Origin of the sequence: Corynebacterium sp. ES2730-CONJ (assembly GCF_024834055.1) — a bacterium.
Lineage (GTDB): Bacteria > Actinomycetota > Actinomycetes > Mycobacteriales > Mycobacteriaceae > Corynebacterium.
Genome location: NZ_JANUXZ010000007.1, coordinates 57,672 through 106,251, shown reverse-complemented (window position 1 = coordinate 106,251; position 48,580 = coordinate 57,672). Strand labels below are relative to the sequence as shown.

Below are 48,580 nucleotides of genomic sequence, written 5' to 3'. Positions count from 1 at the left end.
GTCGGTGGTTATTGCGTCAGGGGTACGCCCGGTCCCATTCCGAACCCGGAAGCTAAGCCTGGTAGCGCTGATGGTACTGCAAACGGGAGTTTGTGGGAGAGTAAGTCACCGCCGACCTAAAACTTAAGATGGTGGGGAGGGGTTGTGTGTAGGCTGTGTGCTTGTGCGCATCCCCTCCCCCTTTTTTTTGTGTGTGTGGGGTGTGTGTGGGGGTTGGGGTAGTCTGGGGTGGGTAGGCTTTGTAGTGTTTGAGGGAAGAGGAACCAAATGCAAACCACCCCAGCTGCACGTGCACATAACCTGACCAAGACCTATGGATCAGGCAGCACTCAAGTTACTGCAGTGAATTCTATATCCATCGAATTCCCACAACGGCAGTTTACGGCCATTATGGGGCCTTCCGGCTCCGGGAAATCTACGCTGATGCATTGCATGGCCGGGTTGGATAGCATCTCTGGGGGCTCGACCTATATTGGGGATACCGATCTATCGCAGCTCGATGATAAGGGACTGACGAATTTAAGACGTGATCGCATCGGTTTTATATTTCAGAGCTTCAACTTAGTTCCCACATTAACCGCTGCAGAAAACATCACTCTTCCGCTCGATATAGCGGGCAAACCGGTGGACCACAATTGGTTTCACACCGTGACCTCACGGTTAGGCCTCGTCGATCGTTTAGGACACCGTCCTGCCGAGCTTTCCGGAGGACAGCAGCAGCGCGTCGCTTGCGCACGTGCTCTGGTTGCGCGCCCCGATATTATTTTCGGCGACGAACCCACGGGCAACCTTGATTCCAATGCTTCTCGGGAGGTCCTCGGGATTTTGCGCGGTGCGGTCGATGAATTTGGCCAGACTGTGGTGATCGTGACCCATGACCCCAGCGCGGCGAAATATGCCGACGAGGTCATTTTCCTATCCGATGGAGAAATCCGGACACGGCTGAACAGCCCGAGTGCTGAAGAGATTTTCGCAGTCATGGGTACTTTGGAGGATACCGATGGGCAAGCATAGCGCCCCGCGTCCCTCAGGTTCGCAAACCCTCCTGCGTATGAGTTGGCGCACAGTTGTTGCACATAAACTTCGTCTTGCCCTCACAGTGGTGGCCGTGATCCTCGGTACCTCCTTCGTGGCTGGGTCGATGATGTTCACAAACTCATTGGAAAAGGTCTTCGACTCAGCAGTGGAGGATCTATTCGCCGACGTGGACGTAGTCATGCATCCCAACCCTGGAGCTATGGTGGGGGCCAACCTTTTTGCACCTGGTGCTGGAACCTCCGGTATTACGGGAATCAAGGTAGATATGCTGTCTACGCTCCGCCAAGATCCGCAGATCGCTGGGGTCACGGTACAGGGCGCAACCACCGTGGTGGTTGCTGATGCTCAACGACGACCCTTCCAGACTCGCTCCGCGCAATCTACCATCAGTCCCTGGTACGACACCGAACAGGCTGTAGGCCTCGGCAATACTCTCCTAGAGGGAGAACTCCCTCGTGACAACGGCGTAGCTATCAACCGTGCCGCCGCCAACGATTATGATATTGCCATAGGTGATGAGGTCATTGTTGTTGATCCTGAAGGCCAGCGTAGTTATCAAATCACCGGCATCTACCAACCCGCTTCGAGCGCAGTGGACCTCAGTACCGGCGTATTATTACTTCAAGCCGAAGACGTCTATATCGATACGTATCTAGGTGGCATTTTCATCCCCGCGGCCTTAATATCGGGAGACGTAAAACGCGGCAGTGAGCTAATTGACTATCTTCAGCAAACCTACCCCGAATACGGCTACGCCTCAGCCCAAGAATTAGCACGCGGCATTTCTGAGTCCGTTGCAGATGCGCTGAGTTTTGTTAACTATTTCCTTGTGGCCTTCGCCATGATCGCCCTCCTGGTCGGTTCCTTTATTATTGCCAATACCTTTGCCATGATCGTGGCTCAGCGTCTCAAAGAATTCGCTCTGTTACGAGCCCTAGGGTGTTCCAGAAGGCAACTGACATCCACGGTGGTCATCGAATCTATTCTGGTCGGTATCGTCGGATCCCTTCTCGGTGTGCTCGCCGGTATGGGATTAGTTCAGGCCATCCAATTCACCCTTGGACGACTGGGTATGCCTATCGCTGCAGGCACAACTGGCCTTGGGGCATCCGCGATTGCTTTCCCCATCGTGCTTGGTATCGTCGTGACTGTTATAAGTGCGTGGGCACCCGCTCGCCGTGCTGGGGCCGTCCGCCCCGTGGAAGCTATGCGGACCACGGAAAGCTCAACTGCAACCTCCCTTAAAACACGTACGATCTTAGGTCTTCTCTTGCTCGCTGCGGGCATGGCGTTAGCCTTCGCTGGCGCGCTTGTCGATGCTGATAGCTACGCGACTAAAACTCGTGCGATTGGCGTAGGTATTGGCGCCTTTGCTGTCATTGGTGGCGTCTTCATGGCGTCGCCGGCACTGTCCATCCCTCTCGTGGGTGCCCTGGGCCGGGTTATAGCTCGCCCCTTTAAAGCTATTGGACAATTAGCCGCCACCAATTCTCGCCGCAATCCTAAGCGCACGGCTACCACCGCTTTCGCTCTGACTCTCGGTATGGCGCTTGTCACTGCTATTGGGATGTTGAGCGCCTCCATGCACGACAGTATTGAAGATCTGGTGAATTCAGAAGTCACCGCTGATTTCGTATTAGAGGGTCCTAGTGCCATGAGATTCCCAGTGCCGACGAATGCCTACGCAGATATTCAAGCTCTGGATAGTATTGATCAAGCGGTAGCAGTATCCTATGCCAAAGTCTCCCTAGACGATTCACCCACCGGTCTGGCGGCGCTGAGGGGCTTTCCCATCACTTTTATGGCCAATGGCGATCTTGAGGACGTCGTGGGACTAAAGAATCCGCAGGGAAGGTTTGATCTCTCCCAAGCTGGGACTTTTATCGCCCGCGAGTCCTATGCTCAAGAGCGCGGATTAGCCATAGGCGATACCGTGAATATCTACGACCAAGAGGGCCAGATCTTAGCGCGCGCTGAGCTGACTGGAACTTATGGAGACAACCGCATTCTCGACGATGTTGTCCTGTCTGAAGCCACAATCATTGATACCCCCGCTTATGAAAATGACAATCTGGCTCAGGTGCTTCTGATGGGCAAAGAAGGCGTAACACAGCGCTCCTTGCGAGCCGATCTCGAACAAGCCGTGGAAAAATACCTCGTGGTGCGGGTGATGAATGCCCAAGAATATGCCGGCGCCCAAGCAGGTTTAATCAACCAAATGATGTATATCCTCTATGCACTCCTTGGCCTAAGTATTATTGTCGCGGTGCTAGGCATTATCAATACCTTGGCACTTAATGTCATTGAGCGTCGGCAGGAAATTGGTATGCTGCGCGCTGTCGGTACACATCGCAACCAAGTGCGGCTGATGATTACCATCGAGAGTGTGCAGATAGCGATCTACGGCTCCATCATCGGAATGATTGTGGGCCTCGGGCTCGGATGGTCCTTCCTAAAAGTTCTAGGCTCGCAGGGGCTCGAAACCATATCCGTGCCCTATGGAACATTAATGATCATCCTCATAGGCTCTGGACTCGTAGGTGTGCTCGCCGCGATCTGGCCAGCCCAGCGCGCCAGTACAACGCCGCCGCTCGATGCGATCTCACATTAACTAAGGGCGATGAGGCCCAGGCCTGTAATGAGGGTTATAAGAAGATAACCGACAAAGAGGAGAGACTTACCGCCTTCGAGCATAGTTCCCAATTCCTTCGCGAGGGTCGACCACGTAGAGAGTGCTCCAGCAAATCCAACACTGATCACCCAGGCGAATCCGCTCGCGGCACTCAGAGCTATTGCAAGGCAGGCCAAACTATTCGCCAGATAGGTGCCAGCTGGGCTGGGAAGGAGACGAGAAAGCACATAGCGGAGCGCCCCACCACAGCAGGCAGCAAAAAAGACCGTGAGCATTATACGCTCACCCTCTGGGACACACTTGTGCCGGCAAACCAGGCGAGGAGGCACGTTGAGATCGTTATCAGACAGTAGCCGAAGGCCTGGGGGAGGGGCAGATGGGCGGTGAAGCCAGCGAAGGCCGAAAAGCTCGTAAAGCCACCGAGAATTCCTACGGCGAAGAAGGCGCGCAGGTTTTCGTTGCGGGGATTGCTCAGGCCCATAGCGAGACACCCGAGAATATTGATCACGAGGAGTAGCTCCGGCCCAGAACCGAGGGAGAAGACCAACGCGCGGGCACTCGCGCCTAGTCCAGCACCAAGTCCCGCGAGGATGGTGGGGCCGAAAAATTTATGGGTTATATGCAGGCCACGATTCATGGCAGTGATTGTACATCGGGTGGATCGAGCATGATTTAGCGCTAAGATAATGAGGACACAACTGTCCACAGAAGGAGTAACAGCAATGGCTCACCCACGCGCTGGCCAAGTAGCCCAGCCAGAAGACCTTGTCGATATCGCGGGGCTTGTCACCGCGTACTACACCCGCACCCCAGACGTGAGTGACCCTGATCAACAGGTTGCGTTCGGGACCTCCGGGCACCGCGGATCGTCCTTTGATACCGCCTTTAATGAGGCCCATATTCTTGCCACGACCCAGGCCATCGTGGATTACCGCCAGGCTCACCATATCGGTGGCCCCGTTTATATCGGCCGTGATCCCCACGCACTCTCCGAGCCTGCGATGGTATCGGCCCTGGAGGTTTTAATCGGCAACGATATCCCCGTGCGCGTTGATGACCGTGGTCGCTTTACCCCCACCCCAGCCGTCTCGCATGCGATCTTGGCTCATAACGCCAATCTGCCAGGTGGGGTTACGGGCTTGGACCCCAAGCGCGCCGACGGAATTGTGATTACTCCTTCGCACAATCCGCCTCGTGATGGTGGCTTCAAATATAACCCACCTAATGGTGGGCCTGCTGATACCGATGCCACTGATTGGATCGCGCAGCGCGCCAACGATATTCTGCGTAATGACCTTAAAGACATCCGCAGAGTAAGCGTATCGGGCGTCCTCGATCCGCGAGCAGAGCGTTTTGATTACCTCAATCATTATATTGCGGACCTGCCCAATGTGATCAATATTGAGGCTATCAAGCAATCTGGTCTGACCATTGGGGCTGATCCTATGGGTGGTGCCTCGGTGGACTACTGGGGGCGTATCGCTGAGGTCCACGGGTTGAATCTCACCGTAGTAAACCCCATTGTGGATCCCACCTGGCGTTTTATGACTCTTGATACTGATGGCAAAATCCGTATGGACTGCTCCTCACCACATTCGATGGCCAGCTTGGTGCATAACCGCGATAAATACGATATCGCTACCGGCAACGACGCCGACGCTGATCGCCACGGTATCGTCACCCCCGATGCTGGACTGATGAATCCGAACCACTACTTAGCTGTTGCCATTGACTACCTCTATACCCACCGCCCGCACTGGGGCACTGACGCCGTGGGGAAGACCCTCGTATCGTCGTCTATGATCGACCGGGTTGTGGCAGATTTGGATAAGAAACTCATTGAAGTTCCGGTGGGCTTTAAGTGGTTCGTTCCGGGTCTGATCGACGGCTCAGTTGGCTTTGGTGGCGAAGAATCCGCCGGCGCTTCCTTCTTGCGCCACAACGGTACCGTGTGGTCGACCGATAAGGATGGTCTCATTCTTGACCTTTTGGCCGCCGAAATCACTGCGGTTACCTCCAAAACTCCGTCGCAACGCTATGCAGAGCTTGCCCAAAAATTCGGCGCCCCGCATTATGCACGAACAGATGCTGAGGCCAACCGCGAACAAAAGGCTCTTCTTAAGGCGCTCTCGCCTGAACAAGTGAGTGCCACTGAACTCGCTGGCGAGAAAATCACCGCGAAATTGGTCTCGGCTCCAGGCAACGGTGCACCATTGGGAGGACTTAAGGTGTGCACCCAAAACGCGTGGTTTGCGGCCCGCCCCTCCGGTACCGAAGATAAGTACAAGATTTATGCCGAGAGCTTCTTGGGCGAAGATCACCTCGCACTCATGCAGGACGAAGCTCGTGCGCTGGTGAAAAAAGTATTAGAGAGCTAAACGAATTACTGCCCGTGGCCCTACAAATAAGGGCTACGGGCAGTAGGTTGCAATAGTTCAGGTGAGCTTTTATACGCAAAGATGGATAGACTAAGTGACTATGCTCCTAGAAAACGGCATCTTAGCGGGAGATGACACCCGTTCAAAGGTTATCGACATCATCAGCGCACTGGCTCGCTTTGGGCTAGCAGCGGTATGGATTCTCGCTGGGCTAACCAAAATTGGTAAACCCATGACCGAGGCCCAAAATATTATGGCCTATGAAATCTTCACCCCAGACTGGTCCTACTTCCTCGGGCAGATTATTGGTCCTGTGGAGATCGCTGGCGGGCTCATTCTCTTAGTCGGAATCTTTATCAGGCAAGCAGCGAAGATATCCCTCATAGTTTTGATCTTCTTTATGATCGGGATCGCCCAAGCTTGGTACCGTGGACTCGTGATCGATTGCGGATGCTTCGGTGACGCTGACCTTGCCGATGGCGGAATGAGCTATGTCACCACGCTGCTACGCGACGTGGTCTTCGTGGCCATGTCAATTTGGGTAATGGTCTTTCCCTATAAACGATTCGCCATCTACCCCTAGAGAGCACCCTTTTAACATATTCGGATACAAGTGAGTCAAGAAGGCTTGATGAGTAATAAAATTAAAAATCCCAACGAGAATAGCAGTGGCTTTATCTGGGCGATCGTGGCTCTAGTTGCCATAGCGATCGCAGTTGTTGGATATATAGTTGTTAGCGGCAATAACGCGGAAAAAGAAAAACTCGCCGCGGATGTCGAGCCCGTAAATATCACTACCACCGTGGAAGACAATGCCGTCGTTTTGACATCGGACGCCACCACGCCGGACGCTCAAAATATTGAGATCTATGAGGACTTCTCTTGCTCCTTCTGCGGAAAATTGGCAACTTCTACAGATGAGGACATGAAGAAACTCGTCGAAGAAGGCAAGATCGTCGTGCATATCCGCTCGCTCAACTTCCTCGACCGCGGCCAGGCTGGCCACTCCACCCTCGCCGGCACTTCTGCCTACACCGCAGCGAAGGCTGGAGACTCCCAGGCCTACTGGAATCTTCGTAAGAAGCTCCTAGAAGATCAAGAAAAGATCTACGGGGTATGGGACGCCGCTCGCATGGCTACTATCGCTGAAGGCTTCGGCGCGCAAGCATCCACCGCTAAGCAGATCGAATCCCAGGATCTCAGTGATGAATACGTGGCTATGGCAACCGCTAACTCCGAGAAGCTAGAAAAAGTAAGCGGCAAAGTTTCCTCCCCCCGTGTCTTCATTGACGGCAAAGAGGTTGGCGACGATATCTTCGAATGGCCACGCTTAATTAAGTAATGGTCTTGAGCTAAGGGTCCGCATGGGTGAAACTATGCGGATCTTTGCTTTTTGGAGAAGTATAAGCACAGCTTGAACTCGCGATTTGGTAGTGCTGGAGACCATCAGGTAGCCTAAAATTCGTTCGCATGAACAATGGGGCTATGGCGCAGCTGGTAGCGCACCACACTGGCAGTGTGGGGGTCACGGGTTCGAATCCCGTTAGCTCCACCGAAGGAAAACCCAGCTACTTTGAGTAGCTGGGTTTTTTGCTGTCTAGCTGGGGTTATGGTCGCTCGAGGGTAGTCCAATCCGCCCCGATCCGTCCCTAAAATGGCCCTAGTGGCCCTAGAATGGCCCTAAAATGACCTCAAAAATCCGGCAAGAAACACACCCTATGGCCACCCTTTGCGCGCCCGCTACCACCACGAGGGTGTATGCTGTGACGCCGTGAAATGTTTAAAAACTAAACACTAAGCCACCGCATGGAACGCCGAAGAAGAATAGCTCATCGAGCTCCACGCACAGCCATCTCCACAACCCGCAACGATCTCACCACACCGACCGCAAACCCCACCGCCAGAGAATTGGCTCAACGCCTCTTAAGAATCACTTGGCATACAGCTCAAACCGCTGAAAGAGTGCACTCTGTGGATCCACAAGAAAGTGACTGTCAACCGTGTCACGTCGCCGCTACCCCAGGCGATTAAAACCCCGAACATTATCCGCTTGGCAGGGCTGATGATAGCCGAGATTGCTATCGGCGATATTCACTGCTGGTGGGAAATAATCAACCGTGCTTACCTCTCCAAAACATTCAACCAGCAAGCCTCTAGAGGGCTCACAGGTGCTTCCGCGCGTGCTGTTGAGCGTGAAATCAGCGAGCGACAAAACCCGGAGGTGCTGGAGTGGTCGGGCGCGTTGAGTAGGACGTCCATTGTTTCGACGAGTCAATAATAGGGCAACACGTACACCTCGAGGTACTGGCAGACCCCCACAAGTGAAAGCGGGCGTCACTACTGAAATCGACCCCCACCGTGGCGAGATCTGGCTGGTTACTCGTCTGGCGGGCCAAGGTGCGCCCCTGTAGGGGATCGGGAAGCTGCTTGGTTATATTTTGATCGGAATATGATCACGCAGGTGTATGGGAAGGTCCGTGCGAGCCGTATTGGCACTTTTTTGGAGAAGGTCGACGCCATTCTGACAGAACCGAACATCCCCCTCAGTAAGAAGGTTGTGAGGGTTTCTTGAGTTGTATATGCAGTCACGCACGGCTGGTGAAGCGTCGACTCGTGCGCGTTCTTCAATGTAGAGCCAGTTGAAAAGAAAAGCTGTGACATGGCTGAGGAAAATTGGGCCCCTATTATTCACCGCTGCGAAAGTTACTTGAGCGGGCTGATTGTCGTCGTAAAGCCACAGGCTACGGCTCACAAGCACAACTGTGATTGTCATAGCGGCAGCCATGTCGGTTGTCATCCCAGGATCTCTAGGAGCCTATCTCTTGATCTAGGAATCATTGCGGGTAGGTGGATTGCATCTTGATCGGGAAACAACTCACCTATCACAAAATCCTGCCTGCCCGTAGTTATGGGTGCTAAGAGGCCCAGTGGCTGATGTGGGCGCGTGTTCGAGGAATACGTCTTAGGTCCTGCCGGTGTCGACGGTGGCCCACTCTTCGCGTGAGTGGGAGTAGTGCAGCAGATATTCTGTTCTCGCGTTAGCGCGGGTGTGTTGAAATTTCGTGATATTCCGACTGTGTGCGGACTCATTGCGATCCAAGTCGTATATGTAGATCCTGTCAATCTGGCCAACTCTAGTGGGAGTATTTGAGCGTTTTAATTCAGCTAAACCGCATGAAGCATATTTGCTATGGAAGCAGGGGTCAGCTCGTCAACCTTGCTGGGTCCATTCAGGGCCCATATATCAAGGTGATCCAGAGTGCGGACGGCCACGCCAATATTTCCCTGACCGTGTGCATGTCTTGACACAATAAAACCCCTCAGACGCGGGCTAATAATATCCGAGATGTGATAAAGGGGATTTATGGTACCTGTTCTAAAATCCGCTTTAGTGAACGTTCTCGTGCGCTGTGTAAATACTTAACTAATAAGTGATAACAAAACGCGCGAGCGATGAATAGCAACGATAAACCTACTAAAATACCGCGTTTCCACCATCTTCCTAGCAGTGAGAGCATATGCGTTAATATGCATCTGACACGTGGTGTGGTCTATTGTTATGGTCGCTAGTGGCTACCTAACCCAGCAGTTAAGTGCTAAGGGGAGCGTTTCTCTTGCGCTGGTACATTTAACCTACATTGAAGCGGTAGCACGACCACCAGTTTGCCGCTATTTCAACCTGTGCTGCTGTGCTCCGCGCTTAAGTGAACTACACTGTCACACTGTGAATATGCCCTCTCCACCAGTAAGGCCGCGCATCCCAGGGATTGCCACTCTCATTGCTCTATCCTTTATAGCCGCATGGCGGGTACTGTCGGTTAATCTTTCGGCGGAGAATATGACTTATTATGTCAACCTCTTCCAGATTCCCGTGGATTTTCGGGTCTACTATCTTGCTGGGCAGGCGCTTCGAGAAGGGCAGGACTTATACGCCGGTAATTTAGTTCTCGATTTACCGTTTACCTATCCGCCCTTCGCCGGTGCTCTCTTTGCACGGCTGGCGGCATTTCCTGAATTATCAACTCTGGTGGTCTGGCAATTTTTTTCGGCGGCAGCGCTAGTCGCAGTGGTTATAGCCGTATTTCAGGAGCGCGGCTACCGCCTGGATTTCCCCACTGGGATTCTCGTGGCCTTGATCAGCATCGCCTTCTTCGCTCTCGCGCCGATACGCAGCACTTTTCTCTTCGGCCAAATCAATATCTTCCTGATGCTTCTCGTTAGTACCGATTTTCTTCGTCGCAGCTCACTATTGGGCGGTGCAGGAGTAGGGCTCGCTGCGGGAGTAAAGCTGACTCCCGCCTTTTTTGGTCTCGTTTTCCTTATGCAAAAGCGCTGGTGGGCGGCGCTCACTAGCATTGCTGTCTTTGGATTCACAGTCCTGATTGGCTACCTCTTGGTTCCAGATGCCCATATATTCTGGACGTGGGCGATCTTTGATTCCAGTCGCGTTGGCGATCTCAATAACCCCGGTGCCCAATCGCTACGCGGAATGCTGCTACGCGCCTTCGGAGTCGAGGGCGGAGCACTCTTAGTAGTTCTGACAGCTATAGTCCTCGCAGTGGTGATAGCGGGAATGTGGGCGGCGATCCAACTTGATAATCGTTCTCTTGCACTAGGAATTGCAGGCTATGGTGCCACACTGGTGTCACCTTTTTCCTGGCAGCACCACTGGGTTTGGGTGGTACCTATGGTCTTGAGCATTCTCGACGCGCTATGGCGGCTCACTATGCGACTATCAGCCCGTATAGCCAATAGATGGGTACGTGAGCTGAGTGAACAGTGTGCTGCCTTCTGCAGTGCGGCGCTCGTGGCCCTCATGGCCCTGCCGATGGTCAGCACCGTGCAGTGGACTGAGCTAGCCTATTTTGAGGCGGGCCTGAGCCCATTGTGGTGGATGCGGGCACTTTATATTGGTTCCGCCTTACTCACCGTTCTACTCGCAGCGATCGTCGCAGTGGTTTGTGTGTGGCGGCGTCGAAAGGAAATGTCATGCTAGATCCGTATCAACAACTTCAAACTCTGCTGCAATCGCCCGCGGCTGTTCGAAGCGTGCGAGAATTTGAGAAAAAGCGCCATCTGATTGGCTCCCTCGATCCCAAGCCGGATAAATTCACCACTGTATTTGTCAACGAGACGGATTTGGTGTGGGCCTGGATTGGCCAAGAGATGGAGACCTTCGTCGATCAAGCAGTACAACTCAGTCGCACGCGTATTGATGCTAGCTACTGGGCAGACAATAAGGAAGAATTACTACAACGGTTTGTTGACGATCACGAATTTGTCGACCCACCGCTGGTGGCCGCGCTGCAGCGGGCGGGTGGCCTCAGCTACTAGCCGCTACCTAACTCGACGAGTAGAACTCCGAGTGCGATGAGGGCTATCCCCATAGACATGGTGCGGGTGAGATGTTCGTGGAAAATAATGCGTGACAGAATTGCAGTGGCTGCAACTCCACAAGCAGTCCATATTCCATAGGCCACTCCGATACGCATACCGTGCTGCAATGCCCCCGAAAGAAGGGTGAAGGCAAGGATATAGCCCGCGACAGCGATAAGAAAAAAGCGCGGTCGAGCGGTGGCCGCTTTCAAACTCAATGTGGCGGCAACTTCGGCACAAATTGCTCCAAACAGGTACCAGAACATGAACCTAGGCCACCTGAATTTCTCGGGGATGACCGAATTCCACCAGCACAATCCCGCCTATAATAATAACGATGCCCACCGAGCTGAGCCATGAGAGCTGCTCGCCATATATCCAGGATCCCAAAATGGCCGTGAGAGCAACGCCCGCAGCGCCCCAAATTCCATAGGCTACGCCTAGCGGTACACCCCGTTTGAGGAGAATAGTGAGCGCACTATAAGAAATCGTATATCCCAGAGCTACCAAGACGTATAAAATAGTAAAGGAAGCAGCTGCTTTGAGCAGCAGCGTCGCTGATACCTCGCACACAATCGCCAGGGCGAAGAGCATCCACTTATTCACGCAAGCAAACCTACCGTATCCGCTTTCGAAGGGGAAAATATGCCAGCAGGACCCGTGAATATCCTCAGCCAAAACGAGTGCCTTGAAAAGCTCGCAGGGCAGCGCCTAGGCCGCATTGTGGTGCGTCGGCACGCTGATATGGATATCTTCCCCATCAACTATGTTCTCGATGCTGGCGATCTCTACTTCCGCACCGCAGAAGGAGCCAAACTCTTTAGTATCGCGCTTAATTCCGATGTGCTCTTTGAAGTTGATGAGGTAACCGAAACCCATGCGTGGTCAGTCGTGGCCCGCGGACATGCGCACGTCCTTCGAGATACTAAAGAGATCCAGCACGCCGATACTCTCGCGCTACAACCATGGGTGCCCACCTTAAAGTACAACTTCGTCCGCATGACCATCACGTCACTGAGCGGTCGCGCCTTTGCCCTGGGTGCTGAACCGGAACGCTACTAGATGTCAGGTTTTAAAAAAACCGTCGCACCGCACCTCGCCGGCGCTCCTCAGTGCGAAGCAAAAGGGCTGATATGGCTGAGAGAGGGCAGCTCCGCGGTCGTCGAGGTTCTCGAGGTGGACAATATTAGCATCACTACCGAATATATCGAGCACACATCGCCTAGCGCATTGATGGCTTGGCGCGCCGGGCAGGAGCTTGCTCGTATTCACGCCTTGGGTGCGCCCGCTTTTGGGGCTCCGCCACCTGGGTGGGAAGGGGATATCTATATTGGCACCCAGCGACAGTCAGCTCAGCCGACGGCAGACTGGGCTGAGTTTTACTGCCGCCAACGGGTGTGGCCCTTCGTTATTCAAGCGGTAGCCAGTGGCAATCTGAGCACACGCGATGAGGCTGTGCTCGCGACAGTTTTAGAAAAAGTCGAGCAGATACAGTGGCCTACGATCGCTCCCGCTCGGATTCATGGTGATCTGTGGAATGGAAATCTGATTTTTGGCACCCACGGCCCCTTCTTAATCGATCCCGCAGCCCACGGTGGTCACCCACTGACGGACCTGGCCATGCTGGAGTTATTTGGGTGCCCGTATCTCGAAGAATTTTTCGCTGGTTACCAAAAGATCACTGCGCTGCCTGAAAACTTCCGCAGCATGCTCTCACTCCACCAACTGCATCCCCTTGCAGTGCATACCTTCACTCACGGCCCTAGCTATGCCCCAGAGCTGATGCGAGCCGCGTATACCACCCTTAAGGTGCTGGCTTAGGCAGTGCCTGTTGACGAACGCCACCACAGATCATAAGGGGTAACGGGTAAGTGGCGTTTGTGTTCGCCGATCTGCCAGAGATGCATGATGCGCTCGAGCGCCGCAGGGCTGACCTCACCAGTGCCTTGAACGAAGGTATCGATGTCCTTATAGCTCAGGCCTAGGGCTTCTTCGTCGGCCAGTCCTGGTCGGTCGTCTTCGAGGTCCGCAGTGGGAATCTTCTTCCAGGTGGATGCTGGCGCACCCAGCTCCTGAAGAAGCGCTGCCCCTTGGTTCTTGGAGAGGCCGAAGATGGGCAGTATATCCGCGGCGCCGTCGCCAAATTTTGTATAAAAACCTGTGAGGTTTTCGGCGGCATGATCGGTTCCGATAACGAGTAGTCCACGCTCTCCGGCGAGAGCGTATTGGGCTGCCATGCGCTGTCGAGCTTTAAGGTTCCCCTTATTAAAATCCCCGAGCTTATCTAAGCCGAGCGCCTGAGCACATGCTTCCGCGAGCGCATCAGTTGAGTCTTGGATATTGATGGTGAGGCTATGGTCGGGCTGGATGAAGTCGAGTGCGATCTGGGCATCCTGCTCATCAGCCTGGTGTCCGTAGGGGAGTCGGAGGGCATAAAATTCGGCGTCGAGGCCTTCGTCCCTAGCGCGTTCTACTGCGAGCTGGGCAAGTTTGCCAGCTAGGGTGGAATCTTGGCCCCCTGAGATACCGAGGACGAAGCCGCGGGTATGCGTGGCCTTGAGGTAATCGAGGAGGAAGTTTACGCGGATCGCTATTTCCTCTGCTGGCCTAATCACAGGCTGGGTATGGAGACGCTTGCGAATATCATCGGGATTCATGGGCCTAATACTAGCGCTTTTTCGGTGTGGCTGATCTCTTAAGGTGGAGGGAAAGGTTTGGATAATCCACAGCTGATGGGCTAATATGATTCTCCGTGTCATGACTGGCTTTTATATACGCCTTCTCTCAAGGAATTGGCCTAGTCTTATTTAAGATGTGACGAGTTAGTGCGCCTGACTCATCCTCAAGCAGAAAGGAGCGCCCGATGAAGGTTCGTAAGTCCCTTCGGTCGCTGAAGAACAAGCCGGGTGCTCAGGTTGTGCGCCGTCGCGGCAAAGTTTATGTGATCAATAAGAAAGAGCCACGTTTTAAGGCTCGTCAGGGCTAATAGTCCTATATTTATCCACCCCTTAGAACTCTAAGGGGTGGATTTTTTTATGTGTTAGGCCATCTCTCAGACAAAGGGGGTAAAGGGGGTGGAGGGGATAAAAAAATTAATTTTCCGCATTTTCTCCACTGAGCTGCACGGATGTTGAAGGGGCTGAAATCCCCGGCTCCAACGGGTGAGGGGTCCGGCTCTCATGGAGGACTATATATGGTGGAAGCGGACCTGCCCAGCTGGGAATTCCATGGCTGTAACTACTATATGTTGTGCCATTTGCGTTATTTTACCACTAAGTATAGTGTTGGTTCCTGTCAGTAAGTCACTGGTCAATAAGGCCCACAGGGTAACCAGTGAAAGAATTGGGGCAGTGATCCGCAGCCTTTATGCCCGTTAATGAATAAGGAAAATTCTTACGATGTCTATCACTCTTTATACCAAGCCAGCGTGTATGCAGTGTGTTGCTACCAAGAAGCTTCTTGACCGCTCTGGTCTGGATTATGAGACGGTTGATATCTCCATCGACGACGAGGCTCGCGATTATGTCCTATCGCTCGGTTACCTCCAGGCTCCCGTCGTGATGGTCGATGGTGAAGATCACTGGTCGGGCTATCGCCCCGAGCGTATTGCGAACCTCCTCGCAGCTGCCTAAGTCATCGAGATACGTCCACGGCGCCCCTCCTACACATAATACGAACGAGCGGGGGCGCTACTTTTATGGCCTAATCACCCTCCACGCTTGCAGAATATTCTTTTGGCAAGCCCCTCACAAGCAAAGGAACCACGAGCTATCGTGTCAGAGAATCTTGGATCCAAGGTTGCCGAGCCCGCATCCCGCGATGAGCAACTCGACTACCATGCGCTCAATGCGCTGCTGAACCTTTATGGCAGTGACCATAAAATTCAGTTTGATAAAGACCGCCAGGCTGCTAATCAATTCTTCCTGCAGCACGTTAACCGCAATACCGTCTTCTTCCACGATCTCGAGGAAAAGATGCGGTATCTGGTGGAAAATAAGTACTACGACCCGGCGGTTCTGGATAAATATGATTTCGCTTTCATTAAGGAGTTATTCAAGCAGGCCTATGCCCACAAATTCCGCTTCCAAACCTTCCTCGGTGCCTATAAGTACTACACGTCCTATACTCTAAAGACCTTCGACGGTGCTCGTTACCTCGAGCGCTTCGAGGACCGCGTGTGCATGGTCTCCCTCGCGCTTGCCGACGGTGACAAAGAGCTAGCTTCGCATTTGGTTGATGAGATTATTTCCGGTCGCTTCCAGCCAGCTACCCCTACCTTCTTGAATATGGGTAAGGCTCAACGTGGCGAGCCAGTCTCTTGCTTCCTATTGCGCATTGAAGACAATATGGAATCGATTGGTCGCTCGATCAACTCCGCGCTGCAGCTTTCGAAGCGCGGAGGTGGGGTGGCCCTGCTGCTATCGAATCTGCGCGAATCAGGTGCTCCGATTAAGCATATTGAGAACCAATCGTCCGGTGTTATCCCCGTGATGAAGTTGCTCGAAGATGCCTTCTCTTATGCCAACCAGCTTGGTGCTCGCCAGGGTGCGGGGGCAGTGTATTTGAATGCGCACCACCCCGATATTTTGAACTTCCTTGATACCAAGCGCGAGAATGCCGATGAGAAGATCCGCATTAAGACCCTCTCCTTGGGCGTCGTGATCCCGGATATCACCTTCGATCTTGCCAAGCGCAATGATGATATGTACCTCTTCTCGCCCTATGACGTGGAGCGGGTCTATGGCAAGGCCTTCGGCGATATTTCGGTGACCGAACACTACCAAGAGATGGTCGAGGATCCTCGGATCCGCAAAAAGAAGATCAATGCCCGGGAATTCTTCCAGACTTTGGCGGAGATTCAGTTCGAATCCGGCTACCCATACATCATGTATGAGGACACCGTGAACGCAGCCAACCCCATTGAGGGCCGCGTTAATATGTCCAATCTCTGCTCAGAAATTCTGCAGGTCAATTCACCATCGGTCTTCAACGACGACCTCACCTATGAGCATATTGGTCAGGATATTTCCTGTAACCTTGGCTCTTTGAATATTGCCATGACCATGGATTCACCCGATTTTGGCCAAACCGTAGAATCGGCCATTCGGGCGCTGACCGCTGTGAGTGAGCAGACCAAGATTGATTCCGTACCGTCGATACGCAAGGGTAATGATGACGCCCACGCGATTGGCTTAGGGCAAATGAACCTCCACGGTTATCTCGGCCGTGAGCGTATTCAGTATGGGTCGGAAGAGGCTCTTGATTTCACCAACGCTTATTTTGCAGCGGTGCTCTACCACTGCTTGAAGGCTTCGAATCAGCTGGCAAAAGATCGCGGACATGCTTTCGTGGGCTTCGAGACGTCGGACTATGCCTCGGGTGCCTACTTCGATCGCTTTGATCCTCAAGATTTTGCTCCTCGTACCGCTCGGGTCCAAGAACTCTTTGACAATTCCTCGATTGAGACTCCGACCGCTGAACAGTGGGCAGAGCTTAGGGCTGAGGTGATGGAACACGGTATTTATAACCGATATCTGCAGGCTATTCCACCAACAGGGTCCATTTCCTATATCAATAACTCCACCTCGTCGATTCACCCTATTGCCTCGAGGATTGAGATCCGTAAAGAGGGCAAGATCGGTCGCGTCTACTATCCAGCACCCCATATGGATAACGACAACTTGGAGTACTTCCAGGATGCCTATGAGATCGGCTTCGAGAAGGTCATTGATACCTACGCGGTGGCCACCAAGTATATCGACCAAGGATTATCGCTCACCCTTTTCTTCAAGGATACGGTGACGACCCGCGATATCAACCGTGCTCAGATTTACGCGTGGCGTAAGGGGATCAAGACCTTGTACTATATCCGGCTGCGTCAAGTCGCTCTCGAAGGAACCGAGGTTGAGGGCTGCGTTTCCTGCATGCTCTAACGGGAAAACCCCGAGAGATACTCTCGGGGTTCAACCAGATGAAGGAATAACTTAACGCTTGGAAAGCTCGTCGTCGATATAGAGCACGCCAAGACCTTCACCGGCCAGGCGGAGGCGATCGAGGATCTCTCTCACGGAGGCTTCTTCTTCAACCTGCTCGGTAACGAAGGTATTAAGGAGTGGTCGAGATTCGAAATCGTGAATCGAATCGCTTAAGATCGCAAGCTCGCGTATCGACGCACTTACCTTTTGCTCATGGGCGAGGGCGAGTTCGAAAATCTCCAGTGGGCTCGAAGCATCGACCTTAGGAGGATTGATATCGCCAATCTGCGGCGTGTAGTCGCGATCGAGGAGGTGCTGAGCAAATTTCTCGGCGTGCTCGAGCTCTTCGGCGTGTTGCTTCTTTAACCATAAGGTCATGCCGGGAAGGCTGAGATCGTCGGTGATATAGGACATTTGCAGATAAACCATCGATGCTTCAAGCTCCATGGTGATCTGTTCGTTCAAGGCAGTTGCAAGTTGTGGATTAATACTCATGAATCACAGCTTAAAGTGATTGATTCATCTTGTCAGCGAAGGTTAGCCCAGCTTAACTAGGTTTTCTGGCCTCGTATTTGGTTGGGCAATCCTAAATAAGGCTACCGTAATGAAAATGGCCGAAAATATTCACGGAGATCTAAATATGCTGCTTAACCTTATAAAAACTCCCCATTAATAGGGTCTAACTAAATAATCCCGCGCGGTTTAACTAAGTCCAACCTATTTTAGCAGCCATTAAGTTGCGTGACTAAAATCACATAATTGTCTGGTGGTTAAGACCACAAACAGCAACCATATTGACTGTGGCACTATGGGTTGAAAGAATCGCACACCACCTCGCATATATAAGAAGGAGTGCTATGCACTTGCATAAGGAAGAAGAACAATTCTTCGCCACCCACCAAGATCCCGTATCCGCCATCAACTGGAATACCATCCCTGATGAGAAGGATAAAGAAGTGTGGGATCGTCTCACTGGTAACTTCTGGCTGCCAGAAAAGGTCCCTGTTTCTAATGATCTCAAGAGCTGGGCAACCCTCAATGACCTTGAGAAGCAGACCACCATGCGGGTATTCGCAGGCCTAACGTTGCTCGATACCATCCAGGGAACCGTTGGTGCGGTTTCCATGCTCAAAGATGCCCAGTCCATGCATGAAGAGGCCGTATTGACCAATATTGCTTTCATGGAGTCAGTGCACGCTAAGAGCTATTCCAATATCTTCATGACGCTCTCGTCCACCCGTGAGATAAATGATGCATTCCGCTGGTCCGAGGAAAATGAGAACCTCCAGCGCAAAGCCAAGATCATTATGACGTATTACGAGGGCGAAGATCCGCTAAAAAAGAAGATCGCCTCCACCTTGCTGGAGTCTTTCCTCTTCTACTCCGGATTCTATCTGCCCATGTATTGGTCTTCTCATGCGAAGTTGACCAATACTGCCGATATCATTCGTCTGATCATTCGTGATGAGGCCGTTCACGGCTACTATATCGGTTATAAGTACCAGAGACTGCTGGCCAAGCAGACTCCTGCGCGTCAGGCAGAACTGAAGGAATACACCATCGAAATGCTGCTAGAACTCTACGAAAACGAGATTCAGTATTCCGAGGATCTCTACGATCCATTGGGATGGACCGAGGATGTGCGACGCTTCCTGCGCTATAACGCCAATAAGGCCCTGAATAACCTCGGTTACGAGCAGATGTTCCCTACCGACGAATGCCAGGTGTCCCCAGCAATCCTGTCCGCCTTGTCGCCCAATGCCGATGAGAACCATGACTTCTTCTCCGGCTCAGGTTCTTCCTATGTCATTGGCAAGGCTGAGAATACCACTGACGACGACTGGGACTTCTAAGCACGAGTATCGCCTTGAGCTGTAGGTCTAAAGGAAGTAGCGATCCCTTGAGGCCTACGGCTTTTTCGTTTAAAAAATAACTGCCGTTGTCCACATGTGGGGGGGATGATAGAAAATCGATGCCCGGGGTCGCTCCAAGTTCCCCTTGGTAATCAGGTGGCCGCTTCTTGACGGGGGGAGTGCTTTACTGAACTCTAAGCGCCCCCCTCTAAGAATACTGAGGGCGCGAGTGGTAAAAGGGCGTAAGTAATCCGCAATGGATGGGGACTATCTCGGCGGTGACCATGGAGGTATGAGTTTCGTTGTGTCGGGAACTATCCCATATATGGACTTGTACAGGTTAAGCGTGATCGCGGTGGTGTCAGCTCACCTCAGCTCAGCCATCGGAAAGCCGGGGTTTAGCGAGGCTCAGTCGTCGCTCCCGTCGGATGATGTGGCACCACGTCGTTTACCACAGTCTTTCACCGCCATTTACCACAGACTCTCACCGCCACTCATTGAGTACGGCCTCGGCAAAAGTCAGGTGATGCTTGTTATGAGCGGAGCTGATCATCCTTTTGTTTGACGTTGAATGGGGGCACTGACCGTCGCATTCTCGCCTGAGAGAAGGGCACACCTTGATAACTTTGATGTCGCAGATCACATCTTTTCGCTTATAATCCCCGTTCATCGACGATGCTACGCGTTTGGGGATTAAAAAATATTTCCCCGCCAGTGCAATAGTCGGTAGTGTAGAAGTGAAACTAGACTCTTTTTTATGGGGCCGGTAGATTTTTCAGTGTTGGACACGGATAGTGTACGACATTTTTTATAGATGCACTCGCAGGAAACTCGCTCGCATCTTAAACGAAGTCAGGAGGATCGTATGACCGCAGTGGTGCCACGGCAGGAGAACTACTCCCAGCCCACTCGTCCCGCACCCACTGGGGGTGCGCGAATTGGCACGCTCGCATGGTCCATGCTGACCACCACGGATCACAAACTACTAGGCATTATGTACATCATCATGTCTTTCGTGTGGTTCTTCGTCGGTGGCTTTATGGCCTTGCTTATTCGTGCCGAGCTCTTTACCCCAGGGCTCCAATTCTTATCCAATGAGCAGTTCAACCAGCTATTTACCATGCACGGCACAATTATGTTGCTGGCATTTGGTACCCCAATTGTGTGGGGCTTTGCTAACTATATTTTACCGCTCCAGATTGGGGCTCCAGACGTGGCTTTCCCACGCCTGAACGCTTTCGGTTTCTGGATTACCACCATCGGTGTGGTTGCCATGATGGCGGGCTTCCTCACCCCAGGTGGCGCAGCTGACTACGGGTGGACAATGTACCTACCCCTTGCTGACTCCATCCACTCCCCAGGTCTTGGTACCGATATGTGGATCGTGGGTGTGGGCGCAACCGGTGTTGGTACCGTTGCATCCGCTATTAATATGGTCACCACCATATTGACCATGCGCGCACCGGGCATGACCATGTTCCGCATGCCAATCTTCTGCTGGAATGTCTTCGTGACGTCCGTGATTGTACTTATGATCTTCCCGCTGCTTCTGGCCGCTGCACTTGGCGTTCTCTATGACCGCAAATTGGGTGGACATATCTATGACCCAGGCAATGGCGGAGCTGTTCTTTGGCAGCACCTCTTCTGGTTCTTCGGGCACCCCGAGGTTTATGTGCTGGCGCTGCCATTCTTCGGCGTTATCTCAGAGATTCTCCCTGTTTTCTCCCGCAAGCCAATGTTCGGTTATATCGGTTTGGTCTTTGCTACCCTGTCGATCGGATCGCTCTCGATGGCTGTGTGGGCTCACCACATGTTCGTCACCGGTGCAATCCTATTGCCCTTCTTCTCCTTTATGACCTTCCTCATCTCGGTTCCTACCGGTGTGAAGTTTGTGAACTGGCTCGGCACTATGTGGCGTGGCCACATCACGTGGGAGACCCCGATGCTCTGGTCGGTCGGCTTCCTCGTTACCTTCCTCTTCGGTGGCCTCACCGGCATTATGCTTGCCTCCCCACCACTGGACTTCCACCTTGCTGAGTCTTATTTCCTCATTGCCCACTTCCACTACACCCTCTTCGGAACCGTCGTCTTCGCCTCCTGTGCAGGCGTCTACTTCTGGTTCCCCAAGATGACCGGTCGCATGCTTGATGAGCGACTAGGCAAGGTGCACTTCTGGCTAACCTTCGTCGGCTTCCACGGCACCTTCCTCATTCAGCACTGGGTAGGAAATATGGGTATGCCCCGCCGCTACGCCGACTACCTCGATTCTGATGGCTTCACCACCCTCAACCAGATTTCCACAGTATTCTCCTTCCTCCTTGGAATGAGCGTATTGCCATTTATCTGGAACGTCGTGAAATCCTGGCGCTACGGCGAGGTTGTCACCGTAGACGACCCATGGGGCTACGGCAACTCCCTCGAGTGGGCGACCTCATGCCCACCACCACGACACAACTTCACGTCGATGCCACGTATCCGCTCCGAGCGTCCAGCCTTCGAGCTGCACTATCCACATATGGTTGAGCGCATGCGTAAGGAAGCACACGTGGGCCGCCACTAATAGCTCCACGCATTCCTGACTTCTTAATACTGAGGCTGATCACACGATCGGCCTCAGTATTTTTATTACCCGAAAGAAATAGCCAAAATGTTAACCGCCCCCGCATCCGTCATGGAAGAATAGGAAGGCGTGAATAGAGACCTTGCCCCCACCGTGGAATTAGAAGCCCCGCTCACCCCTGCCGTCATTACAGTAAGCGGAACAGATCGCATTGGCGTCAGTGCAGCTTTCTTTAGAGTGCTCACAGCTCACGGTGCTCAGATTTTGGATGTCGAGCAGTCTAAATTCCGTGGTTATCTGTCGCTCGCTGCCTATATAGGCATAGATCCCAAGAGGTTAGAAACCCTCACCATCGGGCTGAGGGATACTCTAAGCGCCTACCAGCAAACGGTGACCGTAGAATTACGTGAGACCGTAGGCAGCCCTAAACCGTACTCCACTCACGAGATTATTGTGCTGGGAAATCCTGTTCGCGCTGCCGATATCTCTCGTATCGCTCAGACCCTCGCCAATTACGAAGCCAATATCGATACCATTCGTGGTATCTCCGATTACCCTGTTACTGGGCTCGAATTTAAGATTACGATGGCCAATGCCGACCCAGGTGCGGGAGTCCCCGTGCGTAAAGCACTCGCTGCCTTAAGTAGCGAGCAGGGGATCGATATCGCCATCGAGCGGGCCGGACTACAACGACGCTCCACGAGACTGATTTGCTTTGACTGCGATTCCACCCTCATAACCGGGGAAGTCATCGAGATGCTCGCCGCGCGGACAGGCCGCGAGTTGGAAGTCAAAGACATCACCGATCGCGCCATGCGCGGGGAATTAGACTTCGAGGAATCTTTGCGCGCCCGGGTGCGTCTACTTAAGGGCTTAGATGCGCGCCTCCTTAAAGAGGTCGCTAAGGATATTGTGCTCACCCCGGGTGCGCGGACGACAATTCGCACTTTAAAACGTATGGGCTATAAAACTGCGGTCGTCTCTGGTGGATTTATTGAAGTCCTTCAGGATCTTGCCGCCGACCTCGAACTCGATTATGTCCGCGCAAATACACTCGAGATCAACAATGGTGTGCTAACCGGCGAAGTCCTCGGCACAGTGGTTGATCGCCGGGCGAAAGCCGAGTTCCTCGCCGAATTCGCCGCTGATAGCGGTCTCCAGATGCATCAGACAGTCGCTGTAGGCGACGGTGCTAATGATATCGATATGATCTCAGCTGCAGGCTTAGGTATTGCTTTTAATGCCAAACCAGCTCTCAAAGAGATCGCGGATACCTCGGTCAACTCACCCTTCCTCGATGAGGTGCTCTATATCCTGGGTATCAGTCGTGCCGAAATCGAATCCGAGGATACCTCACTTACTCGTCGTGTTCCGCTCAACCCCTAATGCACTCACAATTTCTCTCGGCTCATCGTTTGCTCGCTGATGCGGTCCAGCATCGCCAACACAGCACCGGTATTGATGATCAAGCGATGCAAATTGTTCTCGAGATCCCAAAACCTAATCCACCCCGACGGGAGGATCTTCTGGCTGCAGCAGGTATCGCTGTTGTACAGGCATGCCTGATCGACGAGGCTGGCTGTGATTCCCATTATCGCAGCCACCTAGAAATGTGGTACGACCGCCGCATCCGCAAGATTACCCGGCGCGCCCGGGGTGCGGGGTGGCGTAACGTTCAAGAAATTCCCGGCGTCACCGCGCACGTCAACGGTGCTCGCGCCCGCGCTTTTATCCCCACGGCTATGGACGACGTTGATCCCAGGTTGCGCTCCCTCCAAATCAAGGGCACCGATCTACCCCCAACCCTCCCAGCACCTGCACCCCCACCAGTTCCTCATCTCCGGGTGCTTATCGATGCCTCGCTCCGTATGAGTCTGGGGAAAGCTGCCGCCCAAGTAGGACACGCCTCCATGCTTTTTGCGGGCAGCCTTGATGCCTCCGCATGTTGGGCCTGGCGAGAGCGCGGATACCTTCTCAGCGTTGCCGAAGTAGACGCCCTCAGCTGCGCGCAGGCAGCGCACCAACCGGGTGCGATAACGGTTATTGATGCTGGTTTTACCGAGATTGCTCCGGGCTCGATGAGTTGTGTTGCGTTGTGGAGTGCTGGACCAGGCGCCCTAGAGCTGCAATGACTGTCTCTTTTTTATGGGTGCGCCAAAATGCGGGCATGGAAGAGATTAAAAAACTCCCGTAGCGCTTGCTGCTCAGGCGAGGATCGAGGCACGCTACCACCCCGCGATCCGAGGTGACACGTAAGAGCCGGCCGGCGCCTTGAGCCATCAGTAATGCCGCGTGGGCGGCAGCAACCTCCATAAAACCGTTACGACCAGCTGCGTCCGCTGCCTCTTTGCGGGCCTGTAAAAGGGGATCATCAGGCCTTGGGAACGGGATCTTATCCATGATCACCAGCGAACAGCTGCTGCCGGGGACGTCTACACCCTGCCACAAACTCAACGTGCCGAAGAGGCAAGAATTTTCCTCTTTGCTAAAAGTTTTGATGAGTGCTCCGGTACTATCCTCGCCCTGGCACAGAACTTTAAAAGGCAAGCGATGCCGCAGCGCGTCCGCGGCTTGCACGGCGGCACGTTTAGAGGAGAATAGGCCCAAACTGCGACCTCCCGCCGCCATAATGAGGTCATAGATCTCGTCGATAATGGCATCAGCAAGGCCATCCCGAGAGGGTTCGGGCAGATGGGTGGGAAGATAGAGGATACCCGAGTGCGCGGGATCAAACGGGGTCCCCACATCGAGTCCGCGCCAGCTATGTTTCGGCACACCCCAACTAGCCGCCATAGCCTTGAAATTCCCGCCGAGGGTCAACGTTGCCGAGGTGAGAATCACGGTGTGGCTGCTAAATAAATGCAGCGCTAAAGCGTGAGAAACAGAGAGCGGGGCAATATGCATGCTCAAGCGACCGCGTTCATCTTCCGTTAGCCACACCACATCTTTATGCTGAGTGATATCGGGCTCTTCAAAAACGTCGAGAATGCGAATGATGGCCTCGCGCTGGCTTTCTAAATGCATCTTGACATTCTGTCTCTCCGCGTAGCGCTCGGGGTCATTCGTACTCTCCTGAGGTGGCGCGGTGCCAATACTGGTGATGAGCGCGCCAGTGAGAGAAACAATGGCATCGAGAGAAGGTTTGAGGGCCTCTGGAAGGTCAACCAGTCGTCCGAGTGGTATCTGCCCCATCGCTTTTTCCCAATCCTCGACAGCGGAGGCGAGTTTTTCATCGCGAACTCCGGAGCCCAATTTTGCGGCCCGATTCAGCGAAAGATCAAAGGCGTGGGTAGAGATCTCCTGGGTACTCATCGCAGTAAAGCGATCGGTGAGTTCATGGGCTTCGTCAACAATAACAACGTCGTGATCGGGGAGGACAGGCACATCGAAAATAGCGTTAATAGCGAGCATCGCGTGGTTGGTGACAACGATTTCACTCTCGCCAGCCTCTTTTTTGGCGTACTCGGCAAAGCACTCTTCCCCGAAGGGGCAGCGCGAAGCGCCCATACATTCTTGAGCGCTCACACTAAACTGGCGCCATATTAGATCGGGCACTCCAGGTTCGAGGCTGTCACGATCTCCTGTTTCCGTCTCCTCGGCCCACGCAAAAACACGGGCACTCGCCGCTCCCAGCTCACTTATGGGAGTGTCCTCGGTATCAAGCGAATCCTCTAAAGAGCTGGCTCGATCGAGCTTATAACGGCATAAATAATTGCTGCGGCCTTTTAAAATGGCGAAGCTTGGCGGAGGATCGAGAATATCGGCCAGAGCAGCGCGCACTCGCGGCAAATCTCGATCGATGAGCTGTTTCTGGAGCGCAATCGTCGCTGTGGAGATTATCACTGGTTGGGAAGAATCGCGTGCCGACATTATCGCTGGAATGAGGTAGGCAAGCGATTTACCGGTACCCGTTCCCGCCTGGACGGCCAAGTGGGTACCGTTTTTTAGAGCCTTATCCACCGCCTGCGCCATACGCACTTGACCCGGTCGGCTGTGGCCCCCAATCCCGCTGACTGCGGCATCGAGCAGCTTCGTGACATTGAGATCGGCCATTAGAAGCCGAGGTAGCGCACACTGAGCACAGGCTCATCCTTGCTGAGAGCGAGGCCCTCCCACGGAAGGGTCACCAGTTGATGTGCGAGGTAATCGCGAGACTGCTTGAGCGTGGGAAGTCCTGCAACCCGGTGCCCATCGCGCATCAGCGGGATGGTGAGCGGGAGTACGCTAAGATTTGGGAATTCCGGCTCCGCGCTGTCAAAGGGCATCACGATTTCTTCGATTGCGGTCCCTGAGGCCCGGTGAGTACGCACGGCGCGCTTGGCTCCACCCACAGAATTCTTATTCCTGGAGCGCTTGGCCACAGGATGATCATCCACTGCGACCAATTTATACACCAGTGAGGCCGTGGGAGCACCGGATCCAGTTACCAGCGAGGTGCCCACTCCGAAACTATCGACAGGATCTCCGCGCAGGCCCGCAATGGCGTATTCGTCCAAGTCAGAGGAGACGACGATGCGGGTATTATAGGCCCCCAATTCATCGAGCTGCTGGCGTACCTTGCGAGTCATGACCCCCAAATCGCCGGAATCGATACGCACGGCTCCCAGTTCGGTTCCAGCGACCTCAATGGCGTTGTTTACACCTTGGGTGATATCGAAGGTATCGACTAAGAGAGTGGTGGAGCTCCCGTACTGGGCAATCTGCGACTCAAAGGCCGCCCTTTCATTGGGGGCACCATCGGAACCGACATGCACGAGCGTCCACGAGTGCGCCGCGGTACCTGTGGCAGGGATACCATAGCGGTGTGCAGCCTCAAGATTAGAGGTGGCCTGGAAACCAGCGAGATAGGCAGCGCGAGAGGCGGTGACTGCGGCCTCCTCATGGGTTCGCCTAGAGCCCATTTCGATCAGCGGGCGACCATCGGCCGCGGTTACCATCCGTGCTGCGGCAGTAGCGATCGCAGAATCAGAGTTTAGTATTGAGAGGATCACCGTCTCGAGGATCACGCACTCGGCAAAAGTGCCCTGCACGGTGAGGATAGGGGAGTGGGGGAAATATAATTCGCCTTCCCGGTAGCCGTCCACTTGTCCTGTAAAACGGTAATGGCGAAGAAACTCCTTCGTTTCCTCGTTGAGGAAATCGAGACCAGCGATTTGATCGCTGGTAAAGATAAAATTCTCGATAGCCTCGATAACGCGCTCTGTGCCCGCGACCACCCCGTAGCGGCGCTCATTAGGAAGCCTACGTCCGAAGACTTCAAAGGTGCAGTGGCGCCAGGCAGTGCCGTCGGCAAGCGCGGACTGTAGCATGGTGAGCTCATACATATCCGTCATGAGCGCGGTTGAGGTAGACATCAAATTTTTCTTTCTCGCTTATTAGCTAATCCAGTTGGATATAAGCGTATGTCTTCTCGCCGACGCTTGCCACTCCAACGCCTGCGGTCGTGCGATCTATTCGCCCCAAAACCTGTTGGCTTGGGGGATTATGAAACCACTGGTCTAAAAATGCCACCGCGGATGCTTGATGATGAAAAAGCTTAGCCTGCACCGTGAGCTGACCTGACTCTGGGCCCCAGTAGGTCCCCGTTGTAGCATTGCGCTCGGCCCACTATTGGGCGCGCACATTTCAGTGTATACCGAGACGAAGAGACGACGAAGAGACGACGAAGAGGGTGCCCGCTATCGAGTTTCGCGCAATTCACGATTGTGAGGATATTGCTCCTCATCGTGGAGTTTTCAAAAAGCCGCCGAGTATCGCCGAGTATCACGGTCTCGTAGCGCGTCATCGTAATAGCTCTCAGAAAAACGATAGCTTCTCCGCTGCGAGGATCCGTCGGATGGTGACATATATTCCGCCACGGTAGCGGAGGCAAGCGTACTTGGCGCGATGAGGCCGGCGAGAAATTGTTGAATGCCACCGAGCATCGCGAGGTTGCCGCGAAAGAGAGCTGTAATATCTCGAATCAGAGCGGGGAGAAGTGGCATGGGGTGGAAACCCCTTCCGCAGCGAAGAATGCGGCGATGAGTAGCGGGTTGAGTAGAGGGTTGCCGTGTTTTCTGAACATACCCACGAGGTATTGCGGGTGCTTTATGCACTATGCGTGAAGCTTGCAGCTAAACTGGACGTTTATGAGTACCTGTAACCCGCGCTGCGGCTCCCCAATGGCCACACCTGAGCTGGATGAGGATCTCGAGGTCGACATTGCCACCAGTGAGAACCTCCCATGGATGTGCATTGTTTGGGATGATCCCGTGAACCTGATGAGCTATGTCACCTATGTTTTTCAAACCGTGCTCGGTTATGATCCGAAGCGGGCTGTGGAGCTGATGATGCGGGTCCACACCGAAGGCAAAGCAGTGGTGAGCTCCGGTGAAAAGGATAAGGTCGAAGCGGATGTGAAAAAACTTCATACCGCTGGGCTCTGGGCCACCATGCAGCAAGGGGGATAAGGGTTATGCACGCGTGGAAAAAGAAAAAATCTCTCCTCAAAGGCGTTTCATTTAGTTGCGAACTCGAAGTCCATGAACGCCAGATTCTAGGCAACCTCGCCGCGACTGTTGCTGAAGCCCTTATCGAGCGGGCTCAATCGGCGCCCAAGGATGAACTGGCGGAGCTCACCGGCATGCCCTCAGGTCATACCGTGGCTCCAGAGGACCCGGGACTGGCCCGTCTCTTGCCCGATTTTGAGCGCGAGGGTGATGAGGAATACGAGGGTGATAATGGCCTCTTACGCGCCCTCAACGAAACCGAGATTACCAAGGAGAAGCTCGCTGGGCTCAGCGCAATCTCTCATGCGATTGGCCCGGGTGGCTCAGAGCATATCAAGCTCTCTGAACCAGAGGCACTTCTATGGCTACGTGCTCTCAACGATATTCGGCTCTTCTTTGCCGCTAGCGAGATCGCCCAACCTGATGAAAGCCGCGACCGTGATCAAATCGTGGAGTGGCTCGCCTATAACCAAGACAGCCTGCTCCAGGCCGTGATGGGGGAAGCTTAATGGGAGGCTTTTTAAGCGATATCCCAGGCATCGCCATCGCCCATCAAAGCCTAGGTGATACCGGCTGCAGTGTTATTATTGCCCGCGATTCCGCCACCTGTGCAGTAGATGTGCGTGGTGGGGGGCCGGGAACGAGAGAAACTGATCTCCTCGAACCTCACAACACAGTGCAGCGCGTCCACGCAATCGCATTAAGTGGGGGATCAGCCTACGGTCTAGCTGTTGCTGATGGTGTCATGGCGGCCCTCGAAGAGGCAGGCATCGGTTTCCCCGTCCTAGGACCAGAAGTTCCCGGTCCGATTGTCCCCATCGTGCCAGCAGCAGTCATCTTTGATCTCCTCGTTGGCGATCCACATCACCGCCCCACCAAAGAGGATGGAATCGCTGCCACTAAAGCAGCGCTCAAGGATGGCAAGGATCAGCGTTCTGGATCTATCGGTGCGGGAGTGGCCGCCACAGCTGGGGTGCTGCGGGGCGGCTTCGGCCAGGCCAGCATGCACGTAGGTCCAGATAACCAGTGGCGTATTGCGTGCGGCATTGTGGCTAATCCAGTTGGTAGAGTGGCCGATCCGAATACCGGCCAACTCTATGCGGACCCCTCGATACGGGTGGATAGACAAAAATTTGCCGCCCTCAAACCGCTGCTCAGTAAGCTCAATACCACCATCGGTGTCATCGCCACCGACGCTCCCATCACCAAAGCGCAAGCAAAGAGGATCGCTATGGTGGGCCACGATGGAATTGCCAGAGCTATTCAGCCAGCCCACTCGCCGCTCGATGGAGACACTCTCTTCTGCCTATCCACTGGCGCAGATACTGGCGTGGATATCGCCATGATGGGTGAATTATCGGCTGCGGCGGCGCAGGTCGTATCAGCGGCAATCCTTGATGCCCTCCTCCACGCGCAGCCTGCCTTCTCACTGCCGACCGTGAGCTTATTGCGGGTACAATAGCGCGTACCATGAGCAATGTGATGCGGCAACCAGCAGAAACTTTTGGACCAGTCAGAAGCGTGAAAAAAGGCCTTATTGTGGCAGGCTCCTTTTTAGTACTGATTTGGTCGGTTCAGATCATCGGCCTCCTCCTGTTTCCTAAGAATATGGCCTATCTGGGGATTCGCCCCCTAGAATTCTCCTCCGTAGCTTCGATCCTTTCAGCGCCTTTTGTCCACGGAAGCTTTAGCCATTTAATTGCCAATTCTGTTCCGGGCGCCATCTTTGCTTTCTTGGTTGGCTATTCCGGCTACCGGGTCTTCGTCGAAGTAACCATGATCACGATCTTCGTCGGCGGACTGGGAGTATGGATTACCGGTGGGATGGGCACCGTGCATATAGGCGCCTCCGGATTAGTCTACGGGTGGCTGGTCTACCTCGTAGCTCGAGGGGTTTTTAATAAATCCTTTGGCCAAGTGGTGGTAGGAGTCGTTTTGGGGCTGAGCTACTCCGGAATGATCTGGGGAATATTTCCCACCGCCGCATGGATTAGCTGGCAGGGGCACCTCTTTGGAGCCCTTGGGGGATTCTTAGCAGCGGCCACCATCGTTTCCGATGACCCTAAGCCCGCCAGAAAACCTGTCCGAATCAATCCATAAACCCATGAAAATAGTAGAGACAGATATGGCTTCTTTATCACAGACTGCAACCCCTGACGCCAATGCACCAATCGGAATCTTCGATTCCGGAGTTGGAGGACTGACGGTAGCCCGCACCATCATGGAGCAGCTGCCTGGTGAGTCCGTGATTTATATAGGTGATACAGCCCATGGCCCCTACGGCCCACTGCCCATTGCCACGGTGCGCCAACACGCGCTCGCTATTGCCGACGAACTCGTCGAGCGGGGCTGCAAAATGCTCGTCATAGCCTGTAATACGGCCTCGGCTGCCTGTCTGCGTGATGCTCGAGAACGATATGCCATTCCCGTCCTTGAAGTAATCCAACCCGCCGTACGCCGCGCAGTAGCGACCACCCGCAATGGAAAGATTGGGGTCATAGGAACCGTCGGTACCATCAATTCAGGGGCCTACCAAGATCTTTTTGCTGTTAATCCCCAGGTAGAGGCTTATGCCCAAGCATGCCCTCGGTTTGTCGACTTCGTCGAACGTGGGATTACTTATGGACGTCAAGTACTCGGAATAGCTGAGGCTTATGTAGAGCCGCTCCAAGCAGCGGGAGTGGATACCCTCGTGCTTGGCTGCACCCATTACCCATTGCTTTCTGGGGTGATCCAACTCGCCATCGGGGACCAAGTTACCCTGGTGTCCTCGGCGGAGGAAACCGCCAAGGATGTGATGCGAACTCTGTCGCAGCGCAATCTCCTCGCCAGCACCGACCATCCCACAAGAGTCTTTGAGGCAACCGGCGATCCAGAGAAATTTCAGCAGTTAGCTGCGCGTTTTCTCGGGCCAGATGTGACGTGCGTCAGTTCGCATAGATAAAGCTAAATTTCCCACATATGCAGGACTTTTCTTGTTGTCGGTAGAAAAAACATGGGAAAGTTGATCTATGAAGGTTACAGTTCTCGGTAGCTCCGGAAGCCTGGGGGCGCACGGTAATCCCGCCTCCGGCTACCTCGTGGAAGCCACCGCCGGGTCCGCCGTAGTGATGGATTTAGGTCCTGGCGTACTTGGCAATCTGCAGACCCTACAGAACCCGAGCGAGGCGCATGTGGTCTTCTCTCACCTGCACCCCGATCACTGCCTGGACTTTCCCTCACTCATGGTCTGGCGACGCTACCACCCCGAGCGTGCTGCCCACTCCCATCATATCTGCGCGGGCCCTCGACTTCTCCCCGAAAAGCTTGGAATTTTAAGTGCCAACGAACCAGGCCAGATCGATGATATGGGTGATACCTTCACCTTCACCGCCTGGCAGGCCCACCACGCAGAAATAATTGGTGGACTCCACGTCACCCCTTATCCAGCAATTCACCCCAGCGAGAGCTATTCGCTACGCGTTGAGGACCAGGCAACGGGTGCGGTCATAGCCTACTCAGGTGATACTGCCTATCATGAGCACCTCATCGCCGCCGCTGATCAGGCCGATCTCTTCATCTGCGAGGCCACGTGGGGGGAGAGCTCTGATGGCAAGGTCACAGAAATGCATATGAGTGGCGCCGAAGCAGGACGCGCTGCCACCCAAGCTGGAGCGAAAAAGCTGCTGCTCACCCATATTCCTCCCTGGGTCGACTGGGAGGCAACGCGCCGGGCTGCCGCCGCGCACTACCATGGCCCGATTGAGCTTGCTCGACCCTTCCTTGAACTCGAGATATAGCTACGCGCTAGACTCGTTTACTATGACAGCTCCTATCACGCGTGCCGACGGCCGCCAAGCCCACGAATTACGACCAGTAAAAATCACCCGCGGATTCACCTCCAACCCCGCCGGATCCGTACTCATCGAATTTGGCAATACCCGGGTGATGTGCACCGCCAGCGTGGAACGTGGCGTACCCCGCTTCAAACGCGACTCCGGCGAAGGCTGGCTTACCGCGGAGTACTCCATGCTTCCTGCCGCCACTCACGAGCGGATGCCGAGAGAATCCATGCGCGGCAAAGTCAAAGGCCGCACCCACGAAATCTCCAGGCTCATTGGTCGCAGCCTCCGCGCAGCCATCGACCTTAGAGCACTGGGCGAAAATACCATCAATATTGACTGCGATGTCCTCCAAGCCGACGGTGGTACCCGAACCGCCTCCATCACGGGCGCCTATATTGCCCTAGCGGACGCGATTACCCACTTAAAACAAATTGATCCCAGCATCGGAAACGCTCTCCTGGCTCCCGTGGCGGCCATCTCCGTGGGAGTCATCGACGGTGATGCCCTCCTCGACCTCCCTTATGAGGAAGATTCCCGCGCTGATGTGGATATGAATATCGTGATGCAAGAGGGTGGACGCTTCGTGGAAATCCAAGGCACTGGCGAACACAATACCTTCAGCCGTGAAGAACTTAACCAGTTAATGGATCTCGGCGAACAAGGCTGCCAAGAACTCATTGCCGCTCAAAAAGCCGCCCTCGGACTCTAATATGCGTATCCTGCTGGCCTCGCATAACGCAAAAAAGCGTGAGGAACTCGAAAATCTTGTACGTGCCGCGGGCCTCGAGACTATCGATATTTGTACTTTGTCCGATGTCGATCCCTATCCGGAGCCAGTTGAAGACGGGCGTACCTTCAGCGATAACGCACTGATCAAAGCGCGCGCCGGGGTGCACCACACGGGGATCATGACTCTCGCCGATGATTCTGGCCTCGCGGTCGCCGAACTCAACGGATGCCCAGGAGTGCTCTCTGCCCGCTGGGCCGGAGAGCACGGGAACGATCAAGCCAATAATGAGCTGCTTCTAGCGCAGCTAAAGGATACCCCGCTCAAGCGACGGCAAGCGGCCTTCCACAGCGTTCTCGCGCTCGTTGATCCAAACGGGCAGGAATACCTCGTAGAAGGATATTGGCCAGGAAGCATAGCCACCAGCCCCCGCGGTGATAACGGCTTCGGCTACGATCCCATCTTCCTACCCGACGACGCCCAGGGTCGAACCAGCGCGGAATTGAGTGCGGTTGAGAAAAACCACATCAGCCACCGTGCGAGGGCGCTACAGAAGCTACTTCCTATTCTCCGGGAGATCAGCGCATAGAAAAATCCGCGACCACTATAAGTCGCGGATTTTTGGTTTTTAATTCAAATCGAATTGCTCTTTAACCTCGCTGCGGCGCCAGTGCTCCACGAAAAAGCTCAAAAAAGGCACGGCACCAGCAAGGGCAGTGACCACCCAGCGAAGCGGCGGCCACAGGGCTTTCGTTCCCAGATTCAACGTGGCCAGTAAGTACACCATATAAAACAGCCCATGAATCTGACCGATATAGTGCATCCACATGGGCACGTCCATCCCCAAAAGATACTCTGCGATCATGCGCGCTGTGAGCAAAAGAAGCCAGGTGCCAGTGACCCACGCAGCAATGGAAAAGAAAGTTAAAGCTTGCTTCACACGGCGCTGGCGCTCGGGGTGAACCCGTGGTGCTGTCATCTATATGTCCTCATTTCTTGAATCTGGCCGCACCCTGCGCGGCTGGACAAGCTCATTAAATTCCTCCACAGAGGGCTGATGCCACTGCGGTAAAAACTCCTCATCGATGGCATCAACAGTAGGCTGCTGCTTCTCAATGACGAATTCCTCACCACGATGGGCGGCCTCCGCGCGCTCATTTTCGTATTGTAGGATGCGGCGATAAGCGTAGACGAAGAAGAAGCCAAAAAATGGCCATTGCAGAGCGTAGCCCAAATTTTGGAAGGTGCCCGAACCAGACTGAAAACGCGTCCACTGCCACCACGCTAGGGCGAAAGTGGCAATGACTAGCAGGGCTAGGAAAATAACGTGCCACGCCTTCACGCGTAGTTTCGGAACGGGATCAGGGTTGATACTCACAATATTTAAGAGTATCAAATACTGAGAAACCTAGACGTGGCAGAGCCATTTTGATCACCTCGCATGTGGCCTGTACAATGATCCAAGCACGCGCTCGTGGCGGAATTGGCAGACGCGCTGGATTTAGGTTCCAGTGTCTTAGGACGTGGGAGTTCAAGTCTCCCCGGGCGCACCACAGCTTTAATGCCACTCTGTGTCATAGACACGGGGTGGCTTTTTGCGTGAAGGAGTAGACTTAATCACGTCGATGTAGCAGGTTTGCAGTGCTGCTGTGATATCAACAACGGTAATTCCTGGGGGCAGTTTTGGGCTGCGGTGCAGAATCGATAGCGTTCAGGGCTTCACCTCGCATCTGATCCACAATTCGTCGGCACTAATTAGCGAGTTTCGGAGAAGATGCTAGGTTTGAAAAAATGCTTCTCCTGTGAGCCTATGCATTAAGGGATGCTCAGCCTCTAGACGGGTTTCTCTGCCTCAAGTCTAAATGGTCTTGAGACCTAGCATGCGACCGTTTGCAGTGCAGAATTTTAGGAGACTTCGCTTTGCTACATAACGATATTGGAAGACTTTCTTCTCTATGTCTCAGGTATTCGTACACGTATGTAGTTATTTAGTCATAGCCTTTGAACTGTTTGTAAGATGAGTGGTTTTGTGAAAATATTGCTTACCTTTTGAGGTGCTTAAGTTAGAAGGGCTACAGATTGTAAAATTTTTGCTACGGCGAAACCTTGAAGCGTTCTATCGACCGAACTCTCGAAAGAGATTTACGGCGATCGAACATAGTGTTGAGGTTCTTTCTCTGAAAGAACTGGGGCTCGACCGCTGGGGGAGAAGAGTTTTATCGTCGTAACAAGGGCGAGCATCATCTCTGCTTAAGCGGGGGAAAACGTCCTATTTATGCAGCTAGATGATCAACGACACGGATCATCCCCGCTCGTGCGGGGAAAACCCGTGGACGGGTCGTTTTTAGGGTTTTTCGAGCGGATCATCCCCGCTCGTGCGGGGAAAACCCAGCCTACTCCCCCCGACGGTAGTAGCGTAGAGGATCATCCCCGCTCGTGCGGGGAAAACGGTTATGGCGTATCGGGCGTTGTTGGATGCTACGGATCATCCCCGCTCGTGCGGGGAAAACCTCCTTGGTTTGAGGTTTTGAGGTTTCCCTCTCGGATCATCCCCGCTCGTGCGGGGAAAACACGAACTACCCGCGCGCCCGCCTAAGCGCCTTAGGATCATCCCCGCTCGTGCGGGGAAAACTAACGTTTTGGTCGGTAGGTGGGACGCTCACTAGGATCATCCCCGCTCGTGCGGGGAAAACTAAATATGACGGCGCGCCGGTCGTTGATGAGTCGGATCATCCCCGCTCGTGCGGGGAAAACTGCCTGAGGGTCTACAACTGCGCGGCAATATACGGATCATCCCCGCTCGTGCGGGGAAAACAGGCCAGCGATAGCAGTCAGTGAGTTGATCGGCGGATCATCCCCGCTCGTGCGGGGAAAACCAAATAACCCTAGCTGGGATTGCTTGCAGTCTCGGATCATCCCCGCTCGTGCGGGGAAAACTCTCACGCACTTGAGGGTGAGTTACGTGCACTTGGATCATCCCCGCTCGTGCGGGGAAAACTTTTGAGGGTTTTCCGCCCGGAGTTGAGTCGTCGGATCATCCCCGCTCGTGCGGGGAAAACCTGGGAGGCTGTGCAGTGGGCGCGCCGCGTCGCGGATCATCCCCGCTCGTGCGGGGAAAACTCTACTGCACCCCCCCTATAGATGAGGTCGTGAGGATCATCCCCGCTCGTGCGGGGAAAACTTTGCCACCTACACAGCTCATTAACGGCATTTAGGATCATCCCCGCTCGTGCGGGGAAAACAGCTGGCTCAAACGACTGCTCTGGTAGCGAAAAGGATCATCCCCGCTCGTGCGGGGAAAACTGTCCTCCCACCAATTCATAAGAAGATCGGAACGGATCATCCCCGCTCGTGCGGGGAAAACGTGGGGAAACGGCGACGCGGAGGCGAACCGCCGGGATCATCCCCGCTCGTGCGGGGAAAACTCCCAAAATGCCGCGCGTCAATACGCCTAAAACGGATCATCCCCGCTCGTGCGGGGAAAACACTGAACCACATGAGCAACATGCAGTCGAAAACGGATCATCCCCGCTCGTGCGGGGAAAACCGGTATCCCGCCGTATTCTGATTTCCGCCCTAAGGATCATCCCCGCTCGTGCGGGGAAAACTGGCGACGGCCGTACTTTTGGTTTCGCTAATGCGGATCATCCCCGCTCGTGCGGGGAAAACTCGCAGCTCTCGACGGCCAATTCCCCGTCACACGGATCATCCCCGCTCGTGCGGGGAAAACTCCTCGGTTACCTTGGGGGCTTGTTTACGAGGCGGATCATCCCCGCTCGTGCGGGGAAAACTTGAGCTACCTGACTGTCGGTGAGTTCAAGGGCGGATCATCCCCGCTCGTGCGGGGAAAACCTGGGGTTTCTCGTTCTCATCGTGATCCTATTCGGATCATCCCCGCTCGTGCGGGGAAAACCTTTGCGGCCTATCTGCCAGCCCTCGTGCTTCAGGATCATCCCCGCTCGTGCGGGGAAAACGTGGTTCGCAAATGGGTAGCGCATGGTGTCTCCGGATCATCCCCGCTCGTGCGGGGAAAACCTCAGGGCTCTGCACCTCATACATCATCAAATCGGATCATCCCCGCTCGTGCGGGGAAAACGCTACGCCCGCGATGGGTTTAGTTAGACCCTGCGGATCATCCCCGCTCGTGCGGGGAAAACGCTTGTTTCAGCACTTCAAGGGTCTTTTTACCCGGATCATCCCCGCTCGTGCGGGGAAAACAGCTTAAAACGCTTGTTGAGCGGGTTGCAGCGCGGATCATCCCCGCTCGTGCGGGGAAAACTCCTGGCACAAGGCCACAGTCGACCTGCCCGCCGGATCATCCCCGCTCGTGCGGGGAAAACCGGCGGGCTTCGGCCATGTACTGGTCGTGGTACGGATCATCCCCGCTCGTGCGGGGAAAACTCACCGCCTACCACGAATCGCTTAGAACACAGCGGATCATCCCCGCTCGTGCGGGGAAAACGCGGGCTGTCCGACTCCCTGGAATTCATGGAGAGGATCATCCCCGCTCGTGCGGGGAAAACGGATCTGCTCCTTGTGTCTGTGGCTGGGACTGCGGATCATCCCCGCTCGTGCGGGGAAAACGTGTGTGGCGACCTGGTAGCGCATAGTGCCTCCGGATCATCCCCGCTCGTGCGGGGAAAACTAAGTCGTTCAATTGGTGAGATTGAAGCCACAAGGATCATCCCCGCTCGTGCGGGGAAAACATCGCTTGGGAGGTATTTCTCCTTGGTTTGGACGGATCATCCCCGCTCGTGCGGGGAAAACATAAAGACTTGTACAACAAGTGCGGAGCGACGCGGATCATCCCCGCTCGTGCGGGGAAAACATTCATTATGACCACTGCACGCATGTGCAGACCGGATCATCCCCGCTCGTGCGGGGAAAACTTTGGGGTAGATTTTCCGATCTACTGCCATACCGGATCATCCCCGCTCGTGCGGGGAAAACCACTACCCCGAAACCCCCAAAGCCCCCGAGCCCGGATCATCCCCGCTCGTGCGGGGAAAACTGGTCATGGTATCCTTTTGGGTAGATGTAGTGCGGATCATCCCCGCTCGTGCGGGGAAAACTGATGGTGGCCTCGTCGTAGGTGTATCCGCTGCGGATCATCCCCGCTCGTGCGGGGAAAACGCGCCAATTTTTATACTCAATCATCTGGTCAGAGGATCATCCCCGCTCGTGCGGGGAAAACTTCGCACGCGTTGAGCAGAACGCCCAACGCCTCTGGATCATCCCCGCTCGTGCGGGGAAAACGTTGATGTTTCGGGGTTCTCATGTGTTCCTTTCGGATCATCCCCGCTCGTGCGGGGAAAACCTTAGAAGTCTTGTCGATGATGAGATGATGACGGGATCATCCCCGCTCGTGCGGGGAAAACTCGTCTCGGCGGCGTTGAGCCTATTGCGGTAACGGATCATCCCCGCTCGTGCGGGGAAAACGGTTTCGGTGAGTAGGTAGCGTGGCGAGTGCCCGGATCATCCCCGCTCGTGCGGGGAAAACGCCATATGTCGAAGAAGCTGCACGAGTAGACGCGGATCATCCCCGCTCGTGCGGGGAAAACGGGGCAGAGATAACCGACACCCCCGATGTGTCCGGATCATCCCCGCTCGTGCGGGGAAAACACCACGTATGGTGCACGTTTATCAACCTCAATAGCAGTTTACATTGGATTTAAGCCGTCGCCGAATCACTTTAGCGCCGAAATCGGTGTTTCCTGCCAGCACGAGACCAGCCCACTTTTGGCTTTACCTCTTTCGCCCGGCGCGCCTTGCTAGGACGGCGAACAAGATTGACACCCTCCACGTCGACTATTTCCCACTCGTGATTATGAACTCGAAATCCATACCCTTGTTCGTATTCGCGAGTGGTGAACGTCATGATGGCTCGGCCGTTGCCTAACTCCTGCGTTACTAGCGCCCACAGCTTATCTCTAATCCGCGGGTTTACTTTTCCCACAAAGACTCCTGCAGAAACCTCGCTCAACCATCTAGTTAGATGTCCCCGTAAAGAGGGTGGACATGAGCTAAGGACGATGGTTATCATATTTGCTGCTCATAGTTGGTTCCGCCTGCAACCCGCTGCTGTCTGTCATCCCAGAGTTGAATGATCTGATCTTCAAACCAACTGTCATCGTCCGATTTAGCTTCTTCAGGAACTAAGAGAGTTTTTAGATCTTCTACTATTTTCACGCTAAGACGGTTCTGCTTGAAGGCATTGCGGCATGACTTTCTAGTGAAAGTGGGTAAATCGTCGAGCGAGAAGGGCAGATCGTGCATAGCAACGACAGACTCGAAAGCAATGGGTATCGTTATGCTGGCCTTGTATAGATCAGCAATGTCATAGACAAATGATCGGTCGTGACCGGTATGGATGATTCCGAGGCCAGGAGAGCATCCGAGGGCCACGATGGTGGCATGTACTAGCCCGTATAAGCACGTATGAGCGGCTGAGAGCGCGACGTTTATTGGGTCTCCTGAGGAAAAGTTATGCAGATCGTACTGGCGTCTATCCCAAGGTACGTCGTAGCGTTTAGACATATCGCGGTAGAGCCGCCTAATGCGAGCCCCTTCCCGTCCGCGCAGCTGTTGCATAGTCAAACCCGAGGTGTCCTCGCCGTCGAAGCGCAGCTCATACATTGCGCGAGCAGCTTGAAGTCTGAGCCTCTGATTGGAGACAATTTTAGCTTGGGCTTCTAGTAGGCGGGTATTACGCCCTATGGGCCTGCCGTGTGCATAGTATCTTACGCCTTCCTCTCCCACCCAGATGACGCTCATGCCAGAATCGGCAATGGTTGTCATCGCTTGATGTGTCACCCGAGTCCCAGGCCCGAGCATCAACACAGCTAGTGCAGCGCTCGGGATATGTATAACGCCATTTTCGTCAGTGGCAGTAAGAGCAGATGAGCTTTTCGCGATTGTGCAATGCTCCAAGTACAGGAAGCTTAAGCGATCGTCCGCTCGCACCAGCGAACTTGACTCTGTTGGCTTCATACCTGGGATACTCATAGGTACCTAACCTTCCCTAAGCGGGGCTAGCGTAACCAGACCGAAACCATATGCCTTAGCTTTACCCACACCCCTGATAAGTGTCGAACGCAGTAAATCTGGATCGGTCACCTCCAGGGCACCTTCGAAAGTGCAGGATTGCAAAGTGACCGTGCGCTCTTCGTGTCTAAATCGAATACTTGTGGAGTCGCCGACAAAGAAGCTCGGCTGTTCGGTATCGCTTCCTACTGCGAGTGAAACGCCCAGGTGTGAAGCGCGTTCCATCAGCCAGAGCATTTGGTCATCTTCGCGCTGGAGTGGTACTCGGCGCTTCTTGTCATCGCTGCAAAAGGTTTCCTTGACGGGATTTGCACGTAGTCGGAATCGATAACGCTGACCAGTGAGTAAGCGATCGAGGAACTGATCGTATTCTCGGCTTTCCCAGGTCACTTCCTGAGACCACCCAGCTTGTTCCTGCAAATGTTCAAAGGATGGAACGCGGTTGCTGACCATCCATAAGGTTACGTCTCTTTGGTTGCGCTCCAGCCGCCATAAGGAGCGCGGATTCTGGTCTTCGAAGTGTGTGGGAAAGCAGCATTCAACTGCAGCGTGCATAGCTCGCGGGTTGCTGAGCAGTTTTCCCGTCGCCCGTCGTTGTGGGTTAAGCTTCATACGGCTGAGATAGTTCACTGAGCACCTCCTACAAGGGCGAATGGATCATGATCACGAACAGGGATCCCATCCGGGTTTGGAATCGGAGGAGAGAGCCGGTGTCGTACTGGTCGAAGTGCGTGCTTACGGTTTTCGTAGCCAAAACTGATAGGAATATCCCGGATTAACTCATCGGGCTTGTCTCCAACCTCGCAATCCGTCGATATGGGCAGCCTGAGACTTTGAGGTTGCTTACGGCGATACCAATCCGCAGCTAGCCACGGGTGCTGATCGAGAGCGTCATCGAGAGTATCTTCCTTGAATCCCAGCACGATCTTCCCTGTCGGAGTGCATGAGCGTCGACCGAGGAAAAGGGGATAGGCGGGCTTTTTGATGCTTTCAGCCAAACCTTCAAGCAACTCCCTTTCTCCCTCAATACCCACGAGAAATTTCGCGTCGGCGAGATAGTGGCGATAGGTAAGCGGTTTCGCTTTACTGTTACGCCAGTCAATTTCGGTCTGAAAATCCTTGATTAATTTTCCCGCTTGATCGGCTCGTACTCCCAAGCGAAGGCCTACCAAATCACTGACGTCATCGGCCCGCGACCGGCCTTGAGCTGCGGCCAAAAGACCAATGACACCACTTTTAGTCGGCTCGCTCCTAGTCGTCCGGTAAACGAAGCGGGAAGAATCACCCCACGCCTGTAGCGGACCTGCAAATCTTAGTAATAGTACCGTCATGGTCTTAGCTCTGGTCTACGGTATCAAGAACAGCGGCCTCTACAAGCTGGACGATCTCAGGGAGCGTGTGAGCCTCGCCGAAATTTTCAAGGTGGGATCCCTTGGCCGCTGATCCGGTGGCCAAATAGAAGGAGTGGGTTTTCTCGGATCCATAGGCAGTATCGGAGGAAATTGCGTGCTCAGTGAGGCGATCAACGGCTTCCTTCATACGGTTAGATCGCGAGGTGATTGCGTCTTCGAAAGCATCGACAAAGTTGACCGGCTGATCGGCACGGAGTGAAACAGCGAAGAATTCGGGTCGGGTGCGATTGGCAAAAGTATTTTGCTTGCCCGTGGGCATTGACACGGCGAAGGAATCGCAGAAAGCTGCCACGGCACGAGCAGCAGCGGATACCGAGCCTAGAGTTTTGACGAGTTCAGGCACATTGATAGTGGCGTAGCGATACAAAGTAGAGGAATTGAATTCAATGGTCCCGATCATCCCAGCGCCAGCATTATCCTCTGGGGCGTTATCGTCTACAGCCGTGAAGTAGTCGAATTCGGCCTCAAGGGGATGGACTCCGATCGCATGTGCTACTTGGCAGCACGCGTCAGCGTTTAGATCAGGGGCATCGGCAATCATGCGGCCAAATAGGGCAACATCGATGGAGTGTTTATCTTCGACGGCCTTCTTGGCGTCCTTCTTTGTGATCTGCCCACCATTTTCGGTATGAGCTTTGATTGCTAAATCAGCTAGTGCTTCAATTTGCTTACGGGCAAGGAAAAGGAGGTACTGAGTGACTTGTCTCTCGGGAGCACCATCCTCGGTATCTTTCTTGCTCTTTTTAGCAACTTGCAGCTTAATGCCAGCTGCTTTCAGTACATTTGCCGCAAGCTCTGCAGAGGTGTCCGCGAGTTCGGGGTTCTTCGCTGCGATATTGGCTGCAATACGGTCTACGGCTAGGAGAGTGCGTTCGCCGAGGTCGTCAATGTCGAGCTTAGATTCGAAATCCTTGCGGATAGCGCGCTTCCAGGCTTGTGACGATACTCGCGCGCGACGAGTGCCTCCGAAGAATGTGGATTTTGGAGCTCCCGAATCATCGCGGTTGATATTCGCGGGTCCAACGGCTTGGATAGCGTGGAAATCAATATAGAGGTGAGACATGAGAGGAAACCTTTCTTAGGATTCAGGATTGGTGAAGCGGTATATTTGGCGAGCCCAACCAAGTTGGACAGCTTTTCTACTGTCGGGAAATTGAAAGAGGTAGAGTTCCCGCGCTAGCCGGCCGTAGTCGAGCGGGATGTCTTTACTCCGTAGTAAAGACACCAGAGTACGAAGGTGGTAACTAGCTGCCTCTACAGTCTGCGCTTGGGTAGCGGATGTGAATCGGCGAAACAGTGAGCTTTCGAAAAGGTCAGCTTCGTTAGTCCGGGCAAGAGTACGCATCGCAGTGCCAAGCCCATTGTCCTTGACGTGCATTGGTCTGGTTTTAGACTGCATGTGGACTGCGAAGAGCGTCAGCGCAGTAAAGACGGCTTGCTCGGCTGCGGAGGGGTGCTGTCCCCGTCCAACGAGAGATTCTGGGAAATTTTCGGCGAGGACTGCCCACGTCTCTGGTGACTCTCCGACAGTCTTACTGGCAGACCTGCGCCATGAAGCCAAATCTGCCTTGGCACTAGGCGACCCTTCTAGGTACTTTTTCTGCAGGCGCTCAACAGTGCGGTAGACGAATGTTGAAACTTGATCAGCTTGAGTAGCCATTATTCTCCTTCCTTTGTAGGTAGTTGCTTAAAAATTTTGGATCTGAACCAAGCTTCGGACTGGCCAAGATTATAAATAGTGTCGTCTTTTTTGCGACCGCGCCAAGCATTCGGAGAGGCATGGGCCGCCAGGGTCCGTCCCTCTTCGAGAATGAGCGCGCGTAATTCGTCCGTCCAGCGCTGGAGTTGCTCCTCTGCGTGATGATGATCAATAGAGAGCTCGCTGAGCCAGGTGCGAAAGCGGGAGTCCACGAGTGAGAAGGCTACTAGCCGGGCAGAATCTCGAGCAATAGCAGGAGCATCCATGCTGTCAGTTTCGGAGCGTGCGATATTCGCAGCAAATTGTCCGAAGGTGCTAATAGCGTCCAAGGTCCTCATGACGGCGGTCTCGGCTATATCCCGAACTCCAGCACCCTCGACTGTGGTTATCAACGCTGGAAAAGTAAGCTTATCCTCAACGATGGTTGAAACTGATGCGGATTGGTTGCCATAAACAACACTTGCCACGGTCACGTTGAGGCTGAAATCGTCGGGGAGTGGACGGCCAATTCTTGCACCCAACTGGGTGACAGTTTCAGGAGGTTCGACCGAAGGGATCTGATCCTTTATGTTGAAATTCTCGATCACCTCGCGCCCAGTTGCCACCTGGGGAAGAAAGGACTGGAACCCACGCCATAATGCTTCTTCGGCGCTAAGTGCTTTGGGCATAAATACTGGGCGCTTGGCCTTTTGGGACTGTGGCCTGGAATAACGCCACGGAGTCATGGTCTCGTATTGTAGTTGGTTGAGATAATCTACTGGATCGCCGTTGGCTATCAGTACCGCGTCGATCGCTTCCCCGTTGTTTCGGAGCAGAATTCGACGCTGTGGCCATGTGATTAGTGAGAGTTGACCGTGGGCAACCGCTGTCGGGCGGGCAGCCGCTGAGAGAGGGGGCTCCTCCCAAATGGGCAGATCCTTAGATCGATCAACATCAGGTTGAGTGGCGTAATTGAGAAGCAAAGTTTCTTTTAACGTGTGACCTCTGATAATTGTGCCACCGAGCCACCCGGTCCAGCCGATTCCCATGGGGTAACCTTTGCCCCCTTTAACGCGAGAATCTCCTACAGCTCCGGACTTGATTCCAGAGTAATCGTAGGCATGAGCGTGGATGAGCCACAGTGCCGCCTCTGCGTAGCTGAGGGGTAGCTTGGAATCGCGTTGCTGGTAGAGCGAGCCCTCCCCAGGACTGTCCGTGATGAGTATATTAAGGTCTTTCCATTCGCCTTTTGCAGTGCGAAGATGAGGGGTCTGCAGGAAGGGTCTTTCAGGATCGAGAAGGTCAAATCGATTGTGTACCGAATTGAGGTATTCGTCGATTTCTTTGTTAGGTAAACCTCGGTTGAGCCATAGGTCTGACCAGTATTCTTCAGGGTCTTCATGCATAGGTTCGTCGACACTGCGTCGAAGAATAGCTAGACAGATGCGAAAGACCGCGAAGTGCATCGTGGGTAGCTCGCAGGAGATATCAATGATCTCATCGCTTAGCTGGAACAGTGAGCGCAGGCTGACTGAATCTACGGTGAGATCTTTCCTTAAAACCGGGATCCACTCTTCGTCGATTAGATTGAACTGTTGGTGCATAACGACCTCCTTTCTTTAGTTGTTTAATTCTAACTTAGCAATAAAAAAAGATTTTTTGCAAGGTCTTGTGAAATTTGATCAGATTTTTTCCACTGTCAGTCCATACTCGCGAGAATAAGCCACATGGTAGCCAGCAATATCAGCCTCTAAATCTGCACCAAGAGCTAGAAATAGTTGGTCACGTAGCCACTTGTTGCGCTTAAGCACTTCAACCTCTGTTGCAGTTAGGACGTCTTGCTCGAGAGCGTCTAACAGAGCGTCAGCAGTGGTTTCATCTTTTAGCACCCAGAAAGGTAAAGAGACGATGCTACGTGCTAAAACCTTCGATAATTGCTCATCGATCTGATGACCGAAGTTGATATATTCGTCCGCTCGTTCAGGAGTAAAATCAAGGGTTTTCAGCCCATGATCGTCGCGAACAACCACGATAACTTCGAGAGCATCCTCGATATCTCGCACCTGGGCACCACCCGCACGTTCCTCTCGCGCTTCCAGGGTGCCTCCCCTCTTTTGGAGCCATACCGGACTAGTATCGGGAGGGACTTGTAAATAGCTTTGTTGGGCGCGCGATATTTTTTGGTTGAGCTGAATCTGAGCCTTTTCTTCGGCCTGTAAAAATTCTGCGGCCCATGATTCTGGATAATAAGGATCGTCCGAGTATGCAGCGGCAACAAGAGAAGCCACGTCCCCAGGGGAGCGGAGGACAGGGCCATGTTTGAGTAGGACGGCGAGAGTGCGCAGTAATGGTGCTCTGCCATAAACCGCGGTGCTTCCTGGATCTAGTGTGGGAGCAAGCTGAGCGTCGGGGGCGGAGCATGCTGCTATATGTACTCGTGGGCTGTGGTGGGCTACAGGGCGCTCGTGAGGAGCCCGCTTGTGGCGGTGGAGGCGCCCAACTCTCTGGAATATGAGGTCGATGGGGGCGATATCGCTAAATAGAACATCGAAATCGATATCCATTGATTGTTCAATGATCTGGGTAGACACCACGATCATATTGTGGGGGCGATCGGTTGAATCTGGCCCCAGTCTGTCCACGAGATCTTTCTCAATCCGGCGGCGCTCGTACCCTAGAAAGCGGGAGTGGAGCAGGATGAGTTCGGTCGAGTCCGAACAACGGTCTTTGAGAGCTCGGTATATTTTTTGGGCCCGGTTGACGGTATTGCACACCACTCCGATACAGCCACCGTGAGAGGATTCTTTAATCACCGACTCGATAAAATCTTGCGAATCAAGCCCCAAATAATCCAAGGTAAATTGACTGCTCCGGGAGCTCGGTTGGGTATCGCGCACGAGAAGACCTGTGGCTGTGATAGCACTAAGGAGCGGATAGCCTACGTGCTGATCGAAAGAGATAGCTGCCGCTTCTTTCGATTTCTTGCCGATGGCGATCATGCTACCGCTTCTGTAGGCCTCGAGAAGGTCTGAGCGCTGCTGCGGGGCGAGGGTCGCCGAAAGTGCGATTACAGGAATCCCCATGGCCCCCAACCACTCCAAGGTTCGTTTGAGGTAAACCGCCATATAGGCGTCCGCAGAGTGAATCTCATCAAGAATAACGACCTTATTACTCAAGCCTAGATGCCGAAGAGCAAGATGCTTGGTTCGTAGCGCTGCGAAAAGAATCTGGTCGATCGTCCCCACAGAGAAGTCCGCTAGGGCGCTGGTCTTACGCCCGGTAAACCACCAGTGAGGTCTGAAGTTACGATGGGTTTGAGAGTCTTCGTCGGAGATATCGTCGTCATAGATACCAGAGAAGTCTCCCCGAGCTTGATAAAAGATGGCCTGGTATTCATCGTTGAATTGGGCTTTGCCGTGGCTGAGCAAAGTTCCGGCCTGCATATCCGCAGGTAACCTTCTGTCAAGCCATGACATAAAGCGAGGTAGCATGGCATCGGAGGTCGCGCATGTGGGTAGTGCCGCAGTGATGCCGTTGAGGCCGAAACGCGAAGCCAGGATTTCTGCGGCTGCAAAGGCAGCCTCGGTTTTTCCTTCGCCTGTGGGGGCTTCAATGAGCATGAGGCAAGGGCTTGGAACCTCCCGCGCCATTCGCATAGCTTCTATCTGCACTGGCCTCGGACTTGCATTTTCGGGTAGGGAGAAACTGCTGCGAAATAGATCCGCACTGTTCTGGTCGGGAGCTGGGGTCCAGTGTGGTGGGAAGCGGAGAGATTTAATAGCATCGCGCGCTCGATCACTACTTGAGCGCTGATCGATCAGCGGGAAGAAATCGGTGTTCGAAGAAATCCAGTCCGCCATAATGACGAATCCGCACAGTATCATCTGGGCAGGCGCTGGGAGGGGAGCCTGTGTGAGTGCAATAATGTCTCCATCGTCAAGACCTGCGGTTTTGGCGGCCCTATCCCAATACACAAACCGATCTGCCGCCCAGTGCTTGCGGGCTTCTCGAGATAGAGCGCGGTTTGTTCGTGGTTGAACTAGGTTGAAGGATGGGAAGGATCCGTGATGTCCAGCGACAATCGTCGCTAGGGATTCTCGTGCCTGCCTGTTTCCGTCCGGATTGCGCTGAGCCAGCCACGTTATAAGGCTCTCAGCGCTAAAGAGGCTATGGAAACTTTGGGCCCCTTCGGAGGGGTTAAGTTTTATGAACTCGCCACCGTGTGCTGCGATGCGTTCTTTGAGGCTATCTATTTTTCCCGCAAATGCCAGGCTATGTTTACCAATATCATGTCCTGCCGTAAGAAAGATGGCGAGCTTACGGGCGAGTTCGTCATTGTTAGAAAAGTGGGTACTGATCAAGTCTTGTGAGTGTTGAGGTAGCCAATGATCCCACAACTGGGCAGCTACGCAGGCGGCATCATCGAGATGCCTGGTGAGCGGCATCGATTCACCGGATTGATGGTCGAATTTTGCCCACGCGCCCTTATGGATAGCTATATCTAGTGGCGGTTGGATAAATGGGGGTGTGGTCATGATGTCCTTAGGATATGAAGAAAGCTTGTGATGTATTTCCATTATTCTCGATGAGTGGACAGCGGGGGTACCACGATCGCCCATATATTCGAAAAAGCCCCCAAAACCTACACGTAGGCTGGGGGCTATCCCCGCTCGTGCGGGGATTAGTGTGATCTCTTTATCGCTAAGGGATCATTCCGAAGAACCCTCGGAATATCTGTTTATTCTACGGATCTTACCCACCGAAGGTAAACACACTGCAGGTAGTGGGACGCAAAGCTAAGTCTCGTTAAATGATTAGGGTCTTATTTACTGAAGTGAGAAGCTGCTGTTGCGTACAAATATGCTGCTGATCGTTATTTTTATGACGCTTCCAGCGTGGGATCGTGGGGTTAATTGCAGCGCTGTACTAAAAATTTTTCCGAAAATATGACGCTTCCCTCATGTTTTGTGGCATAGTATTGGGGACAAAATAATCCTGTCGACGAACGACTCCTAAGCGCGCCATTTTTTCTACATAATGCATCTAGACTTAAGCAAAGGTGCCTCGGGTGACCCGACATCGCCAGGCTTTCCCGCATCAATTTGAGGAGAACTTCTCATCGTGACCTCGCACATTAACCACCACGGCATCGAGTATTCGACGTCTCGCCTAACCGAGCGCTTTCAAACTGAACCCTTTGCGCTGGTATTCTCCGGCCAAGGCCTCGATTGGCTCGATACTTTTAAGGATGCTGTAGCCCACGGGGCTGGTCGAACTCTTGAACCCGTTATGAGCCGTGCTGAGGAACTTCTCCAACCAGTACGTTCCCTTATGGCGGGTACAAATCCCTTCGGATTCGACCCCATAGCGTGGAGCGAAGCGGAGTCTGTGAGCTTCGATCTGGCACACCCCGCGCTCAGCGTGCCTGGCATTTTTCTTGCTCAGTTAGCGGTTTTAGATCTCCTCGAAGACCAAGGGCTCAACGTAGAAAATGCAGCCGCGCACTTAGGTCATTCTCAAGGTGTTCTCGGGGTATATGCCTTAAAGGATCTCTCCGAGGCAGCGGAGATCCTTGCGATCGCCCGCTTAGTGGGG

Annotated in this window: 48 protein-coding genes, 2 tRNA genes, 1 rRNA gene and 1 CRISPR repeat array (1 of these 52 running past the window's edge); of the genes, 30 read left to right on the top strand and 21 right to left on the bottom strand. The window is 53.8% G+C overall.

Annotated elements, in window-relative coordinates; all coding sequences use genetic code 11:
* The 3 genes from rrf to NXS13_RS08930 all read left to right on the top strand — a co-directional run bounded on the left by rrf (position 1) and on the right by NXS13_RS08930 (position 3,649).
* A 5S ribosomal RNA gene (gene rrf, locus NXS13_RS08940) occupies positions 1–117 on the top strand.
* Positions 118–267: 150 nt separating this feature from the next.
* A complete protein-coding gene (locus NXS13_RS08935) occupies positions 268–1,014 on the top strand; it encodes an ABC transporter ATP-binding protein (protein ID WP_259158719.1) in 747 nt (248 codons plus the stop codon).
* Positions 1,001–3,649, top strand: coding sequence for an ABC transporter permease (locus NXS13_RS08930; RefSeq protein ID WP_259289653.1), 2,649 nt, complete (start codon positions 1,001–1,003; stop codon positions 3,647–3,649). The genes NXS13_RS08935 and NXS13_RS08930 overlap by 14 nt, the downstream gene beginning before the upstream one ends.
* On the opposite strand, the gene NXS13_RS08925 is transcribed toward NXS13_RS08930, so the two are convergent.
* Positions 3,646–3,945, bottom strand: a complete 300-nt coding sequence (locus NXS13_RS08925) for a CrcB family protein (protein ID WP_259080031.1) — start codon at positions 3,943–3,945, stop codon at positions 3,646–3,648. The two genes, NXS13_RS08930 and NXS13_RS08925, sit on opposite strands and share 4 nt — an antisense overlap.
* A complete protein-coding gene (locus NXS13_RS08920; protein WP_259080041.1) occupies positions 3,945–4,307 on the bottom strand; it encodes a CrcB family protein in 363 nt (120 codons plus the stop codon). The genes NXS13_RS08925 and NXS13_RS08920 overlap by 1 nt, the downstream gene beginning before the upstream one ends.
* 85 nt (positions 4,308–4,392) lie before the next feature.
* Here NXS13_RS08920 and pgm point away from each other — a divergent pair, with 85 nt between their 5' ends.
* The 5 genes from pgm to NXS13_RS08895 all read left to right on the top strand — a co-directional run bounded on the left by pgm (position 4,393) and on the right by NXS13_RS08895 (position 8,326).
* The gene (gene pgm, locus NXS13_RS08915) at positions 4,393–6,048 is read left to right on the top strand and encodes a phosphoglucomutase (alpha-D-glucose-1,6-bisphosphate-dependent) (RefSeq protein WP_259080043.1); all 1,656 of its coding nucleotides are present in this window, start codon (positions 4,393–4,395) and stop codon (positions 6,046–6,048) included.
* Between the two features lie 100 nt (positions 6,049–6,148).
* Positions 6,149–6,631 carry a DoxX family protein gene (locus tag NXS13_RS08910; RefSeq protein WP_259158771.1) on the top strand — a complete coding sequence of 161 codons (483 nt, stop codon included), beginning with the start codon at positions 6,149–6,151 and terminating at the stop codon, positions 6,629–6,631.
* 48 nt (positions 6,632–6,679) lie between these two features.
* Complete coding sequence (locus NXS13_RS08905; protein ID WP_259080045.1) at positions 6,680–7,390, top strand: DsbA family protein; 711 nt, start codon at positions 6,680–6,682, stop codon at positions 7,388–7,390.
* Between the two features lie 137 nt (positions 7,391–7,527).
* Positions 7,528–7,600, top strand: a tRNA-Ala gene (locus NXS13_RS08900).
* Between the two features lie 435 nt (positions 7,601–8,035).
* Positions 8,036–8,326: a hypothetical protein gene (locus NXS13_RS08895; protein WP_259080047.1), complete on the top strand. Its 291-nt coding sequence runs from the start codon at positions 8,036–8,038 to the stop codon at positions 8,324–8,326.
* A 153-nt stretch (positions 8,327–8,479) separates the two neighbouring features.
* Here NXS13_RS08895 and NXS13_RS08890 read toward each other — a convergent pair whose 3' ends face one another.
* A complete protein-coding gene (locus tag NXS13_RS08890) occupies positions 8,480–8,845 on the bottom strand; it encodes a hypothetical protein (RefSeq protein WP_259289652.1) in 366 nt (121 codons plus the stop codon).
* 368 nt (positions 8,846–9,213) lie between these two features.
* A complete protein-coding gene (locus NXS13_RS08885) occupies positions 9,214–9,357 on the bottom strand; it encodes a hypothetical protein (RefSeq protein ID WP_259080050.1) in 144 nt (47 codons plus the stop codon).
* Positions 9,358–9,778: 421 nt separating this feature from the next.
* Here NXS13_RS08885 and NXS13_RS08880 point away from each other — a divergent pair, with 421 nt between their 5' ends.
* Both NXS13_RS08880 and NXS13_RS08875 read left to right on the top strand, forming a co-directional pair.
* A complete protein-coding gene (locus NXS13_RS08880) occupies positions 9,779–11,044 on the top strand; it encodes a glycosyltransferase 87 family protein (RefSeq protein ID WP_259289654.1) in 1,266 nt (421 codons plus the stop codon).
* Positions 11,038–11,382 carry a hypothetical protein gene (locus NXS13_RS08875; RefSeq protein ID WP_259080052.1) on the top strand — a complete coding sequence of 115 codons (345 nt, stop codon included), beginning with the start codon at positions 11,038–11,040 and terminating at the stop codon, positions 11,380–11,382. Before NXS13_RS08880 ends, NXS13_RS08875 begins: the two co-directional genes overlap by 7 nt.
* Here the strand turns inward: NXS13_RS08875 and NXS13_RS08870 are convergent.
* Together NXS13_RS08870 and NXS13_RS08865 are read right to left on the bottom strand one after the other, a co-directional pair.
* Positions 11,379–11,690: a multidrug efflux SMR transporter gene (locus NXS13_RS08870; protein WP_259080054.1), complete on the bottom strand. Its 312-nt coding sequence runs from the start codon at positions 11,688–11,690 to the stop codon at positions 11,379–11,381. The genes NXS13_RS08875 and NXS13_RS08870 overlap by 4 nt on opposite strands.
* A 4-nt stretch (positions 11,691–11,694) precedes the next feature.
* Positions 11,695–12,030 carry a multidrug efflux SMR transporter gene (locus NXS13_RS08865; protein WP_259080056.1) on the bottom strand — a complete coding sequence of 112 codons (336 nt, stop codon included), beginning with the start codon at positions 12,028–12,030 and terminating at the stop codon, positions 11,695–11,697.
* 39 nt (positions 12,031–12,069) lie between these two features.
* Between NXS13_RS08865 and NXS13_RS08860 the strand changes: the two genes are divergently transcribed.
* Together NXS13_RS08860 and NXS13_RS08855 are read left to right on the top strand one after the other, a co-directional pair.
* Complete coding sequence (locus NXS13_RS08860) at positions 12,070–12,486, top strand: pyridoxamine 5'-phosphate oxidase family protein (protein ID WP_259080058.1); 417 nt, start codon at positions 12,070–12,072, stop codon at positions 12,484–12,486.
* Complete coding sequence (locus tag NXS13_RS08855) at positions 12,487–13,245, top strand: fructosamine kinase family protein (RefSeq protein ID WP_259080059.1); 759 nt, start codon at positions 12,487–12,489, stop codon at positions 13,243–13,245. It abuts the gene before it with no gap.
* Here NXS13_RS08855 and nadE read toward each other — a convergent pair.
* Positions 13,242–14,081: an ammonia-dependent NAD(+) synthetase gene (gene nadE, locus NXS13_RS08850; RefSeq protein WP_259080095.1), complete on the bottom strand. Its 840-nt coding sequence runs from the start codon at positions 14,079–14,081 to the stop codon at positions 13,242–13,244. The genes NXS13_RS08855 and nadE overlap by 4 nt on opposite strands.
* Before the next feature lie 206 nt (positions 14,082–14,287).
* Between nadE and ykgO the strand changes: the two genes are divergently transcribed.
* From ykgO to nrdE, 3 genes are all read left to right on the top strand, one after another.
* Positions 14,288–14,410 carry a type B 50S ribosomal protein L36 gene (gene ykgO / locus NXS13_RS08845; RefSeq protein ID WP_005511141.1) on the top strand — a complete coding sequence of 41 codons (123 nt, stop codon included), beginning with the start codon at positions 14,288–14,290 and terminating at the stop codon, positions 14,408–14,410.
* Between the two features lie 412 nt (positions 14,411–14,822).
* Positions 14,823–15,056 (top strand): glutaredoxin-like protein NrdH, encoded by a 234-nt coding sequence (gene nrdH / locus NXS13_RS08840; protein ID WP_259080112.1) that lies wholly within the window; start codon positions 14,823–14,825, stop codon positions 15,054–15,056.
* A 141-nt stretch (positions 15,057–15,197) separates the two neighbouring features.
* Positions 15,198–17,357, top strand: a complete 2,160-nt coding sequence (gene nrdE / locus NXS13_RS08835) for a class 1b ribonucleoside-diphosphate reductase subunit alpha (RefSeq protein WP_259080114.1) — start codon at positions 15,198–15,200, stop codon at positions 17,355–17,357.
* 51 nt (positions 17,358–17,408) lie between these two features.
* Here nrdE and NXS13_RS08830 read toward each other — a convergent pair whose 3' ends face one another.
* Positions 17,409–17,894, bottom strand: a complete 486-nt coding sequence (locus NXS13_RS08830; RefSeq protein ID WP_259158734.1) for a ferritin — start codon at positions 17,892–17,894, stop codon at positions 17,409–17,411.
* A gap of 362 nt (positions 17,895–18,256) precedes the next feature.
* Between NXS13_RS08830 and nrdF the strand changes: the two genes are divergently transcribed.
* From nrdF to NXS13_RS08805, 5 genes are all read left to right on the top strand, one after another.
* Positions 18,257–19,252 carry a class 1b ribonucleoside-diphosphate reductase subunit beta gene (nrdF, locus tag NXS13_RS08825; protein WP_259080118.1) on the top strand — a complete coding sequence of 332 codons (996 nt, stop codon included), beginning with the start codon at positions 18,257–18,259 and terminating at the stop codon, positions 19,250–19,252.
* A gap of 292 nt (positions 19,253–19,544) precedes the next feature.
* A complete protein-coding gene (locus NXS13_RS08820; protein WP_259289651.1) occupies positions 19,545–19,817 on the top strand; it encodes a hypothetical protein in 273 nt (90 codons plus the stop codon).
* A gap of 300 nt (positions 19,818–20,117) precedes the next feature.
* Complete coding sequence (ctaD, locus tag NXS13_RS08815; protein WP_259080123.1) at positions 20,118–21,812, top strand: cytochrome c oxidase subunit I; 1,695 nt, start codon at positions 20,118–20,120, stop codon at positions 21,810–21,812.
* Positions 21,813–21,941: 129 nt separating this feature from the next.
* Positions 21,942–23,198, top strand: coding sequence for a phosphoserine phosphatase SerB (serB, locus tag NXS13_RS08810; protein ID WP_259289650.1), 1,257 nt, complete (start codon positions 21,942–21,944; stop codon positions 23,196–23,198).
* On the top strand, positions 23,198–23,944 hold the full coding sequence (locus NXS13_RS08805) for a peptidyl-tRNA hydrolase (protein ID WP_259289649.1): 747 nt from the start codon (positions 23,198–23,200) through the stop codon (positions 23,942–23,944). Before serB ends, NXS13_RS08805 begins: the two co-directional genes overlap by 1 nt.
* Here the strand turns inward: NXS13_RS08805 and NXS13_RS08800 are convergent.
* The 3 genes from NXS13_RS08800 to NXS13_RS08790 form a co-directional block, all read right to left on the bottom strand.
* Positions 23,868–25,865 carry an ATP-dependent DNA helicase gene (locus NXS13_RS08800; RefSeq protein ID WP_259289648.1) on the bottom strand — a complete coding sequence of 666 codons (1,998 nt, stop codon included), beginning with the start codon at positions 25,863–25,865 and terminating at the stop codon, positions 23,868–23,870. The two genes, NXS13_RS08805 and NXS13_RS08800, sit on opposite strands and share 77 nt — an antisense overlap.
* Positions 25,865–27,166, bottom strand: coding sequence for a nicotinate phosphoribosyltransferase (locus tag NXS13_RS08795; protein WP_259080134.1), 1,302 nt, complete (start codon positions 27,164–27,166; stop codon positions 25,865–25,867). Before NXS13_RS08795 ends, NXS13_RS08800 begins: the two co-directional genes overlap by 1 nt.
* 381 nt (positions 27,167–27,547) lie before the next feature.
* On the bottom strand, positions 27,548–27,796 hold the full coding sequence (locus NXS13_RS08790) for a hypothetical protein (RefSeq protein WP_259289647.1): 249 nt from the start codon (positions 27,794–27,796) through the stop codon (positions 27,548–27,550).
* Positions 27,797–27,940: 144 nt separating this feature from the next.
* Here NXS13_RS08790 and clpS point away from each other — a divergent pair, with 144 nt between their 5' ends.
* From clpS to rdgB, 8 genes are all read left to right on the top strand, one after another.
* Positions 27,941–28,261: an ATP-dependent Clp protease adapter ClpS gene (clpS, locus tag NXS13_RS08785; protein WP_259080144.1), complete on the top strand. Its 321-nt coding sequence runs from the start codon at positions 27,941–27,943 to the stop codon at positions 28,259–28,261.
* A 5-nt stretch (positions 28,262–28,266) separates the two neighbouring features.
* Positions 28,267–28,809: a DUF2017 domain-containing protein gene (locus tag NXS13_RS08780; RefSeq protein WP_259289646.1), complete on the top strand. Its 543-nt coding sequence runs from the start codon at positions 28,267–28,269 to the stop codon at positions 28,807–28,809.
* Complete coding sequence (locus NXS13_RS08775) at positions 28,809–29,762, top strand: P1 family peptidase (RefSeq protein WP_259080147.1); 954 nt, start codon at positions 28,809–28,811, stop codon at positions 29,760–29,762. Before NXS13_RS08780 ends, NXS13_RS08775 begins: the two co-directional genes overlap by 1 nt.
* An 8-nt stretch (positions 29,763–29,770) precedes the next feature.
* Positions 29,771–30,400 carry a rhomboid family intramembrane serine protease gene (locus NXS13_RS08770; protein ID WP_259080148.1) on the top strand — a complete coding sequence of 210 codons (630 nt, stop codon included), beginning with the start codon at positions 29,771–29,773 and terminating at the stop codon, positions 30,398–30,400.
* A gap of 25 nt (positions 30,401–30,425) precedes the next feature.
* Positions 30,426–31,244, top strand: a complete 819-nt coding sequence (gene murI / locus NXS13_RS08765) for a glutamate racemase (protein ID WP_259289645.1) — start codon at positions 30,426–30,428, stop codon at positions 31,242–31,244.
* 67 nt (positions 31,245–31,311) lie between these two features.
* Complete coding sequence (locus NXS13_RS08760) at positions 31,312–32,079, top strand: MBL fold metallo-hydrolase (protein WP_259289644.1); 768 nt, start codon at positions 31,312–31,314, stop codon at positions 32,077–32,079.
* Positions 32,080–32,101: 22 nt separating this feature from the next.
* Positions 32,102–32,833: a ribonuclease PH gene (rph, locus tag NXS13_RS08755; protein ID WP_259080152.1), complete on the top strand. Its 732-nt coding sequence runs from the start codon at positions 32,102–32,104 to the stop codon at positions 32,831–32,833.
* A 1-nt stretch (position 32,834) separates the two neighbouring features.
* Positions 32,835–33,440: an RdgB/HAM1 family non-canonical purine NTP pyrophosphatase gene (gene rdgB, locus NXS13_RS08750; RefSeq protein ID WP_259289643.1), complete on the top strand. Its 606-nt coding sequence runs from the start codon at positions 32,835–32,837 to the stop codon at positions 33,438–33,440.
* Between the two features lie 39 nt (positions 33,441–33,479).
* On the opposite strand, the gene NXS13_RS08745 is transcribed toward rdgB, so the two are convergent.
* Positions 33,480–33,830, bottom strand: coding sequence for a DUF3817 domain-containing protein (locus tag NXS13_RS08745; protein WP_259289642.1), 351 nt, complete (start codon positions 33,828–33,830; stop codon positions 33,480–33,482).
* The gene (locus NXS13_RS08740) at positions 33,831–34,229 is read right to left on the bottom strand and encodes a hypothetical protein (RefSeq protein ID WP_259080159.1); all 399 of its coding nucleotides are present in this window, start codon (positions 34,227–34,229) and stop codon (positions 33,831–33,833) included.
* A 90-nt stretch (positions 34,230–34,319) separates the two neighbouring features.
* Between NXS13_RS08740 and NXS13_RS08735 the strand changes: the two genes are divergently transcribed.
* Positions 34,320–34,404 (top strand) — tRNA-Leu (locus NXS13_RS08735).
* A 684-nt stretch (positions 34,405–35,088) separates the two neighbouring features.
* A CRISPR array of direct repeats spans positions 35,089–38,473; the repeat unit is 28 nt; unit sequence GGATCATCCCCGCTCGTGCGGGGAAAAC.
* A gap of 70 nt (positions 38,474–38,543) precedes the next feature.
* On the opposite strand, the gene cas2e is transcribed toward NXS13_RS08735, so the two are convergent.
* The 8 genes from cas2e to cas3 form a co-directional block, all read right to left on the bottom strand.
* Positions 38,544–38,894, bottom strand: a complete 351-nt coding sequence (gene cas2e, locus NXS13_RS08730) for a type I-E CRISPR-associated endoribonuclease Cas2e (RefSeq protein WP_259289641.1) — start codon at positions 38,892–38,894, stop codon at positions 38,544–38,546.
* Positions 38,891–39,856, bottom strand: coding sequence for a type I-E CRISPR-associated endonuclease Cas1e (gene cas1e / locus NXS13_RS08725; protein WP_259080165.1), 966 nt, complete (start codon positions 39,854–39,856; stop codon positions 38,891–38,893). The genes cas2e and cas1e overlap by 4 nt, the downstream gene beginning before the upstream one ends.
* A 6-nt stretch (positions 39,857–39,862) precedes the next feature.
* Positions 39,863–40,507, bottom strand: coding sequence for a type I-E CRISPR-associated protein Cas6/Cse3/CasE (cas6e, locus tag NXS13_RS08720; protein WP_259289640.1), 645 nt, complete (start codon positions 40,505–40,507; stop codon positions 39,863–39,865).
* A 14-nt stretch (positions 40,508–40,521) separates the two neighbouring features.
* On the bottom strand, positions 40,522–41,226 hold the full coding sequence (gene cas5e / locus NXS13_RS08715) for a type I-E CRISPR-associated protein Cas5/CasD (RefSeq protein WP_259158745.1): 705 nt from the start codon (positions 41,224–41,226) through the stop codon (positions 40,522–40,524).
* A gap of 4 nt (positions 41,227–41,230) precedes the next feature.
* Positions 41,231–42,370 (bottom strand): type I-E CRISPR-associated protein Cas7/Cse4/CasC, encoded by a 1,140-nt coding sequence (gene cas7e / locus NXS13_RS08710; protein WP_259289639.1) that lies wholly within the window; start codon positions 42,368–42,370, stop codon positions 41,231–41,233.
* 15 nt (positions 42,371–42,385) lie between these two features.
* The gene (gene casB, locus NXS13_RS08705) at positions 42,386–42,967 is read right to left on the bottom strand and encodes a type I-E CRISPR-associated protein Cse2/CasB (RefSeq protein WP_259080171.1); all 582 of its coding nucleotides are present in this window, start codon (positions 42,965–42,967) and stop codon (positions 42,386–42,388) included.
* Positions 42,967–44,589: a type I-E CRISPR-associated protein Cse1/CasA gene (gene casA, locus NXS13_RS08700; protein WP_259289638.1), complete on the bottom strand. Its 1,623-nt coding sequence runs from the start codon at positions 44,587–44,589 to the stop codon at positions 42,967–42,969. Before casA ends, casB begins: the two co-directional genes overlap by 1 nt.
* 78 nt (positions 44,590–44,667) lie before the next feature.
* Positions 44,668–47,520 (bottom strand): CRISPR-associated helicase Cas3', encoded by a 2,853-nt coding sequence (cas3, locus tag NXS13_RS08695; protein ID WP_259289637.1) that lies wholly within the window; start codon positions 47,518–47,520, stop codon positions 44,668–44,670.
* Positions 47,521–48,106: 586 nt separating this feature from the next.
* Here cas3 and NXS13_RS08690 point away from each other — a divergent pair.
* Positions 48,107–48,580 carry the 5' end (the start) of a type I polyketide synthase gene (locus NXS13_RS08690; RefSeq protein WP_259289636.1) on the top strand. Its footprint extends 8,577 nt past the window's final position, so the window shows 474 of its 9,051 coding nt (coding positions 1–474); it begins with the start codon at positions 48,107–48,109; its stop codon lies off the right edge, out of view.

Excerpts from the sequence above, each read along its gene's own strand:
- NXS13_RS08935 (WP_259158719.1), top strand. The coding sequence starts at position 268 with ATGCAAACCACCCCAGCTGCACGTGCACATAACCTGACCAAGACCTAT.
- NXS13_RS08930 (WP_259289653.1), top strand. The coding sequence starts at position 1,001 with ATGGGCAAGCATAGCGCCCCGCGTCCCTCAGGTTCGCAAACCCTCCTG.
- NXS13_RS08925 (WP_259080031.1), bottom strand. The coding sequence starts at position 3,945 with ATGCTCACGGTCTTTTTTGCTGCCTGCTGTGGTGGGGCGCTCCGCTAT.
- NXS13_RS08920 (WP_259080041.1), bottom strand. The coding sequence starts at position 4,307 with ATGAATCGTGGCCTGCATATAACCCATAAATTTTTCGGCCCCACCATC.
- pgm (WP_259080043.1), top strand. The coding sequence starts at position 4,393 with ATGGCTCACCCACGCGCTGGCCAAGTAGCCCAGCCAGAAGACCTTGTC.
- NXS13_RS08910 (WP_259158771.1), top strand. The coding sequence starts at position 6,149 with ATGCTCCTAGAAAACGGCATCTTAGCGGGAGATGACACCCGTTCAAAG.
- NXS13_RS08905 (WP_259080045.1), top strand. The coding sequence starts at position 6,680 with ATGAGTAATAAAATTAAAAATCCCAACGAGAATAGCAGTGGCTTTATC.
- NXS13_RS08890 (WP_259289652.1), bottom strand. The coding sequence starts at position 8,845 with ATGACAACCGACATGGCTGCCGCTATGACAATCACAGTTGTGCTTGTG.
- NXS13_RS08880 (WP_259289654.1), top strand. The coding sequence starts at position 9,779 with ATGCCCTCTCCACCAGTAAGGCCGCGCATCCCAGGGATTGCCACTCTC.
- NXS13_RS08875 (WP_259080052.1), top strand. The coding sequence starts at position 11,038 with ATGCTAGATCCGTATCAACAACTTCAAACTCTGCTGCAATCGCCCGCG.
- NXS13_RS08870 (WP_259080054.1), bottom strand. The coding sequence starts at position 11,690 with ATGTTCTGGTACCTGTTTGGAGCAATTTGTGCCGAAGTTGCCGCCACA.
- NXS13_RS08860 (WP_259080058.1), top strand. The coding sequence starts at position 12,070 with ATGCCAGCAGGACCCGTGAATATCCTCAGCCAAAACGAGTGCCTTGAA.
- NXS13_RS08855 (WP_259080059.1), top strand. The coding sequence starts at position 12,487 with ATGTCAGGTTTTAAAAAAACCGTCGCACCGCACCTCGCCGGCGCTCCT.
- nadE (WP_259080095.1), bottom strand. The coding sequence starts at position 14,081 with ATGAATCCCGATGATATTCGCAAGCGTCTCCATACCCAGCCTGTGATT.
- ykgO (WP_005511141.1), top strand. The coding sequence starts at position 14,288 with ATGAAGGTTCGTAAGTCCCTTCGGTCGCTGAAGAACAAGCCGGGTGCT.
- nrdH (WP_259080112.1), top strand. The coding sequence starts at position 14,823 with ATGTCTATCACTCTTTATACCAAGCCAGCGTGTATGCAGTGTGTTGCT.
- NXS13_RS08830 (WP_259158734.1), bottom strand. The coding sequence starts at position 17,894 with ATGAGTATTAATCCACAACTTGCAACTGCCTTGAACGAACAGATCACC.
- nrdF (WP_259080118.1), top strand. The coding sequence starts at position 18,257 with ATGCACTTGCATAAGGAAGAAGAACAATTCTTCGCCACCCACCAAGAT.
- NXS13_RS08820 (WP_259289651.1), top strand. The coding sequence starts at position 19,545 with ATGAGTTTCGTTGTGTCGGGAACTATCCCATATATGGACTTGTACAGG.
- ctaD (WP_259080123.1), top strand. The coding sequence starts at position 20,118 with ATGACCGCAGTGGTGCCACGGCAGGAGAACTACTCCCAGCCCACTCGT.
- NXS13_RS08805 (WP_259289649.1), top strand. The coding sequence starts at position 23,198 with ATGCACTCACAATTTCTCTCGGCTCATCGTTTGCTCGCTGATGCGGTC.
- NXS13_RS08800 (WP_259289648.1), bottom strand. The coding sequence starts at position 25,865 with ATGGCCGATCTCAATGTCACGAAGCTGCTCGATGCCGCAGTCAGCGGG.
- NXS13_RS08795 (WP_259080134.1), bottom strand. The coding sequence starts at position 27,166 with ATGTCTACCTCAACCGCGCTCATGACGGATATGTATGAGCTCACCATG.
- NXS13_RS08790 (WP_259289647.1), bottom strand. The coding sequence starts at position 27,796 with ATGCCACTTCTCCCCGCTCTGATTCGAGATATTACAGCTCTCTTTCGC.
- clpS (WP_259080144.1), top strand. The coding sequence starts at position 27,941 with ATGAGTACCTGTAACCCGCGCTGCGGCTCCCCAATGGCCACACCTGAG.
- NXS13_RS08780 (WP_259289646.1), top strand. The coding sequence starts at position 28,267 with ATGCACGCGTGGAAAAAGAAAAAATCTCTCCTCAAAGGCGTTTCATTT.
- NXS13_RS08775 (WP_259080147.1), top strand. The coding sequence starts at position 28,809 with ATGGGAGGCTTTTTAAGCGATATCCCAGGCATCGCCATCGCCCATCAA.
- NXS13_RS08770 (WP_259080148.1), top strand. The coding sequence starts at position 29,771 with ATGAGCAATGTGATGCGGCAACCAGCAGAAACTTTTGGACCAGTCAGA.
- murI (WP_259289645.1), top strand. The coding sequence starts at position 30,426 with ATGGCTTCTTTATCACAGACTGCAACCCCTGACGCCAATGCACCAATC.
- NXS13_RS08760 (WP_259289644.1), top strand. The coding sequence starts at position 31,312 with ATGAAGGTTACAGTTCTCGGTAGCTCCGGAAGCCTGGGGGCGCACGGT.
- rph (WP_259080152.1), top strand. The coding sequence starts at position 32,102 with ATGACAGCTCCTATCACGCGTGCCGACGGCCGCCAAGCCCACGAATTA.
- rdgB (WP_259289643.1), top strand. The coding sequence starts at position 32,835 with ATGCGTATCCTGCTGGCCTCGCATAACGCAAAAAAGCGTGAGGAACTC.
- NXS13_RS08745 (WP_259289642.1), bottom strand. The coding sequence starts at position 33,830 with ATGACAGCACCACGGGTTCACCCCGAGCGCCAGCGCCGTGTGAAGCAA.
- cas2e (WP_259289641.1), bottom strand. The coding sequence starts at position 38,894 with ATGATAACCATCGTCCTTAGCTCATGTCCACCCTCTTTACGGGGACAT.
- cas1e (WP_259080165.1), bottom strand. The coding sequence starts at position 39,856 with ATGAGTATCCCAGGTATGAAGCCAACAGAGTCAAGTTCGCTGGTGCGA.
- cas6e (WP_259289640.1), bottom strand. The coding sequence starts at position 40,507 with ATGAAGCTTAACCCACAACGACGGGCGACGGGAAAACTGCTCAGCAAC.
- cas5e (WP_259158745.1), bottom strand. The coding sequence starts at position 41,226 with ATGACGGTACTATTACTAAGATTTGCAGGTCCGCTACAGGCGTGGGGT.
- cas7e (WP_259289639.1), bottom strand. The coding sequence starts at position 42,370 with ATGTCTCACCTCTATATTGATTTCCACGCTATCCAAGCCGTTGGACCC.
- casB (WP_259080171.1), bottom strand. The coding sequence starts at position 42,967 with ATGGCTACTCAAGCTGATCAAGTTTCAACATTCGTCTACCGCACTGTT.
- casA (WP_259289638.1), bottom strand. The coding sequence starts at position 44,589 with ATGCACCAACAGTTCAATCTAATCGACGAAGAGTGGATCCCGGTTTTA.
- cas3 (WP_259289637.1), bottom strand. The coding sequence starts at position 47,520 with ATGACCACACCCCCATTTATCCAACCGCCACTAGATATAGCTATCCAT.